This window comes from Yersinia sp. 2540 StPb PI, from assembly GCF_052217165.1.
Lineage (GTDB): Bacteria > Pseudomonadota > Gammaproteobacteria > Enterobacterales > Enterobacteriaceae > Yersinia > Yersinia enterocolitica_E.
The window spans coordinates 403,421-461,091 of record NZ_JAZGQC010000001.1; the positions used below are offsets into that span (position 1 = coordinate 403,421).

The following is a 57,671-nucleotide window of genomic DNA, read 5'->3' on the forward strand; positions in this document are numbered from 1 at the left end:
CTCATATTGGCATAAATAAATTTCGATTGATTATCTTTAACTCCCCAAGGCTCTGAACTGTGTTCCCAAAATCGTATTAATACCTCAAGCGAGTTTAGTAGTTTTTTATCCATTACCATATTCTCCTTAAGTTTAACTCCTTCTCACTCTACATAAGTGGAAAAGAACCCGAGTATTCAAAGAAACTCTGCGGCACATAATTATTAATCTTATTTTCATAACAATACTCTATAACCTGCCGTTTACTGGTTACACCGGATTTTCTATAGATGCTTTGGATTATATTGCACACTGACCTGGTTGATAAATGGATTTTTTTAGCAATCTCTTTACTTGAGAAAGCATGTAAAATATAAAACAATACCTCCCATTCTCTTTTGGTGAATAATGCAGATGGAGGTGTAAAGATAAGTGATGTAGGAACTTTTATCTTATTTAAACGAGTTAAAATGATGTCTTGTACTGGTCGAACATGAAAAATAACACCTTGCGATATCCCACTTTTATCTATTAACGGATATTTGTCACAGAAATTAGGCTTAAAATAGGAAAGGCCATCCCATTCATGTATTTCAACCGCTGTTATACGATCCTGCAATAGCTCTACCTTACGGTCATGCTCTTGAAACTCAGCCTCAAAATCTGATATTGGTGTGGGAAGTTCGCCATCAGACCTCCCCTCTACACAGTATTTATCAGGTAAAGCTAATAATTTATTGAATCTATTATTTGCATAAACAAATCTTGATTGATTATCTTTAATCCCCCAAGGTTCTGAACTGTGCTCCCAAAACCGTATTAATACCTCTAGTGATTTCTTCAGATTTTCTTCCATCTCAACCTCCCTATTATATTTAGTTTGTCCTTACCCTGCGAGTGGAAAAGAACCCGAGTATTCAAAGAAACTCTGCGGGACATAATTATTTATCTTCTGCTCATAACAATACTCTATAACCTGCCGTTTACTGGCTACACCGGTTTTCCGATAGATATTTTGGGTTATATTGCACACTGACCGGGTTGATAAATGGATTTTTTTAGCAATCTCTTTACTTGAGAAAGCATGTAAAATATAAAACAATACCTCCCATTCTCTTTTGGTGAATAATGCAGATGGAGGTGTAAAGATAAGTGATGTAGGAACTTTTATCTTATTTAAACGAGTTAAAATGATGTCTTGTACTGGTCTGGCATGACAAATAACCCCCCTGGATACACCGTTTTCATCTATTAATGGATATTTGTCACTAAAATAAGGTGTGAAATATGAGCACCCATCATATAGCTGAATATCGACTGATGCTACACGGTCCTGTGATAATTCCACCTGACGATCCTGCTGTTGAAATTCAACCTGAAAATCTGCTGATGGTGTAGGAATCTCACCATCTAACCGACCTTCAAGGCTGTATTTTTCAGGTAAATTAAATAATTTATAAACTCTCCTATTTGCATAAATAAATCTTGATTGATCATCTTTTACCGCCCAAGGTTCTGAACTATGCTCCCAAAACCGTATTAATACCTCAAGTGATTTCTTCATATTTTCTTCCATCTCAACCTCCCTATTATATTTAGTTTGTCCTTACCCTGCGAGTGGAAAAGAACCCGAATATTCAAAGAAACTCTGCGGCACATAATTATTAATCTTATTTTCATAACAATACTCTATAACCTGCCGTTTACTGGCTACACCGGTTTTCCGATAGATATTTTGGGTTATATTGCACACTGACCGGGTTGATAAATGGATCTTTTTAGCAATTTCTTTACTTGAGAAATCATGTAAGATATAAAACAATACCTCCCATTCTATTTTGGTGAATAATTCAGATGGAGGTGTAAAGATAAGTGATGTAGGAACTTTTATCTTATTTAAACGAGTTAAAATGATGTCTTGCACTGGTCGAACATGACAAATAACACCTTGAGACACACCATTTTCATCTATTAATGGATATTTATCACATAAATAAGGCTGAAGGTGAGAACGCCCATCCCATACATGTACTTCAACTGTTGTTATGCGGTCTTGTAATGATTCCACCCTTCGGTCATGCTCTTGCCACTCATCCTGAAATTCCGCCATTGGTGTAGGCATTTCTCCATCTAATCGCCCTTCCAGACTATACTTATCCGGCAAACCTAATAATTTATGATTTCTAGGATTTGAATAGACGAATCTTGATTGATTATCTCTTACTACCCAAGGTTCAGAACTGTGCTCCCAAAATCGTATTAGTACTTCAAGCGAGTTTAGTAGTGTCTTATCCATCATTACTTTCTCCTTAAATTTACATTCTCTTTCCCCGCGAGTGGGAAAGAGCCTGAGTATTCAAAGAAACTTTGTGGCACATAATTATTTATCTTCTGCTCATAACAATATTCTATAACCTGTTTTTTACTGGTCACACCCGCCTTTCTATAGATATTTTGAATTATATTGCAGACTGACCTGGTTGATAAATGGATTTTTTTAGCAATCTCGGGGCTTGAAAAAGCATGTAAAATATAAAATAACACCTCCCACTCTCTTTTGGTAAATGACCCTGATGGGGGAGTAAAGATAAGTGAGGTGGGAACTTTTATTTTATTTAAATGCGTTAATATTATATCTTCTACTGGTCTTGCATGAAAAATAAGCCCTTGTGAAATGCCGAGTTCATCTATTAATGGGTACTTATCACAAAAGTAAGGTTGAAAATAGGAACGTCGCTCAAATGCATGTATTTCAATCGTTGTCGCTCGTTCTTTCGATAATATCGCCTGACGATCATGTTCCTGAAATTCAGTCTGAAACTCTGCCGTTGGTGCTGGAAGCTCACCATCCAATTGCCCTTCCACACTAAATTTATCAGGTAACCCTAATAATTTACCAAACCTATTATTTGCATAAATAAATACTGACTTGTTATCTTTCACCCCCCAAGCTTCCGAACTATTTTCCCAAAATGGTATTAACATTTTAAGCGAGTTTAGTAGTGTCTTATCCATTTAAACCACCCTCTTAACGTTAGTTTTGCCTTACTCTTCGAATAATCATCCGCCCTCGATAATCGATGAACCTACTGGGCCATATCTCTCGAGGGGAAACACCGATAGCGTCTGCAATAATTACTTCTCCCTTGGGCCACGGGCGTGTTAGCGCGTTAGCTAATGTACTTGGCGAAAGCCCACTCTCTCTTGATAATGCTGCTAGTGAGCCTTTCGCTTTCCGTATTGCAGCTAAAATATCTTGTCTATGCCAATCTCTATCCATTTTAATTCACTCCCATTAAAAAATTTATGATAAATTCCTTAATTAAATAACTCAGACTAGTTTAGATTTATCTATAGTTAGTTATTTAATAAAATAATATTAAGGGTTAATTTACATTTATAAATAGCAAACAGCAGATGTTAATTTATTAAATAACGATTACGCTGTATGATCCAGTGCATTAGTTACTCTTTTTTTAAAAAAACTAAATAAAACAACCCTGCATTATTTAGCTAAACATAGATTATAGATAATTTAACGATGATAAATTAAAGAAAAAGTTAAGAAAGGAGGTTTATAAAACTACACTAAAAAATATTGAAGTAAACCGATAAACAACTCGATAGCACCGTTTATCGGTTTACTATTTCAAATTACTCATTAATTAACTAATAACTAGCCATAAACCAACAAATTCATAGCCACTGAGTTGTTCAAAGAGTTCAGCTGTTGGATTACCCCAATCATTATCACGAACTCCGGTGGCGGGATCGTAATAAAGTCCGTCGGAACCACGGGCTAACATGTGAAGAGCTTGCGGGCCGGAAGCCACACAAATCAATTGTACTTGCCCATGAGCCGGCTCTACATAAACAGCATCCGTATGTACATTTGGCTCCCCTACCACCGCCACACAGGCAGCTTGCTCAGCTGGATACAGCGCCCCCAAGGCATATAAGCCAGCAGCGGTGATATTCACCGATACCACCCGTGCGAAATCTATCGCCACAGCCGCCATTGCCGCAGGTGAGTTATATCCGCCACCCGCAACGTTTGCCCCACCATCGGGGTTAAGTATCCCAGTCAGACCATAGATCTTATCCTTAGCGTTAATAAAATCATCGTCTTGTTGAATGACATTATTATTTTCTCCATAAGTGATAATGGTACTTTCCGGCCACAGTGCAAATGCAGCCAATGTGGCAGTTAATGCATAAGCACCACACTCATTACTGAGTGGTGGCTGAGTCAGTTGACTAACAGGATTCGGAAATTGGCCCAATAATAGATTTAGCGAAATACTGGTTGTTAGATTAGGCATATAGCCTCCTCATAGAAATAATAAATAGGGGAGTACAGGTACGGCACTGTTGATCAGGCAGGCCGTACACGCGTGTTTTTATCAAGCAGCGCTAACCGTCCAGGTGCCCTGAGGGTTATAAATAACATTGAATGCGGTCACACCTTGGGTGGTATCACATATCGCGGACCCAACCGAAGACGTAGAGAAGTTAATAACCGTCCCCGCCTGATAGGTACCCGTTTGGACATAAAAACTCAGCACTGGCTGACAATCGATATTTTTGCTTGGTTCTGCATTGATGAAACTCGACAGTACGCTACTGCCACTGGCACTTTGCACCGCCAACCCCGCGTTAAATACATCTGTGACGGGGTTAAATGCAGGAGTGACAATACGATAAGCACCAGGTTGCACCCCTTCGGTATAAGTCGCAGGAGACAGACCAAGAGAAGGGTCAACCGACATTACCGTGGTGTTTGCTGTTTGTACTCCAGCGGTAATAGAGGTCAAATCGACAGGCTGGCTTGAGGTGATATATCCTGAATCTTGCCCAACCAACAAGCTTGGTAGTTGAGATTGTGCTCCAGCATAAAATTGCATTAAGCATTCAAAGGTCAGTACAGAACCCGAGCTGGCAAAAGGTGATAACACTTCCTGATAAATACTGTTGGAGTAAACTTTAGCGCCACCGGTATAAATCGCCGGTTTTTGGAAGAAAAAGAAATCCTGCGCTGTCGGGCTGTTATTGATTACGTTAATTGTATATAGAGTACTCATAGTGTGTTCCTTATAAATAAGAGGGAGACATCATTAGGTAGTACATCCGATATTCGCTCTACCCACAGTACAAATTGCAACCTGTGTGCCAACTAGATAATCAATTGATTTTTAATAATTAATTAAATTCTAAGGGGTTTAAAAACACCTGGAATGGACGATACTGTCCAAGTGAGAGAGGGTGATTGGTCGAAAACGTCCATGCCCCAGAATGCCGCTTCACTCCGGCTTATCCAGTTCAGCCAGCAACTGAATTGCCCGGCTGACAAAAGGTGGAACATGGTGAGTGTCGATGCTTTTCAGAATGGAAGACAGCAAGGCAACCGCTTCAGCTTTTCGTAGCGATTGCCCTAATAAACGAGCCAGTTCACTGGTAGCAATAATTTGTGCGGGAATAATACCCAATGTTTGCGCACTCGCGATGGCGCAGCGAAAGCCTTGTTCAGCGCCAACAATGTCATTTAATGCCAGTCTGGCACGGGCTTTGACGACCATCAACTCACTAAGATAGGCGCGTTCTTGATACTTAAATGCCAAGTCCAATGCCTGTGACATCAGCACATCACATTGTTGCGGCTCACCTGATTGCAGCAATAACTCGCCACGTTTCCATGCCTGGAAGGAGTGAAAAAGCTTTCCTCCCTGGCACAACAGATGGCTATCATAACCCTCAATCATATGCTGTTCAGCCTGAACATAGTCATGCTGCATGAGCAAATAACACCCCTTCAGTACCTTCCCTAACCCCTGATAAAAAGTAAATCCATATTGCTGCGCCTGCACTGCTAATTCGTGGGTCAAGCGACCTAAACTGTCACGGTCTTCGAACAAGCAAGCAAGCCACGCCGCGCCCCGTAAGGAGATAACCCGATGAAAAGCAATAATGTCTTCACCCATAGCACGTGAGGCCAGTTTTTGGGCTACCTCTCTGGATTTTTTAAATTCACCGAGTTGAAATAAAGCCAGCCCTTTCAGGGTCAGCGCCATGCCAATCAAATCCAATCCTTGTTGATCGGCATACTCGCAAGGGGTAGTCAGTAACTTACTGCGAGCTAAACATGTTAAGACTTCTTGATTATCCCCCAACCAAAATAGGGTACTGGCAAGAGCGATATGTGCTTCACTCCATATTGACGCGGTTTTTTCAGTCAGGCCCCATTGCAGTAATTCCTGAGCCAGAGTGCGGACATGCGGTAAATCAAGGGTCACCAACTGGGCCGACCAACGCCAAAAGAGTAATCCTGCCAGCTCAGACTCATCACCTGCTTTTTTACCTAGCGCGATGGCATCATTATGATATTTAAGCGCATCATGGCTTAACCAACCATAAAGTATTTGATAGCTGATACTGAGTTGGCGATAGAGCTTGTAATGAAGCTGTCGAACCTCTTCATCCAAGGTGATTCCCAGCAGTAGTTGTAACCCTTTCTGTAAATCAACGATGGCTTCATGGTAGGCGGAGCAATTCATTAACCGCATACCTTCCTGCAAGTGTTGTAATGCTATTGGCCGTTTATCCATCCGGCCATGAATTCGCCGTTCCACTGACTTACGACTAATCCCTAATAGTTGTGCCGCTGCGGTTTTATTACCGGTAGTACGCTGCAACGCTCGGTCTATCAATAACTGCTCCACCGCAACGAGCTTATCAGCCCCCGGCAATGCCAGCATGGCATCAGCAAGCAGGTCAGATGACACTTTCACTTCGAGTTGTGAGGTTGGCATAAAGGTATCCAACACCTCACGCGTAATTAAATGGCTATCAGATAATGCCGCAAGCCTGTCGACCAGATTGCGCAATTCCCGCACATTACCCGGCCAGGGATACTGCTGTAAGTAAGACATAGCATGAGAATTGAAAACTAACGGGTGAGTTTGTAACCCTGAGAAATAGTCAATTAATGCGGGGATATCCTCCCTTCGCTGGCTGAGAGCAGGAATATCCAGAGTAATGACACCTAAGCGGTAATAGAGGTCTTCCCTAAAAACACCACTTTTTACCTGAGCAAGTAAATTTCGGTGAGTGGCAGCGACCACTCGCCCATTAAAGTGGCGAATATCGCTGCTGCCGATAGGCCGGAAAGTACGGGTTTCCAATGCACGCAATAGCTTAGGCTGCACTGACAGAGGCATTTCACCTATCTCATCTAAAAATAGCGTGCCATTACCGACCATTTCCAGATGACCACGCCGATCACCAGAGGCACCCGTAAACGCACCTTTAACATGACCAAATAGCTCAGCTTCAACCAAATGCTCAGGGATTGCGCCACAGTTGAGATCAATAAATGGAGCTGAAGGATTTTTGCTACGTTGGTGTATCAGTTGGGCAATAACTTCTTTTCCACACCCAGTAGGGCCACAAATCAGTAAAGTTTGTTGTGATGGCGCAACCCGGTCAACTAAACGTAAAAGTTGCTTAAATGCTGCGGATGAACCAATAACATTAATTGATGTTTTCTCATTACATACCATCATAACTCCCTCCTTGACACCAAGGATGGGGAATCAAAATCGAACCATCTGGAGGTGATTGCTGTGATTCAAAAAGAAATAAGACAAGTATCTATGCATGATTTTATTTAATTATATCAATCATATTTAGTATATTGGTCAGTGGGTAACACTGAGAAAATTACTTTTTGATTCGCCTCCAAAAAATGATCAATCAGAAACATGAATATATAACTGTAAGTTATCTATTGAATATTGCACATACCACAGCAAAGAATTCGATAAATTAGTGCGAGGGGTCACAGGAAAAGAATGTATAGATAGAAAGCGGGAGGATAAAAGAAAGTTATAAATGTACACCCGCTCATCTGTTATCAGTAAAGCGGGCATAGCGGAGGGCGTGAATTAACTCACGGCATCCTCTCCAGCAGCAACTGGCAACACCATGTAAGTTCCTGAGAAAACAGCACCAGCATCTTCATCACCAAATAGATTCACGTCTAACTGCACTCTGGCACGACGGCCACGGGCCAATCTATCCAGATCACCACTCAGGGAACTTAGCTCAGCCACAGCCCGGGGCCGACCAGTAACCGGCGCACTGTAACGAATGTGGGCATCAGCGAGAATAATCGTGCCGCCCAAATGGCGCTCACGCAATAATAGCCAAATCAAGCCCCAGCCCGTCAGGGTCGCCAACGAAAAAAGGCTGCCAGCAAATAAGGTATGGTGAGGATTTTGATTACCCGCCTCTGGCATGGTAGTGACGAAACGCTGGCCGGTATATTGGCTGATGCGCACCCCCATTTTTTCACTAAGCGGAATATGGTCGTACCAGGCTTGCTGCAACTGACCGCACCAATCAGGGCGATGCAGAATATCGTCCATGGTCACAACCGGTTTTATCATTAAAAAGTGGCGCACAGGTGTGGTTTGCGGGGCGGTTATTTCCCCCTGACTGACAAAGCCCAGCTTGGCGAAGAAATCTACCGCATCTTCACGCGCGCTACACACAACTCGCTTCACCCCTTCCTGCCGCGCAACTGACTCTAAGGTCATTGCCACCAGCGTTCCCAAACCTTTGGCGCGCACTGATGGGTCAACGGCCAAAAAACGAATCGCAGCCTCATTATCTGCATTGATATATAACCGCCCAATAGCGACAGGTTTACCCTGCTCATCCACCACCATTTGATGATGGGCCATCGCATCATAAGCATCTTTCTCTGAGCCAACCGGTTGGTGCAACGGCTTGCGTAACATTTCCCAGCGGAATTGATAATAATCTTTGAGTTCTTGTTCTGTTATGGGCACACGCAAGTGATACATAGAAGCATTCTCTTTTTAAAATTATCAATAAAATAACCCTCAGTTTTGGGCACTATTCTGCCTCTAGACCTGTAACCAGAAAGTTACTGGGCCATCGTTTACCAAACTGACTTTCATATCTGCGGCAAATAATCCCGTTTCCGTTTTTACACCACGCTCACGACACTGGGCAACAAAATACTGATAAAGCCGATCAGCTTCTGCCGGAACTGCACCACGGGAAAAGCTTGGTCTCATGCCTTTTTGCGTATCTGCCACTAGTGTAAATTGCGAGACGACTAGCACACTGCCACCAGCTTGCAGGACGTTGAGATTCATTTTGTCGTTCTCATCGCCAAAAATCCGGTACCCCAAAACCTTTTCACATAGACGCTGTGCTTTTTGCTCGGTGTCCTCTTGTTCGACCCCCAGCAATATCAATAATCCAGGCCCAATCTCACCAACAACATTCCCATCTACGACAACACTGGCGCTAAGCGCCCGTTGAATCAACGCAATCATAATGCCTTACATCTCCTGACTCTGGTTTTCCTCAATGACCACTTTAGACCGCTGTGCTCGATACTCACCCAAGGTCACGGTGATTTCTGCCCCCAGTAACACGATGCACCAACTCCAGTAAACCCAAAGGAATAAGATGGGGATAACCGCCAGCACCCCGTAAATCAACTGATAAGACGGAAACAGCGTGATATACATCGTGAATCCTTTCTTACCCAATTCGAAGAGCAATGCAGCCACCAGCGCACCAATAAGTGCATCCCGGGCGGGCACCCGTACTGTCGGAACCACACTGTACAATAACCAAAAAGAAACCCAGGAAATCAAGAGCGGAAATAGCCGTAATGTCTCATCAATCATGCTGTCTACCTGGGCATTTGCCAGCCATTGCAATGAAAGCAGGTATGAGCTGATCACCATACTGGCCCCGACGAGAATTGGCCCTAATGTCAGTACCATCCAATAAACGGCAAATGAAAACACCAGTGACCGGTGAACCTTACTGCGCCAAATAATGTTAAGCACACTGTCGACGGAGTAAATCAGCAGCAGTGCTGTCACAATCAAGCCGCAGGTGCCCACCACCGTCATACGATTTGAGTTGGCAACAAACTGCTCAAGGTAGTTTTGGATAATATCGCCAGTGGCAGGCATAAAATTGGCAAATATGAAGGCTTTCAATTTTATGCTGATATCAGCAAACATAGGAAAAGCCGCGAACAGAGCAAAAATCACAGTGACCAATGGCACTAGAGAAAGTAATGACACATACGCCAAATGCCCAGCCAGCATGGTTAACCCATCTTTATCTATTCGGGTGTAAAGCATTCGCCCGAACGTAATGTAGGGTTTTAAAGATGCAGATAAGCGAAAACGCAGAAAACTCGCCATGTTTATCTCTCAGTCAATACCGGTGTTTAGGCTCGGTTATGGGTTAGCGTGATATTTAAGGCTAACCCATTAACGTCTGGAGTAAGAAGTTATCAGGGAAAATAAGCAGGAATAACGTTTCGGTCTATGACATGAATTGCGGTGATACCTACAATTCTGGCTGCAACAACATTTGCTTCAACATCATCAAAGAATACCGCCTGCTCCGCCGGGATGTTTTCCGCACTCAGCACATGCTGATAAATTCTCGCTTCCGGCTTGCGCATGCCCAAATCCTGGGACAGATACATATGGTCAGCGGCGGCAGCCACTTCAGGGTAATGTTGGGGCCAGTAATTACAATGCAGCCGGTTAGTATTGGATAACACCACCACCCGATGCCCTTCCTGACGCAACTTTTGCATAATGGCGATCACTTCCGGGCGCAAAGCGACAAATACCGCCTGCCAGCCTTCGGCAAACTGTTCAAAACTTAGAGATAGCCCCATCTCATCACTGAGCTGGTGAGCAAACTCTTCATCGCTAATTTCACCGCGCTCATGCTGCTGGAAGACCTCGCCCATGGTAAACCGCTCACTCAACGTCGCCAGCGGGACACTGCTTAATTTGCTCCAAACGCCCAATACGCGTTTGAAGTCGATATCGACAATCACATTACCTAGATCAAAGATATACAGCATGGCGCTCTCCCAATTAGATGGTGAGTTTCACTGTAACGGGAAAAGGGAAAACTGAACAGAGAGAGGAAGAAAAAGGAGGGGTCAGTCAGGAAAAATAATATTTTACCGCAGCGGAAAAAAATAAAAAGTATCCCCAAAGGCATTGGAGTTGCAACAAGGCGGCAAGTGAATTCATCCCGATGAGCTTACACAGGTAAGTGATTCGGGTGAGTGAGCGAAGCTAACACAGTTGCAGCTTCAAGGAAGCAGAGGATAGAACTCAGGGCGCTTTTCGCGCCCTAAGTATCAGCAGTACCAAGAAGAATTAACCTTCTTTAGGACCACGACCTGCACGCTTACGATCGTTTTCCGTCAGGTGACGCTTACGGATACGAATTGATTGCGGGGTAACTTCTACCAATTCATCGTCATCGATGAATTCCAGTGCCTGTTCAAGAGTTTTCTTCAAGAAAGGAACCAGAGTGGTTGCTTCGTCAGTACCGGATGCACGCATGTTGGTCAGTTGCTTACCGGTCAGGCAGTTTACAGTCAGGTCGTTAGAACGTGAGTGAATACCGATGATCTGGCCTTCATACACTTCAGTCGCGTGACCAATAAACAGCTTGCCGCGGTCTTGCAGTTTGTACAGTGCGAATGCCACAGCTTTACCCTGACCGTTAGAGATCAGTACGCCGTTTTGACGTTGGCCGATCTCGCCTGGACGCACATCATCGTAGTGACTGAATGTGGAGTACAGCAGACCAGTACCAGAAGTCATAGTCATGAATTCAGTACGGAAGCCAATCAGGCCACGGCTTGGGATCATATAATCCAGACGAATGCGACCTTTGCCGTCTGGAACCATGTCCTTCACGTCACCCTTACGCTCACCCATGGCTTGCATTACTGCGCCCTGGTGCTGTTCTTCGATATCCAGAGTTACGCTTTCAAATGGTTCTTGATTACGGCCGTCGATAACACGGTTGATAACTTTAGGACGAGAAACAGCCAGCTCGAAACCTTCGCGGCGCATGTTTTCGATCAGAACCGACAGGTGAAGTTCACCACGGCCTGATACGCGGAATGCGTCAGCATCTTCAGTTTCTTCAACACGCAGTGCTACGTTATGAATCAGCTCTTTGTTCAAACGGTCAAGGATCTGACGTGAAGTCACGTACTTGCCTTCTTTACCACAGAACGGAGAGGTGTTAACGCAGAAATACATGGTAACAGTTGGTTCATCAACAGACAGTGCTGGCAATGCTTCAACAGCATTCACATCACAGATAGTGTCAGAGATGTTCAACTCGCCCAAACCGGTGATAGCAACGATATCGCCAGCTTCAGCCATAGTTGCTTCGATACGTTCCAGACCCATATGGCCCAGTACTTTAGCGATTTTACCGTTGCGGGTCTTACCTTCGCTATCGATAACAGTAACTTGCTGGTTAGGCTTAACAACACCACGTTTGATACGGCCGATGCCGATAACACCTACGTAGTTGTTGTAGTCCAACTGGGAGATTTGCATCTGCAATGGACCGGTGCTGTCTACGTCTGGTGCAGGCACATGGTCGATGATTGCCTGATACAGCGGAGTCATGTCTGCCGACATATCATTGTGGTCTTCGCCCGCAATACCCATCAATGCTGATGCGTAAATGATAGGGAAGTCCAGTTGTTCGTCAGTGGCATCCAGGTTTACGAACAGGTCGAACACCTGATCGACAACCCAATCAGGACGCGCGCCAGGACGGTCAACTTTGTTGATAACCACGATTGGTTTCAGACCATGAGCAAAGGCTTTTTTGGTCACGAAACGGGTCTGCGGCATCGGGCCATCCATTGCGTCGACGACCAGCAGCACAGAGTCAACCATAGACATTACACGCTCAACCTCACCACCGAAATCGGCGTGTCCTGGGGTATCCACGATGTTGATGCGGTAGTCTTTCCAGTTAATGGCGGTATTTTTCGCGAGGATGGTTATCCCACGCTCTTTCTCCAAATCGTTGGAGTCCATTACACGTTCAGTTGCTTCAGCACGTTCACCGAACGTACCAGATTGTTGTAGCAACTTATCAACCAGGGTAGTTTTCCCATGGTCAACGTGCGCAATAATGGCGATGTTACGCAGATTCTCGATCACAGCTTTTTTGCCTCAGGCATTTAGAAATAGCGCGCTATTGTACACGTATTAAGCGAGGGACTAAACAAGATCACAAACTTCTCTTATAAACAACCTGACGGCGGTTAGTTTGTGATCCCTTTCACGGTGCAAAAATAGCCTCTCGGCCCACCTTTGCACCAATACAGTGCCCAACGACGCAAATGAAGCACCAAAATAGTGCAATATAACTATCCTGGTGCATACTGAATATCAGCAGACCCCTATGATATGGCATAAACGGGGCGTTTGGAAAGTTGGCATAGATTTCGCAATAGACTTTATGACGCAGTTTAGCATGAATAACGGTCATGAAAAATCAGCATGAGCGTTAGCCTGAATAAAAAGATAACTGAACACCCAAACGATAATCGTTCCACGACGACTATGACAAATCCAGGAGATATAAGTATGTCCGCTGAACATGTTTTGACGATGCTGAATGAGCACGAAGTGAAATTTGTTGATTTGCGCTTCACCGATACCAAAGGGAAAGAGCAGCACATCACTATTCCGGCTCATCAGGTCAACGCTGACTTCTTCGAAGAAGGCAAAATGTTTGATGGCTCCTCGATTGGTGGCTGGAAAGGCATTAACGAATCCGACATGGTACTGATGCCAGACGCCAGCACCGCTGTTATGGATCCGTTCTTCGAAGATTCCACACTGATTATCCGTTGTGACATTCTTGAGCCAGGTACCCTGCAAGGCTATGATCGCGACCCACGTTCAATCTCAAAACGCGCAGAAGAGTTCCTGAAATCTTCAGGTATCGCAGATACCGTGCTGTTTGGGCCAGAACCAGAATTCTTCCTGTTTGACGATGTTCGTTTTGGTAGCAGTATCCGTGGCTCTCATGTCGCTATCGATGACATCGAAGGCGCATGGAACTCCAGCACCAAATACGAAGGCGGCAACAAAGGCCACCGTCCGGCAGTGAAAGGCGGTTACTTCCCAGTTCCTCCGGTTGATTCTTCACAGGACCTGCGTTCTACCATGTGTCTGACCATGGAAGAAATGGGCCTGGTAGTAGAAGCGCATCACCATGAAGTGGCTACCGCTGGTCAGAACGAAGTGGCTACTCGCTTCAATACCATGACCAAGAAAGCCGATGAAATTCAGATCTACAAATATGTGGTGCACAACGTGGCACACGCATTCGGCAAAACTGCGACCTTTATGCCAAAACCAATGTTTGGTGATAATGGTTCAGGCATGCACTGCCATATGTCTTTGTCCAAGAACGGTACTAACCTGTTCGCCGGTGACAAATATGCTGGCCTGTCTGAAATGGCGCTGTTCTACATCGGCGGTATCATCAAGCACGCAAAAGCAATTAACGCCTTGGCTAACCCAACGACTAACTCCTACAAGCGTTTGGTCCCAGGCTACGAAGCTCCGGTCATGTTGGCATACTCTGCCCGTAACCGTTCAGCTTCTATCCGTATCCCAGTGGTTGCCAGCCCGAAAGCGCGTCGTATTGAAGCACGCTTCCCGGATCCAGCCGCTAACCCATACTTGTGCTTCGCAGCACTGCTGATGGCTGGTCTTGATGGCATCATCAACAAAATTCACCCAGGTGATGCGATGGACAAAAACCTGTATGACTTGCCACCGGAAGAAGAAGCAGAAATTCCAAAAGTTGCAGGTTCACTGGACGAAGCTATGGCTGCATTGAACGAAGACCGCGAGTTCCTGACCCGTGGTGGCGTGTTCACTGACGACGCTATCGATGCTTATATCGAACTGCGTAAAGAAGAAATGGACCGCGTTCGTATGACTCCGCACCCAGTTGAGTTCGAACTGTATTACAGCGTTTAATTTTAGTTAGCCGTTTTTTTTGTTGCCGTGGAAACTTTTGGCCCATCTTCGGATGGGCTTTTTTCTCCACTTTTCGTTTTCGTCATATTTCCTCTGGCTCAGTCACGACTGAACCGATTAGGATGTATTCACCAAAAGAGTGCAGGAGTCTGCGTAATGGCAACAGGCACGCTGCCCGATGCTGGGCAGATCCTTAATTCTCTCATTAATAGTATTCTGCTATTAGATGATGATTTGGCTATCCATTATGCCAATCCCGCTGCGCAGCAACTTCTGGCGCAAAGCTCTCGTAAACTTTTTGGTACACCCCTGCCCGATTTATTAGGCTATTTTTCTCTTAATATCGACCTGATGCGGGAAAGTCTGATCGCCGGTCAAGGTTTTACCGATAACGAGGTGACCGTAGTTGTTGATGGCCGCGCGCATATTTTGTCGCTGACAGCACAATCACTGCCAGAAGGTTTTATATTGCTGGAAATGGCGCCGATGGATAATCAGCGTCGGTTAAGCCAAGAACAATTACAACATGCACAGCAAGTCGCAGCCCGTGATCTGGTTCGTGGGCTGGCTCATGAGATTAAGAACCCGTTAGGTGGCTTACGGGGGGCAGCACAATTATTGTCTAAAGCATTGCCTGATCCAGCATTGTTGGAATATACCAAAGTGATCATTGAGCAGGCAGACCGCTTACGTAACTTGGTTGATCGCTTATTAGGCCCACAACGGCCCGGTCAACACATCACACAAAGTATCCATCAGGTTGCTGAACGGGTTTGTCAGTTAGTCTCGCTGGAAAAACCGGATAATGTGACGTTAATCCGTGACTATGACCCAAGCTTGCCTGAACTGGCCCATGATCCAGACCAAATTGAACAAGTGTTGCTGAATATCACTCGTAATGCATTACAGGCTTTGGGGGGAGCTGGCGGCACTATTACGCTGCGCACCCGTACTGCTTTTCAGATAACACTGCATGGTATGCGCTATCGTTTGAGCGCTCGCATTGATATTGAAGATGACGGTCCGGGCGTTCCAACGCAATTACAAGATACCGTGTTCTATCCGATGGTAAGTGGTCGCGAGGGGGGGACTGGCCTTGGCTTGTCTATCGCCCGTAATCTTATCGATCAACATTCGGGTAAAATTGAATTCAACAGTTGGCCGGGACATACCGAATTCTCGGTTTACCTGCCTATTCGCCAGTGAGGTTTCTATGCAACGAGGGATAGTCTGGATCGTCGATGACGATAGCTCCATCCGCTGGGTGCTTGAACGTGCACTGACTGGAGCAGGTCTGAACTGTGCAACCTTCGATACCGGTAACCAGGTGTTGGATGCACTCGCGACACAAACCCCGGATGTGTTGTTATCGGATATTCGCATGCCTGGCATGGACGGGTTAGCCCTGCTGAAACAGATTAAGCAGCGCCACCCGATGCTCCCGGTCATCATAATGACGGCACATTCTGATTTGGATGCTGCGGTCAGTGCCTATCAGCAAGGGGCTTTTGATTACCTGCCTAAACCTTTTGATATTGATGAAGCCGTAGCTCTGGTTGAGCGGGCTATCAGCCATTATCAGGAGCAGCAGCAACCGGCACGCAGCCAACCCGCCAGCGGTCCAACCGCTGATATCATTGGCGAAGCACCGGCGATGCAAGACGTTTTCCGCATCATCGGCCGCTTATCTCGTTCTTCTATTAGTGTGCTGATTAACGGTGAGTCGGGTACCGGTAAAGAGTTAGTGGCCCATGCGTTACATCGCCACAGCCCACGGGCTAAAGCGCCGTTTATCGCGCTGAATATGGCGGCGATCCCGAAAGATTTAATTGAATCTGAATTATTCGGCCACGAGAAAGGTGCCTTTACCGGCGCGAATCAAGTGCGCCAGGGTCGTTTTGAACAAGCCGATGGCGGCACACTGTTTTTAGATGAAATCGGTGATATGCCATTGGATGTACAAACCCGCCTGTTACGCGTGCTGGCTGATGGTCAGTTTTATCGCGTCGGGGGTTACGCACCGGTCAAAGTAGATGTTCGTATTATTGCCGCTACCCACCAAAATCTGGAGCTGCGTGTTCAGGAAGGTAAATTCCGTGAGGATTTATTCCATCGTCTGAATGTGATTCGGGTACATCTGCCACCGCTGCGTGAACGTCGTGAAGACATTCCGCGTTTGGCTCGTTACTTCTTGCAAGTGGCGGCTAAAGAGTTAGGTGTGGAAGCCAAAAATCTGCACCCTGAGACCGAAGTGGCGCTAACCCGCCTGCCTTGGCAGGGTAACGTGCGCCAACTGGAAAACACCTGTCGCTGGCTGACGGTGATGGCTGCCGGGCAGGAAGTACTGACTCAGGATTTACCTTCTGAACTGTTTGAAACCAGCACGCCAGATGCTTCAGGTCAGCGGACGCCGGACAACTGGGCAACTCTATTGGCACAATGGGCTGAACGCGCCCTACGTTCTGGTCATCAGGACCTGTTATCTGAGGCACAGCCGGAAATGGAACGCACGCTGTTAACCACGGCATTACGCCATACTCAAGGTCATAAGCAAGAAGCGGCACGTCTGCTGGGTTGGGGCCGCAACACCTTAACGCGTAAGTTAAAAGAGCTGGGAATGGAGTAGTTGGGAGAAAGAGAGTAATTCCTGCCTAAATTCCCCCTCAAGGTAATGTTGACCATTGAGGGGGAACATCATCAGATCACGCGTGAAAACTGCTGCTTGCGCGCCTGTTTCCGTAAATAGATATCGAAACACATACAAATATTACGAATCAGTAAGCGCCCGCGCGGTGTTACCCGAATGCCTTTATCATCCCGCTCCACCAGCCCATCTTGTTCGAAAGGTGCTAGTAGCTCAAAATCTTCAGCAAAATAATCTGCAAAACGAATACCATACTGCTGCTCAATCGGCTGATAGCTGATTTGGAAATTACAAATCAGCGTTTTAATCACATCACGGCGCAAGCAATCATCTTCAGTCATCGCCAAACCACGCCACAGCGCATTGCCACGCTGCTCCACGCAGGAATAGTAAGTCTTCAAATCTTTTTCATTCTGCGCATAGCTGTCACCCAACATGCTGATAGCAGAAACCCCCAAACCAAGTAAATCACTGTCGCCTTGGGTGGTATAACCTTGAAAATTACGGTGTAATTCACCTTCACGCTGCGCAATGGCTAATTCATCATCTGGCCGGGCAAAATGATCCATACCAATAAATTGATAGCCAGACTCAGTTAAGAAACTGATGGTGTGCTGCAAAATATCTAGCCGCTGTTCGGCGCTCGGCAGATCGGCATCTTTAATTTTACGTTGAGCAGCAAACAGACTCGGTAAATGTGCGTAATTGAACACACTCAGACGATCAGGATTCAGCTCTGCCACCCGTTTGAGGGTAAAAGCAAAACTCTCTGGTGTCTGTTTTGGCAAACCATAAATCAAATCGATATTGGTTGAGTTAAAACCAAGGGCTTTAGCGCGGGCAATCAGGGCAAAGATAAAATCCTCATCCTGCTCACGATTAACCAGCCGTTGAACCTCTTTATTAAAATCTTGCACCCCCATGCTTAGGCGGTTAAACCCCTCAGCACGCAGGTGATCAAGGACATCCAGTTCAATTTCACGTGGGTCCACTTCTATTGATTGCTCAGCACCGGGCAGGAAATCAAAGTTTTCACGCAACAGGTTCATCAGGTGGGTAATTTGTATTTTATTCAGGTAAGTGGGCGTACCACCGCCCCAGTGCATCTGGCTAACCTGACGCCCAACAAATAACGCCGCACGCTGGCGGATCTCTTTTTCCAAGACCGCCAGATACTCATCAGCTTTATGCTGTTGCCGCGTCACCAGCTTATTGCAGCCGCAGAAATAACACAGCTTATGGCAAAACGGGATATGCACATACAGCGACAAAGGCCGTTGTGGGTAACGCTTCACTGCCTGCTGAAAAGCAGATTCATTATAATCTTCACTGAATTCGAGCGCAGTGGGGTACGACGTATAGCGCGGCCCTGAATAATTATATTTTTGAATCAGGGATAAATCCCAAACTATAGCCTGCTCAGACATGTTCATTCCTTCCGATATTTGCGCCTACCGGGCCGGTTAGAGGGCAGATGTTTTCGTTGTCTGGCCGCAGTAGCACTGCGCAACCGCTTTCTTCGTTGCGACAGTAGCCATAGTTTACCCAATAACCACACTAGATAACATGTAAGCAGTAGGGCTATTATCGGGATCACCCAATTCATGGTTTAAAATGTATCTTTTGGGTTACCGCGTTTCAGCAATTGCAAAATGTCTTCCTGCTTTTCTTCTGGCGCTTCGTCATCTTCATCGTCGCCCAATTCAATACCCAATTGTTCCATTAGGGCATCAATACGATCCAACGTCAGATCAACATAAGCCTGATCTTCTTTGCTCAATACTTCATCATTATCCAGACGATCCAGCAATGCATCCAGACGCTCATCGTTTTCCAGCTTAGACAGCTCTTCTTCCGGCGTCAGACGTGGCTTAGCTTCAACTTTAGCCACCGGCTTAGTGGTTGGCTTAGCTTTAACCTTACTCTCAACCACCAGCGGCACAGGTACTTTACTGCCGATGCGTGGATCTTTCTCTTGAGTCTCGGACTGGCCCTTCTTATTGCTACCTTCTACATTGGTTCTCGCCCCTGAGCGATTGCCACTGTGTTTCTTCTGACGTTTACGCTCGCGAGCTTCGATATCAAGCTCTACACGGGTCTTTCTAATACGCTTAGGCGTCGCGGTGCCTTTCGGGGCCGCAATATTCGCGCGTGGTGCTTTATTTGGCTGCTTCATAACCTGTGCTCTTAAATGGGTAAATAAGTATGGGATCGGATTTAGTATAGGATTGGGCCGGAATCTAGCAGAAAGAAGAGAAAGAAAAAAGGCGGCAGATTAACCTGTCGCCCTTTTTCGCATCTTCTGCGGCAGGATATCCTTACAGCACACTCCCTGCACTGACATAACAACCGGATATCTCCCTCCTGCAATGCGCCATCCTTGCCATATCTGCGGCCCTCAAGGCAACTTAACCAGCGCGCCTGCCAGTATACCTGAACCCTCTTACTTGAAGGGTATAAAAGATAAACCCCCTTTTTTTTGCCTGATGCAGTTATAATCGCTGCATGTAAGCTATCTCTCACGGAGACGACAAATTTTGACTATTAGAAACTATAACTATCACATGACCCACTTCGTCATCAGTGCTCCGGATATCCGCCATCTGCCACGTGATGAAGGTATTGAGGTGGCATTTGCTGGCCGTTCAAATGCCGGTAAATCGAGTGCACTTAATACGTTAACTAACCAGAAAGGTCTGGCCAGAACCAGTAAAACACCCGGCCGTACTCAGCTAATTAACCTATTTGAAGTCGTTGACGGTATTCGTCTGGTTGACTTACCGGGCTATGGCTATGCTGAAGTCCCGGAAGAGATGAAACTCAAATGGCAACGCGCGCTGGGTGAGTATTTGCAAAAGCGTAACTGTCTGAAAGGATTAGTTGTGTTGATGGATATTCGCCATCCACTGAAAGATTTAGATCAGCAAATGATTACCTGGGCGGTTGCGGTTGGCACCCCGGTTCTATTATTGCTGACCAAAGCGGATAAGCTGGCTTCTGGCGCCCGTAAGGCTCAATTGAACATGGTGCGAGAAGCGATTATTCCATTTATGGGTGATATTCAGGTTGAAGCTTTCTCTTCTTTGAAAAAGATTGGCGTCGAAAAACTCCGGGAAAAACTGGATACCTGGTTTAACGAGATACCACCAGAAGTTATGATTGATGATTATGACGATGAAGGTGAGTAAGCGCTAACAGCAGCCCGCAAGGGCTGTTATCCCCAAGGGTGATGTTTTATATCGCCCTGAGTTAATACCTGGCAATACCACGTCCCCCCTAGAGTAAAAATCATCAAACCATATTTTCACGGGTAATGCCGGGCTGTTTCCCTATCGGTTCGCGAAAAGTGCTCACAAATCCCAATAAAAAACGCCCCAGTCAATAAATGACTGGGGCGGCTAATATATAGCCAAATCCGATTACGTGAAGTAAAAGGTCTGAAAGATAGAACATCTTACCTCTGTACCCTACGTCTGTAACTCTACATCATTTTTTCGCGGGGCAAAAGAATTTTTTGTTGTATAGTTACACAAATTGGCACGATTCAGCGCACATCTTCCCCGCATAATGGCGGATAAATGTAGCTTAATTACATAAAATGCTTTATTTATCGCCACTTACCCACAAAGCTAGTGAGCCTGGTCCCAGTTATCACCAACACCGACATCCACCTTCAGTGGTACCGCCAGTTGCATACTCTGCTCCATCAGTTCACGAATCTTTTGTTCCGCGCTTTCCAATACACTTTCATGCACTTCAAACACTAATTCATCGTGTACCTGCATGATTACTCGCACCAATGGTTCTGGTTCCTGTTGTAACCAGGCATCCACTGCAATCATTGCCCGTTTGATAATATCAGCGGCGGTACCTTGCATTGGCGCATTGATAGCTTCACGTTCAGCAGCTTTACGGCGAGTTGCATTACGAGAATGAATATCTGGCAAATAGAGGCGACGGCCATCCAGCGTGGTGACATAACCTTGATCGGCGGCTTGCTTACGTGTGCGCTCCATGTATTCCAACACACCGGGATAGCGCTCAAAATAGAGATCCATATAGCGCTGCGCCTCTCCACGGGGAATGCTTAGCTGTCGCGCCAGACCAAAAGCGCTCATACCATAAATAAGACCAAAGTTAATGGCCTTGGCACTGCGGCGTTGTTCAGTTGTGACCTTTTCCAGTGGCATACCAAAGACTTCCGCCGCTGTCGCACGGTGGATATCTTTTCCCGCAGCAAATGCAGCTAATAGCCCTTTATCCTGCGACAAGTGCGCCATAATACGCAGCTCAATCTGTGAGTAGTCAGCCGCCATAATGCGATAGCCTTGGGGCGCAATAAAAGCCTGCCGTATACGACGCCCTTCTTCATTCCGCACTGGAATGTTTTGCAGGTTAGGATCACGTGAGGACAAACGCCCTGTCGCTGTCACCGCCTGGTGATAGGAGGTATGGACCCGGCCCGAAACTGGGTTAATCATCAACGGCAGCTTGTCGGTATAGGTACTTTTCAGCTTAGCCAGACCACGATATTCAAGGATCACCTTCGGCAACGGGTAATCTAATGCCAGCTCAGCCAACACTTCTTCATTAGTTGACGCGGCCCCGCCAGGGGTTTTCTTCAAGATCGGCAGTTTTTGTTTTTCGTACAAAATGGTCTGAAGCTGCTTAGGTGATGCCAGGTTGAACGGCTCTTCAGCCAATTCATGAGCCTGTTTTTCTAACTCATCAAGGCGGATAGTCAGCTCTTTTGAATGTGCGGCCAAGATATTCTGGTCAATCAAGACACCAGTGCGCTCGATGCGAGACAGAATTGGCAATAGCGGCATCTCAATTTCCTGGAATACCCGCTTTAACCCTTCACTTTGTTGCAGTTTTGGCCACAGCACCAGATGCAACTGTAGCGTAACGTCGGCATCTTCTGCGGCATAAGGGCCTGCTTGTTCCAACGCAATTTGATTAAAGGTTAGTTGGTTTTTACCCTTACCGGCGATCTCTTCAAAGGTAATAGTTTTGTGGTTGAGATAACGTTCTGCCAGACTATCCATATCATGGCGACCAGCAACACTGTCTAAAACGTAAGATTCCAGCATAGTATCGAAAGCGATACCGCGCAGCTCAATGCCATAACGTGCCAGCATGCTTTGGTCAAACTTGAGATTCTGGCCAACTTTAAAGGCTTTATCGTCTTCCAGTAGTGGTTTTAGCGTGGGCAAAACCCAATCCCGGTCGAGCTGTGCAGGAGAGTCCAAATAATCATGCGCCAAGGGTAAATAAGCGGCTTCGCCTGGTGCAACGGCAAAAGAGATACCAATTAAATTGCTGCTAAGCGTATCCAGGCCGTCAGTCTCAGTATCAAACGCGAAAACCTCTGCTTTTTTGAGGCGCTCAATCCACTCTACTAAGGATTTCTCATCCAAAATGGTCTGATAATTTTCTTGTGATAGTACTGCGGTGACCTCAACCGCATCAGCTGGCTCTACTGCCACAAAAGCTTTATTACTTGTTTGTGCCGTTGGCCGATCTTTTTTACCGTCCAGCCATTTGCCCGCTTCTACATCCACTAACCAGCGCTTAAATTCATAACGGCTGAATAACTGATGTAATTGATCATCATCTGGGGGGGAAACTTTTAGCTCATCACAAGTCACATCCAATTCAACATCTGTTTTAATGGTGGCTAATTTATAGGAGAGATAAGCAACATCTTTATTCTGCTCTAACTTGGCTGACATGGTTTTGGCACCACGGAATGTCAGTGTGGATATTTTATCCAAATTACTGAACAGCGCATCCAGCCCACCCAAACCTTGCAATAAAGCTTGTGCGGTCTTTTCGCCAACACCTGGAACCCCTGGAATATTGTCTGAGGAATCCCCCATTAGTGCTAGAAAATCAATAATCAATTCAGGAGGAACACCATATTTTTCACAGACTTCCTGTGGCCCCAAAATAGCGTTATTCATTGTATTGATTAAAGTGATATTTGGCGTAACTAATTGCGCCATATCCTTATCACCGGTACTGATTAATACAGCATGACCTGCTTTTTCAGCTTCCTGCGCTAAAGTACCAATAACATCGTCGGCCTCAACACCGGAGACAACCAATAAAGGTAGCCCCATTGCCTTAACCATTTGGTGCAACGGCTCAATTTGAGCTCGCAAATCATCTGGCATCGGTGGCCGGTGGGATTTATAGTCAGCGAAAAGCTCATCACGGAATGTTTTACCTTTAGCATCGAATACTACCGCTACATGGCTAGGACGATATTGCAGCAATAGACTGCGCAACATGTTCAACACGCCGTACATCGCCCCCGTTGGTTCACCGCTGCCGTTGGTCAGTGGTGGGAACGCATGGTAAGCACGATAGAGGTAAGAGGAACCGTCAACGAGGATCAATGGGTTTTCTGCAATCTGGGCCATAGGGTTTCTTCATCTTTATTCAGCAAGGTCTAACGCTAAGAATGCCATAGCTGGCGACAAGAGACGAATTTTAGCGTCCATTGTTATGCGAAAGAGAGCATTTTTACGTAGTGATCCTGAAGATCCAATCTGTGGATAACTTTGTGAGTAAAAGCATGTGCAGATTATATCTGCTCTACTTATTTTTTAGAGGTAATATTTAAAATTATAATAATCATATAGTTACATTCATTGTTTTTTTATTTTACTGTCATTTTTTCTTTATCTAAATTGTGGATATTACTTATTCAGTTACAGTCTTAAGGTAAATAAATTCCACGGGTGGATAATTTAGTGTTCTCTCTTTTTTATTACTCACCATCAAGTCGTTTTCTCTTTTTAGCATCGCTAATATCCATACTTATCCATCACTGAAATAAATGAATCTATCGAAAACAACATGGAAAAAAATATAAAATCAGTATTTAGTCGTATTACTGTCACATTAGTAAATATGATGATTCCGTGGCAGAGATAGATACAGAATTGAAATGCTGATGACAATGTAGGGTATTGGATAAGTGAAAGAGGAGCTAACAAAAGCCAGCTCCTCCTTTTGTACAATTACTTTTGGGTCAGTAGGAACTTAACGACATCCGCATACTGTTTAACATAGGTATCCATTGAGCTGGTATCCATGCCATCATTCTTAATCATATATTTGCCATTAACAAACATGGCTGGCACACCACGTAATTGTAAATCTTCAGCCGCTTTTTGTTGTTGAGCAACCAGTGATTTAACGACAAAACTATTTAATGCTGCATCATAATCTTCGCCACTCACACCCGCTTTAATAAAGACATTACGAATATCATCAGGGGTTTGAACAGTTTGTGTTTTCTGTACACCTTCAAACATCAGTGGGGTGATTTTTTCCTCAACGCCCAATGCCATGGCAACAGCCCATGCCTGAGTCAATTGCTTACCTAATGGCCCAAGGAACTCAACATGGTATCGAGTCATTTTTGTCCCTTCTGGCAGTGCTTTTTTTACTGCCTGAGGGATATGATAAACTTCTTCAAACTGAAAGCAGTGCGGGCAATAGAAAGAGAAAAACTCTAAAACCTGAGGCTCACCCGTTACTGGTTTATTTAACGTCTGGTACTGGGTTCCATCCGTAAACTGTGCGGCAGATGCACTGAATGCCATCACCATGCCAACGAGAGCTAACCATACATTTTTCATACTATAACAATCTCCATTATCTTAGCTTTAGTACATTGGCATCAGCTGCAAAGGGGGTACCTGCAACAGCTTAACCTGTTCTGTAAATGATGCAGTCTGCTGTAACCAAAAATCAGACTCCGCCATCCACGGAAAACTTTTCGGAAATGCAGGGTCCTGCCAACGTCTGGCGACCCATGCAAGGTAATAAACCATGCGCATTGCGCGTAAAGGTTCAATCAATGCAAGTTCACGCTGATCAAAATCAGCAAACTCACCATAAGCTTCCAGCAAGATATCCAACTGGATCAATTGCTCTCTGCGCTCGCCGTGTAATAACATCCACAAATCCTGAACCGCCGGACCATTTCTGGCATCATCCAAATCGACGAACATTGGCCCATCACGCCACAAAATATTACCAGGATGGCAATCACCATGTAGCCGCAACGGCTGCCAATCGGTGTGCCAATACTGCTTAATGGTGGCGATCAACAGATCGGTTGCCGCCAGAAACTTGTCTTTCTGTTTTGCCGGCACTAACACACTGCTGGCCAGTAACTGACGTGGCTCGGTCAGATATTCCTCAATATCCATCGTTGGCCGGGCAACAAAAAGTCCATCGCTACCCACCTGATGAATTCTGCCGAGAAAACGGCCCACCCACTCCAGTTGATCAAGATTGTCTATTTCATATTGCCGCCCACCGACACTTGGGAACACAGCAAAGAAAAAGCCGCCATGAGTATGCAAAGTTTCGCCGTTTAGTGCTAATGGGGCGATAACCGGAATCTCCGATTCTGCCAAATCAAGCGAGAACCGATGTTCCTCGATAATTTGTTCACTGCTCCAACGCTCGGGGCGATAAAACTTCACCACATACCGTTTACGATCTTCATCCATAAACTGATAGACGCGGTTCTCATAACTATTAAGCGCGGTTAACCCTGAATCCACCCGTAACCCTACAGCCTCAAGGGCGTCCATAATCAGGTCTGGAGACAAAGTCTGAAAATTAAAAGCAGAATTGTTCATAACAACATTCAGTCTGTATAAGTAACAGCGGCGCGCTGAGAATAAGAAATAGTATCATTAAAGCCCCCTCCCTACGCAGACAGGAGTGTGACTAATCTTTAATGATGCCACGAGCTCTCAATAATGCTGTTTTAAAATCCTCTTCATAATCCTTTTTCAGTCCTGGAATCACTTCCGTTGATGCCGAGCCACGCATTTTCAGATGATAAATAAGAATATCGTCTGTCAAATCTGCGAAATTACCTTCAAAACCAGCTTCCTCTGACAATTTTTGTAAAAACTGCACCAGATTTAAATCAGGTTCTTGCTGCCAGGCCGGATGTAAAAGCTCAATCAGTTCATTAACACGATGACATTTCATAGCGAAGTTATCCTATTCAAAAATATGCTGACAAAGTAGCAGGGATATTCACACAGGGAAAGAGAGCCTATTGTCAATAAAAGTAAATCCTGACCTGTTCACCTATTTGAAGATACAATCCCATAGTCAGTTTAATACCGTGGAGTGATGGAAATGCGACCTAATATTACAGGCGTTATTCTTGCTGGAGGCCTTTCGTCCAGAATGGGCGGGAATGATAAAGGATTAATCTCCCTAAATGGAAAGCCACTGTATCGACATGTGATTGATAGATTAAGACCGCAGGTTGAGAACTTACTGATTAATGCTAATCGTAACCAAGCCCTCTATCAACAAAGTGGCGTTCCCGTCATTAACGATATCATTACTGGCTTTGTAGGCCCATTGGCTGGCATGCATGCTGGATTAAGCCATTCAACTACCGAATGGGTTGTCTTTGCTCCCTGTGACGTTCCTATGCTTCCACTTAATCTGGTTTCTCAACTCTGGCAGTCAAAAGGGCAGGCTCTTGCTGCTTATGTTAGTGATAGCAAACGTGAGCATCCAACATTAGCTTTAATGCATGTTAGTCTTAAGCCAACGCTAGCAAGGTATCTGGCAAAAGGGGATCGTAAGTTAATGATATTTATGACGAGTATTAATGCGCAAAGAGTGGTATTCAATGGGCAACTCAATCAATTCAGTAACCTAAATACTCCCGCAGATTGCGAGTTATGGGAACAAGCTAAAAGAGAGCCATTATGAGCAGCAAGACGCCCCCGTTACTCGGTATAGCCGCGTACAGTGGTACAGGAAAAACAACCTTACTAAAACACCTGATCCCCTTACTTCAACAGCGCCAAATCCGCGTTGGCTTAATCAAACATACTCATCACAATATGGAAATTGATACACCGGGCAAAGACAGTTATGAATTGCGTAAAGCTGGAGCCCATCAAACGTTGGTTGCCAGTGATTGCCGCTGGGCATTAATGACAGAAACGCCAGAACAGCCGCCGATGGATCTTCACTATCTGGCTAGTCGATTAGATACATCAACTATCGATTTGATTTTGGTTGAGGGTTTTAAGCACGAGCCGATCAGCAAAATTGCTCTTTATAGAGCAGCTGTAGGTAAGCCTTTCGCTGGTTTGATTGATGAATACGTTATCGCTTTGGCAAGTGACGAGCCGATAGATACTGTAGTAAAGCAATTAGATATTAATCAACCAGATCAGATCGCAGAGTTTATTTATAACTGGCTCAAGATGGATCAGTCAGAGCTATAAAAACAAAAAAAAGCCACCTATCACGGTAGCCTTCTGTTTTATTCATCGCTGTAACGGCCGGATTTGACTCACCTGCCCCTGCAATATTTGGCTCATCTGACTATGAACCCTGCGACGCAACCACTCTAAGGTCACTATTTATACATATTTCACTATTCTGCCCATAGCAAAAACCCCACGCTTTTGGCATGGGGTCTCGGCTTTATTTGATGCCTGGCAGTGTACGAATGGCTTTCCTGCCATTCGCCCTTCGGGCCGTTGCAAGCAACGTTAAAATCGTTCCCGACGATTTTTTCCTACAATATTCGTCTCATCTTGAGGATGAGTCTCACCCCTCCGGGGCCAGCGCAAGCGCTGTTCAAACTGCATTCGCAGTTTGTCGCATGTCATGCTCGAGTCGAACCTGTACACCAGACAAACAAAAAAGGCCACCCGTTAGGGTAGCCTCTTTTGCTTGTTTGATGCCTGGCAGTGTCCTACTCTCGCATGGGGAGACCCCACACTACCATCGGCGCTACGGCGTTTCACTTCTGAGTTCGGCATGGGATCAGGTGGGACCACCGCGCTAAGGCCGCCAGGCAAATTCTGTCTAAACTAAACCCGCTATATGTTTCCACACAGCCAGCCAGCCCAATCTCGGAACTTCGCTGAAAATATCAATCTTTCAAATCTAAAACACCTTTGGTGTTGTAAGGTTAAGCCTCACGGATCATTAGTACTGGTTAGCTCAATGCATCGCTGCACTTACACACCCAGCCTATCAACGTCATAGTCTTTAACGTTCCTTCAGGGGGCTTAAAGCCCCAGGGAAGACTCATCTCGAGGCAAGTTTCCCGCTTAGATGCTTTCAGCGGTTATCTCTTCCGAATTTAGCTACCGGGCAATGCCATTGGCATGACAACCCGAACACCAGTGATTCGTCCACTCCGGTCCTCTCGTACTAGGAGCAGCCCCTCTCAATCTTCCAACGCCCACGGCAGATAGGGACCGAACTGTCTCACGACGTTCTAAACCCAGCTCGCGTACCACTTTAAATGGCGAACAGCCATACCCTTGGGACCTACTTCAGCCCCAGGATGTGATGAGCCGACATCGAGGTGCCAAACACCGCCGTCGATATGAACTCTTGGGCGGTATCAGCCTGTTATCCCCGGAGTACCTTTTATCCGTTGAGCGATGGCCCTTCCATTCAGAACCACCGGATCACTAAGACCTACTTTCGTACCTGCTCGAGCCGTCACTCTCGCAGTCAAGCTAGCTTATGCCTTTGCACTAACCTCACGATGTCCGACCGTGATTAGCTAACCTTCGTGCTCCTCCGTTACTCTTTGGGAGGAGACCGCCCCAGTCAAACTACCCACCAGACACTGTCCTCACCCCAGATTATGGGGCCGAGTTAGAACATCAAACATTAAAGGGTGGTATTTCAAGGTTGGCTCCATGCAGACTGGCGTCCACACTTCAATGCCTCCCACCTATCCTACACATCAAGGCTCAATGTTCAGTGTCAAGCTATAGTAAAGGTTCACGGGGTCTTTCCGTCTTGCCGCGGGTACACTGCATCTTCACAGCGAGTTCAATTTCACTGAGTCTCGGGTGGAGACAGCCTGGCCATCATTACGCCATTCGTGCAGGTCGGAACTTACCCGACAAGGAATTTCGCTACCTTAGGACCGTTATAGTTACGGCCGCCGTTTACTGGGGCTTCGATCAAGAGCTTCGCCTTGCGGCTGACCCCATCAATTAACCTTCCAGCACCGGGCAGGCGTCACACCGTATACGTCCACTTTCGTGTTTGCACAGTGCTGTGTTTTTATTAAACAGTTGCAGCCAGCTGGTATCTGCGACTGGCTTCGGCGCCGGGAGCAAGTCCCATTACCTAATGCCAGCGTGCCTTCTCCCGAAGTTACGGCACCATTTTGCCTAGTTCCTTCACCCGAGTTCTCTCAAGCGCCTGAGTATTCTCTACCTGACCACCTGTGTCGGTTTGGGGTACGATTTAATGTTACCTGATGCTTAGAGGCTTTTCCTGGAAGCTTGGCATCAACTACTTCACCACCGTAGTGGCTCGTCATCACACCTCAGCGTTGATAAGCAACCGGATTTACCAAGTCACTCCGCCTACATGCTTAAACCGGGACAACCGTCGCCCGGCTAGCCTAGCCTTCTCCGTCCCCCCTTCGCAGTAACACCAAGTACAGGAATATTAACCTGTTTCCCATCGACTACGCTTTTCAGCCTCGCCTTAGGGGTCGACTCACCCTGCCCCGATTAACGTTGGACAGGAACCCTTGGTCTTCCGGCGTGCGGGTTTTTCACCCGCATTATCGTTACTTATGTCAGCATTCGCACTTCTGATACCTCCAGCAACCCTCACAGGTCACCTTCAACGGCTTACAGAACGCTCCCCTACCCAACAACACCTAAGTGTCGCTGCCGCAGCTTCGGTGCATGGTTTAGCCCCGTTACATCTTCCGCGCAGGCCGACTCGACCAGTGAGCTATTACGCTTTCTTTAAATGATGGCTGCTTCTAAGCCAACATCCTGGCTGTCTGTGCCTTCCCACATCGTTTCCCACTTAACCATGACTTTGGGACCTTAGCTGGCGGTCTGGGTTGTTTCCCTCTTCACGACGGACGTTAGCACCCGCCGTGTGTCTCCCGTGATAACATTCTTCGGTATTCGGAGTTTGCATCGGTTTGGTAAGTCGGGATGACCCCCTAGCCGAAACAGTGCTCTACCCCCGAAGATGAGTTCACGAGGCGCTACCTAAATAGCTTTCGGGGAGAACCAGCTATCTCCCGGTTTGATTGGCCTTTCACCCCCAGCCACAAGTCATCCGCTAATTTTTCAACATTAGTCGGTTCGGTCCTCCAGTTAGTGTTACCCAACCTTCAACCTGCCCATGGCTAGATCACCGGGTTTCGGGTCTATACCTTGCAACTAGACGCCCAGTTAAGACTCGGTTTCCCTACGGCTCCCCTATTCGGTTAACCTTGCTACAAAATATAAGTCGCTGACCCATTATACAAAAGGTACGCAGTCACACCACGAAGGTGCTCCCACTGCTTGTACGTACACGGTTTCAGGTTCTATTTCACTCCCCTCGCCGGGGTTCTTTTCGCCTTTCCCTCACGGTACTGGTTCACTATCGGTCAGTCAGGAGTATTTAGCCTTGGAGGATGGTCCCCCCATATTCAGACAGGATGTCACGTGTCCCGCCCTACTCATCGAGTTCACAGCAAGTGTGTTTTGGTGTACGGGACTATCACCCTGTACCGTGCGACTTTCCAGACGCTTCCACTAACACACAAACTGATTCAGACTCTGGGCTCTTCCCCGTTCGCTCGCCGCTACTGGGGGAATCTCGGTTGATTTCTTTTCCTCGGGGTACTTAGATGTTTCAGTTCCCCCGGTTCGCCTTGCATGGCTATGTATTCACCATGCAATAGTGCAACGAATTGCACTGGGTTTCCCCATTCGGGTATCGTCGGTTGTAACGCTTCATATCAGCTTACCGACGCTTTTCGCAGATTAGCACGCCCTTCATCGCCTCTGACTGCCTAGGCATCCACCGTGTACGCTTAGTCGCTTAACCTCACAACCCAAAGGTGTTTTTCGTTATTGGTGTGGCTGTGAACACACTCTGCTATGTTGTGCAGTGCGCGCAATCCTCATGAACGTTAAGTTCACTCCGGTTGCTGTGCGCTGTACGCCTTGCTGAGTGTCTTCTCGCTCACACTGCAACAATGATTAACCCATTGGCATTGCGATTATTTGAGAGACTCTATTACAGGTTACTCTTTATCTCAGTACATCTACGGAGAGATAAATTTCAGCTGTAATGTTTCAATTTTCAGCTTGTTCCAGATTGTTAAAGAGCAATATCTTAAACACGACTCGTTAAAGTCATCTTTAAGATATTCAGTTGATAATGTCTTTCACACATTATCGGAGTGGCGTCCCCAAGGGGATTCGAACCCCTGTTACAGCCGTGAAAGGGCAGTGTCCTAGGCCTCTAGACGATGGGGACACAAAAATTTCTACTGAATCACTGATTCAGTATTTTTGTGTAAAGGTGAGAATGTGGTGACACATTCGAACGACTGATGCAGTAAAAACTCGATACTGAGGTCTTATTGCACAATCATCACCCTCATCAACAGGTGCTCTTGCTCATTTACATTCATCAGACAATCTGTGTGGACACTGCGCAATGCGTATCGTTTAGGTAAGGAGGTGATCCAACCGCAGGTTCCCCTACGGTTACCTTGTTACGACTTCACCCCAGTCATGAATCACAAAGTGGTAAGCGCCCTCCCGAAGGTTAAGCTACCTACTTCTTTTGCAACCCACTCCCATGGTGTGACGGGCGGTGTGTACAAGGCCCGGGAACGTATTCACCGTAGCATTCTGATCTACGATTACTAGCGATTCCGACTTCATGGAGTCGAGTTGCAGACTCCAATCCGGACTACGACAGACTTTATGTGGTCCGCTTGCTCTCGCGAGTTCGCTTCACTTTGTATCTGCCATTGTAGCACGTGTGTAGCCCTACTCGTAAGGGCCATGATGACTTGACGTCATCCCCACCTTCCTCCGGTTTATCACCGGCAGTCTCCCTTGAGTTCCCACCATTACGTGCTGGCAACAAAGGATAAGGGTTGCGCTCGTTGCGGGACTTAACCCAACATTTCACAACACGAGCTGACGACAGCCATGCAGCACCTGTCTCACAGTTCCCGAAGGCACCGAAGCATCTCTGCTAAGTTCTGTGGATGTCAAGAGTAGGTAAGGTTCTTCGCGTTGCATCGAATTAAACCACATGCTCCACCGCTTGTGCGGGCCCCCGTCAATTCATTTGAGTTTTAACCTTGCGGCCGTACTCCCCAGGCGGTCGACTTAACGCGTTAGCTCCGGAAGCCACGCCTCAAGGGCACAACCTCCAAGTCGACATCGTTTACAGCGTGGACTACCAGGGTATCTAATCCTGTTTGCTCCCCACGCTTTCGCACCTGAGCGTCAGTCTTTGTCCAGGGGGCCGCCTTCGCCACCGGTATTCCTCCAGATCTCTACGCATTTCACCGCTACACCTGGAATTCTACCCCCCTCTACAAGACTCTAGCTTGCCAGTTTCAAATGCAGTTCCCACGTTAAGCGCGGGGATTTCACATCTGACTTAACAAACCGCCTGCGTGCGCTTTACGCCCAGTAATTCCGATTAACGCTTGCACCCTCCGTATTACCGCGGCTGCTGGCACGGAGTTAGCCGGTGCTTCTTCTGCGAGTAACGTCAATCAACCGTGCTATTAACACGATTGCCTTCCTCCTCGCTGAAAGTGCTTTACAACCCGAAGGCCTTCTTCACACACGCGGCATGGCTGCATCAGGCTTGCGCCCATTGTGCAATATTCCCCACTGCTGCCTCCCGTAGGAGTCTGGACCGTGTCTCAGTTCCAGTGTGGCTGGTCATCCTCTCAGACCAGCTAGGGATCGTCGCCTAGGTGAGCCATTACCTCACCTACTAGCTAATCCCATCTGGGCACATCCGATGGCGTGAGGCCCGAAGGTCCCCCACTTTGCTCTTGCGAGGTCATGCGGTATTAGCTACCGTTTCCAGTAGTTATCCCCCTCCATCAGGCAGTTTCCCAGACATTACTCACCCGTCCGCCGCTCGCCGGCAAAGTAGTAAACTACTTCCCGCTGCCGCTCGACTTGCATGTGTTAGGCCTGCCGCCAGCGTTCAATCTGAGCCATGATCAAACTCTTCAATTTAAGATTTGTTTGATTTGCTACTAATAAAAGCAGCGATGCTCAAAGATTACTTTCTGCAAATAAGCATTCGAACCGAAGTTCAAATGTGTACTGCTTTGGTCACTCTTCAAGACTTTGATATTGCTTCTGCCTGCCGAAACAGGCTTCGATATCGTCTTGCGAGTGCCCACACAGATTGTCTGATAAATTGTTAAAGAGCGTTCGTTACCCGTTTGCCTTTCGGCGAATCTTACGGTAACGCGGGAGGCAGATAATACGCTTTCCCGCTGAAGAGTCAAGAGTTTCTTTGGTTTCTTTCGAAGTCAAAATCATTCTTTTCGCTTCCTGACCCGGCGAAGTATGTTTCGTTGTTCCCGGTCAGTGGAGGCGCATTATAGGGAGTTCCTGACAGCCTGCAACCCCTAATTTGAAAAAACTTTTCAACCGCGTTTTATTTCAGCAAAAATAGGCTAAAAGACCAATGTTTAAACAATTATTAAGCTAAACATTCACTACCAGTGTTAAACAGTAGAGTAAAATAGATATATAAGAAGACAGATAGGACAAATCACCATGCAACTAAATACCCAACAACAGGCCGCCCAGCGAAATCTCTCTTACCTGTTGGCTGAGAAGATTGGCCAGCGAATTCTCGCCGGAGAATATGCAGCCGGCAGCATACTGCCTGGTGAGATAGAGTTGGGGGAGCAATTTGGTGTTAGTCGTACTGCCGTTCGTGAAGCAGTAAAGATGCTGGCAGCAAAAGGGATGTTATTACCCCGCCCACGCATTGGTACCCGAGTGATGCCACAAACAAATTGGAACTACCTCGATCAGGAGTTACTCACTTGGTGGCTGAACAGAGAGAATTTCGATCAAGTGATGCAACACTTCCTTATATTAAGAACCTCACTTGAGCCTCAAGCCTGTTCATTGGCAGCCATTAATGCCAATGAGCAACAGCGAGCATTGTTAGCATCACTGATTGCAGAGATGCGTGCGTTAGATACTCACTTTAATCGTGAAAAATGGATTCAAGTGGATGCTCAATTTCATCAGTTAATATATGAAGCCAGTGGTAACCCGTTTTTGACCTCTTTCGCCAATTTGTTCAGTTCGGTTTATCACAGCTATTTCCGCGCCATTACCGGCGATGAAGTGATTAAGCTGCAATACCATCAGGATATTGTTGATACAATTTTGGCAGGTGACAGTCAGGGAGCCTTGCTGGCATGTCAGGTATTATTAACAGATAAAAATTAACGGCTAGCTGTTCTATCTCTCTATATATAAAGAAGGTGCTCACACTCACCCCTATAATCAGGACGAACAATGATAAAATCTGCACGCAGTATGGCGGGCCTTCCTTGGCTAGCTGCCATGGCTTTCTTTATGCAGGCTTTGGATGCCACCATACTGAATACGGCACTCCCATCAATTGCTGAAAGCCTTAACCGCTCACCACTGACCATGCAGTCAGCAATTATCAGCTATACCCTGACGGTCGCGATGTTGATTCCAGTGAGTGGCTGGCTGGCGGACCGTTTTGGTACCCGACGGGTATTCATTCTGGCTGTATCTCTATTTACGCTAGGGTCATTACTGTGCGCACTTTCAGATTCATTGGCTTTTCTGGTGGCCTCCCGGGTTATTCAAGGGGTGGGGGGCGCAATGATGATGCCTGTGGCCCGGCTTGCGCTGATCAGGGCTTACCCACGCAGTGAGTTATTGCCGGTTCTGAATTTTGTCACTATCCCAGGGTTAGTCGGCCCGGTGATGGGGCCACTATTAGGTGGATTACTGGTGACCTATACCACTTGGCATTGGATCTTTATCCTTAATATTCCTATCGGCTTACTGGGCATCTTTTATGCCCGTAAATATATGCCGGACTTCACCATGCCTAAACGTGCCTTTGATATTATCGGTTTCCTGCTATTTGGTAGCAGTTTGGTCCTGATATCCGTAAGTCTGGAGATAATGGGCCGACCGGATATCGCCAGCTATCTGCCAGTCACGGTGTTACTAAGTGGTTTATTGATGTTGCTCTTCTATATATTCCACGCCAAAGGTCATCCAAATCCATTGATTGGTTTGCCGCTATTTAAAAACCGAACATTCTCGGTTGGGATTGCCGGTAACGTGGCCTCCCGTTTAGGTACCGGGTGTGTGCCTTTTCTGATGCCACTGATGTTACAAGTCGGGTTCGGATACTCAGCCATTATTGCCGGTTGTATGATGGCCCCAACCGCCATTGGTTCAATGATGGCAAAATCTGCCGTTACTCAAGTATTACGTTCACTGGGTTATAGGACTGTATTGGTAGGAATTACGGTTATTATCGGAGTGCTGATTGCGCTATTTGCGCTGCAATCACCGGGCATGTCGCCGTGGATGATGATATTGCCGCTGTTTGTCTTGGGGATGGCAATGTCGACACAGTTCACTGCGATGAATACCATCACACTGGCTGACTTAACCGATAACAATGCCAGCTCAGGTAACAGTGTTTTGGCGGTAACCCAACAACTGGCCATTAGCTTTGGCGTTGCCATTAGTGCGGTGGTATTGCGGTTTTATGATGGGTTATCGTTTGGTGGCAATGTCGATCACTTCCACTACACCTTTATTACAATGGGAATAGTGACATTACTTTCATCCATGGTGTTCTTATTACTGAAACCAAATGATGGCGACAATCTAATTCAAGGCCGTAATAGCAAAAAAGCCACACAACCTGCGGAGAGTGAAGTTTAACAACTGACCACCGATCCCCGCTCTATTAGCTCGGGAGTGAGAATCAGAACTTGTGGTTCCGCTTCCGGGTTATTCAATCGATGAATCAGTGTATCAATAGCCAGTTCACCAAGGGAGTCTTTTGGTTGATGGATAGTGGTCAATGGCGGTGTCATATATTGTGCGATTTCAATATCATCGTAACCAATAACCGCCATATCTTGTGGTATCGATAACCCCGCCTGATGCAAAGCCTGATAAACCCCAACAGCCATCGCATCATTACTGGTAAACACCGCTTCTGGGGGTTCCGGTAGCGCAAGCAACTGTTTCATAGCGACTAAACCGCCACCAAATTCAAAATCACTGGCAACTTCATAACCGGATGGAATAGGTAAACCTGCGCGATCCATAGCCTGACGGTACCCTTCCAAACGTTCTTTGGCAGGGGTTTTATCTTGTGGGCCAGCAATACAAGCGATTCGGGTATAGCCTCTAGCAATCAAATATGAGGTTGCCATTTCGCCACCCAATAATGAATTATCCTGGATCACGTCATTGACGCCCTCAAAGGGTGCCCAGTCCATCATGATTATCGGTAATGACGGGTAGCAACGCAGAATATCTTGAGAAGGGCGGTGGTTTTCGGTGCACATCAGTAGCAGACCATCGACGCGCTTTTGCATCAGAGTTTCAATGCTATGGCTCATGCGATCGATATCGCCTTCGGTATTGCATAGAATCAAACTGTAACCACGCTCATAGCAACTGCGCTCCACGCCACGGACTACTTCAGCATAAAACGGGTTGCTACTGGCGGTAACCAACATACCAATGGTACGGGTTTGATTGAGTTTCAAACTACGAGCCAGTGCTGAAGGGGCATAGTTGAGCTGTTTGATAGCAGCCAGCACTTTGTCGCGAATAGGGTCACTGACAAAGCGGTTTTTATTAATAACATGTGAGACTGTTGACGTAGATACGCCCGCCAGGCGGGCGACGTCTTTCATGGTGGCCAAAGTTATACCTGGCCTTGTAGGAAACTGTCGATCTCTGCACGCCACGGAATAGAGGGCTGCGCGCCGGGGCGAGTCACCGCGATAGCGGCCGCTGCGTGAGCAAAACGTACTGCTGAGTCCATTACCTGACCTTCCAATAACGCAGTTAATAATGCGCCATTGAATGTATCACCAGCAGCAATAGTATCTACAGCGTTAACCTTGAACCCGGCAACCAATTTCCCTTTACCTTGTTCACTAAGCCATACACCACGGCTACCCAATGTAATGATTACGGTAGCGATGCCTTTATCATGCAGAATTTGCGCTGCTTGCGCTGCGTCATCATCCTGATCAATATGAATCCCCGTTAAACGCTCGGCTTCTGTTTCATTCGGAGTAATCATATCCACCAGCGTTAATAGCTCGTCCGGTAATTCACGAGCTGGCGCCGGATTAAGAATAACCTGTGTTTGATGCAGCTTCGCCAATTTAGCGGCAGCAATAACTGTCTCAAGTGGTGATTCCAGTTGCATCAATAATGCATCTGCATCGATAACTTGTTGCTGGTAACGACCAAGATATTCAGGTGTAACTGCCGAGTTAGCACCGGCATTGATACCAATAACGTTTTCGCCTTCACCATTCACGAAAATCAAAGCAACACCGGTTGTGGTATCAGCTACAGCCTCGATTGGCGCGGTATCAATATTATCGCTGGCTAATTGCTGACGCACCCGGTCACCAATATCATCTTCACCCACACAGGCAATAAACGCGATGTTTGCTCCGCTACGGCCAGCAGCAACCGCCTGGTTAGCACCTTTGCCACCAAACGCGACTTTATACTGCTTCCCGATCACCGTTTCACCTGGGCGCGGAAACTGCTCAATATTCAGAATATGATCGGCATTGATGCTGCCCAAGACCACCAGTTTGCCTGTTTTCATCGTATTTATTCCTTTGTGAATGACACCGCCACCCGTAACGTTTTGTTTTCCGTTTTAGGGCAGCGGCGTTATATGCCCTGCTTTTCGATATTATTTAGTCACTAATTTCAAATCTACCGGGATAACGGCCTGCACTTTCTCGCCTTTCAATACTTTATCAGCGGTTTGTACACCAATAACACCAATCTGATCAGGGCGTTGAGCGATAGTTGCGCCCAGTTTGCCGCCTTGGACTGCTTTAAGACCGTCGTCGGTGCCATCAAAACCAACCACTAGCACATCGGCTTTACCGGCTGTTTGCAAGGCACGCAGTGCGCCCAGTGCCATCTCGTCGTTCTGTGCGAATACAGCCTGAACATTCGGGTGAGCGGTCAGCAGGTTCTGCATCACATTCAAACCTTTAGTACGGTCAAAATCAGCAGGTTGGCTGGCTAACAGTTGGAATTTATGTTGATCCATTGACTGCTTGAAGCCTTCACCACGTTCACGGGCCGCAGAAGCACCCGCAATCCCTTCCAACTGAATCACTTTGGCATCATTACCCAGTTTTTTGGCAATGAAATCACCGGCCATTTTGCCACCAAAACGGTTATCGGATGCAACGTGACTCACCACAGTGCCAGAGTTTGCCAAACGGTCGAGCGTGATAACCGGGATATTGGCCTTATTCGCCATTTTAACTGCGTTACCGACTGCATCAGAATCAGTTGGGTTAATCAGCAATAGTTTGGTGCCGCGAACTGTCAGATCCTGCACGTTAGCCAGTTCTTTCGCCGGATTGTTTTGAGAATCCAATACCACCAGGTTGTAGCCGAGTTTATCCGCTTCTTTTTGCGCGCCGTCTTTCATTGAAACAAAGAACGGATTATTCAACGTGGAAACTACCAGTGCGATGGTGTCTTTTGCCAGTGCGTTAGCACTTACGGTGGCGCTCAGGGCAACAACAGAGATCAAGGTAGCCAGTTTCTTCATTTTCATGGTCGCAATTCCTGTAGGGAGTTAAGAGGTTATTTGCTGCTTTTATTGTCTACCAATACCGCCAGCAGGATAACCACTGCCTTTACGATCATTTGGTAGTAAGAGGAGACACCCAATAAATTCAAACCGTTATTTAAAAAGCCGAGGATTAACGCGCCAATCAGGGTGCCGACGATCCGCCCCTTACCCCCAGCAAGGCTGGTACCCCCAAGAACCACGGCTGCGATTGCATCCAGTTCATAGCCGGTACCGGCTGTAGGTTGTGCTGACGACAGGCGGGCCACTTCGATAATCCCAGCCAGTGCCGCTAACAATCCACATAATGAATAAACAATAATCTTAACTTTATCTACGCTGATACCAGAGAGCCGTGTTGCTGACTCATTGCCACCCAATGCGTAGATATAGCGGCCCAGGCGAGTGTGGTGCAACATGTACCACACAGCAATAAAGACGATAGCCATCAACCAGATTGGTGTTGGTATACCCAATGGGCGCCCGATACCGAACCAGCCAAAAGTATCAGCCACATCAGTAAAACCGGTATTTACTGGGCTACCATTGGTGTAAACCATAGTAACGCCACGTAATAGTAGCATCATGACCAGAGTGGCAATAAATGCTTGTACCTTACCTTTAGCGACAATGACCCCGGTTATGGCACCAATAAATGCCCCTAGCGCCAATGCAGCGGCGACGGCAACCAAAGCATTCACTTCCAATCCAACAATAGATGCCGCTACTGCGCCAGTCAGTGCCAATAATGACCCGACAGACAAATCAATACCGGATGTCAGGATAACCAGCGTCATACCCACCGCCATAATGGCATTGACAGAAGTCTGCTGGAGAATGTTAAACATGTTATTTAGGGTAAAGAAGTTCGGACTTAGTGACGAAACCACAGCAATCAGCACCAGCAGCGCAATCAGTGATTTTTGTTCTAATAACCATTCTTTACTGAACCAGCGTTTTGTCTGGATAGCTTGGGAACTCATATCTGATTACTCCTGCTCTACTCGTCATATTTCAAGCCGCATTTGCGTTGGCTTCCTGCAACTCGAATTATTTAGAGTGTAAATAAATTATTTTTCAATAAATCACGCTTGCCAACGGCTGCTGCCATCAACACTTCCTGGGTAGCCTGTTCAATAGAGAACTCGCCGCTTAGCTGGCCTTCATGCATCACAAGAATGCGGTCACTCATGCCCAGCACTTCCGGCATTTCTGAGGAAACCAGAATGATGCTCAACCCTTCTTGTTTGAATTGGTTGATTAATTGGTAAATTTCTTTTTTAGCCCCGACGTCAACACCACGGGTAGGTTCATCAAGGATCAGCACTTTAGGGCGGGTCATTAAACCGCGTGCAATAGCCACTTTCTGCTGGTTACCACCGGATAACAAACCAATAGGTTGTTCCATGGACGGGGTTTTAATATTAAATAAACGAATGAAATCCGATACCGCCTGCTGCTCTTCAGCATGCTTGAGCGAACCACCTGAACGGCTAAAATAACGCAATGCAGTCAAAGACATATTCTCTTTAACTGACATTCCAAGTACCAAACCATCCCGTTTGCGGTCTTCAGAAATATAGACAATGCCATTTGCCAGACCATCTTGTGGTGAATGGGTGACAACTTCGCGGCCATCCAACATCACAAAACCTGATTTACGCGGTAGCGCGCCATAGATGATTTTCATCAGCTCGGTGCGACCAGCCCCCATCAGACCGGCAACCCCCAAAATTTCGCCACTGTATAAAGTGAAACTGACATTTTTCACGCCCGGGCCACAGAGCTGTTTGACCTGCAAACGCTTTTCACCACGGGGTATATTCAAGCGCGGGTACTGTTCTTCCAGCTTACGGCCCACCATCATCTCAATCAGTGAGTTTTCAGTCAGACTATCAACCGGTTTTTCGGCAATAAATTGCCCATCACGAAATACCGTGACGTCGTCGCAAATCTCAAAAATCTCTTTTAACCGGTGAGAGATATAAACAATTCCGCGACCTTCCGCCTTTAGCTCTTTAATCACATTAAACAGAGAGGCGGTTTCAGTATCGGTAAGCGCATCAGTTGGCTCATCCATAATGATCACTTTGGATTCAAAGCTCAGCACTTTGGCTATCTCCACCATTTGCTGATCACCAATGGAAAGCTCACCCACCAGCCGATGGCTGCTGTAACTGATATTAAGGCGCGCCAGCAGTAAATCGGCTTCGGCATACATCTTTTTCCAATCGATGCTGCCAAAACGATTAACAAACTCACGCCCTAAGAAGATGTTTTCTGCGATAGTTAATTGAGGAATCAGGTTAAGTTCCTGATGAATAATGCCAATGCCCGCTTCCTGCGAGTCTTTTGGGCCATTAAACGCCACTTCCTTACCCATAAAATACTGACTGCCAGCATCTTTACTGTAGATGCCGGTCAGCACTTTCATCATGGTCGATTTTCCAGCGCCATTTTCGCCTACCAGTGCCATCACCCTGCCGGGATAGACACTCAGTGCGGCACCGGAGAGTGCTTTAACGCCGGGAAAGGCTTTATCAATCCCTTTAAGTTGCAGCAAAGGTTGCATAAATGCCTCAGAAGGTTACGCCGGAACAGAGAATGACATTAGCAAAGGGGGAACATTCCCCGCTACGGATCACTGCCCGGCTTTGTTTGGTTTGCTCTTTAAAAGCCTCATGGCTGATATAGCGCAAAACAATTTGGTTTCCCTGGTGCTGCTCAAGTTGTGATAGTTGCGCGAGTAACGCTTCATGGAGTTGCGGATTATTTTTAACGATCTCCTCCGCCAAGACTGCACTTTCAACCTGCATTTCTTGTGTTACCACCTCAAGAACCTGAAGAAATCCAGGGACGCCTCGTGTCAGTGCCAGATCGATACGTGTGGTGGTTGCCGGTATCGGCAGCCCCGCATCACCTATCACAACCTGATCGGTATGGCCCAGGCGGGAGATAACAGCGGAAATATCAGAATTAAGTAATGCGCCTTTTTTCATTTTCTACTCCAACAGCGAAACGTTTCGCTGATACTGAGTTTAGAAAAATAGCCGCAGAAGGCAAACCCAATTTGATGAAATTGTGATCGCCATCGAAACGTTTCGCTGAACAGTGGAAAAAGAAGAAGAATAGGTACAAAAAAGGCCGTTAATCATAACGGCCTTTCAGATTAAATCTCTACCTGCGTCCCAAGCTCAATCACCCTATTCGGTGGGATCTCAAACTGGTCAGCAGCACGCAGCGCATTCCGACTGAGTGCGATAAATAACTTACCGCGCAGGAACAGGTACCACGGCCGCTTGGTAAGGATTAGCGACTCATGGGACATAAAGAATGAGGTTTCCATCATCTGGCATGGCAACCCCTCCAGGCCGCAGCGATGGAAGATTTCTTCCACATTCGGTGTTTCACGCCAACCATAACTGGCCACCACTCGCCAAAACGTCGGGGAGAGTTGTTCGATGGTTACCCGGTTCACATTGTGCACATACGGCGCATCTTCAGTCCGCAATGTCAGTAGCACAACCCGTTCATGCAACACCTTATTATGTTTAAGGTTATGCAACAGCGCGAAGGGAATAACATTCATTGCACGCGACATATACACAGCAGTACCAGTAACCCGCACCGGGGGGGATTTTTCCAATGAAGCAATCATCGCTTCCAGTGAATTACCGTGTTCATGCATTCGACGCAGCAAACCGAAACGTTCACTTTTCCAGGTAGTCATGATGATAAACATCACCAGCCCCAGAGACACTGGCAACCAACCACCTGAGAACAATTTCAACGCATTGGCAGAGAACATAGGGACATCGATAATCAGCAAAATCACCAGTAAGATGCCGACAAATACCCGATTCCAGTGCCAGTTTTTCAATGCCACGATGCAGAACAGAATACTGGTTATCACCATGGTGCCGGTTACGGCGATACCGTACGCGGCCGCCAGGTTACTGGAACGTTCGAAGCCCACAATAACCAATACCACCGCCAGATAGAGAGTCCAGTTAATGACCGGGATATATATCTGGCCAGATTCCATTTCGGAGGTATGAATAATCCGCATTGGCGGTAAATAGCCTAAGCGAACCGCCTGTCGGGTGAGCGAGAAGACACCGGAAATAACCGCCTGCGAGGCAATAACGGTCGCCAGCGTCGCCAGAATTAACAGCGGAATCAATGCCCAATCAGGGGCTAATAAGAAGAAGGGGTTTTTGATGGCTTCAGGGTTTTTCAGCAATAACGCGCCCTGACCAAAATAGTTCAGTACTAATGAGGGCAAAACCACGGTAAACCAAGCTAAACGAATAGGGAATTTACCAAAATGGCCCATATCTGCATATAAGGCTTCCACCCCGGTTATCGCCAATACGACGGCACCAAGCGCATAAAACGACACGGTTTTATATTCAGCAAAGAAACCTATCGCCCATTTAGGATTCAGCGCAACCAATACTTCTGGATTCGCAATAATACTGCGTAAACCAAGTAGTGCGATCGTCAGAAACCAGACCAGCATCACGGGAGCGAATAATTTACCGACACTGCCGGTACCGTGCTTTTGAATCACAAACAGCAGAGTGAGTACCGCAATGGAGCAGGGAACAATATAAGGGTCTAATGCTGGGGCTGCTATTTCTAGCCCTTCAATGGCCGACATAACGGATATTGCCGGGGTGATGACCACCTCACCATAAAAGAAACTGCCGCCAATTAACCCGAGAATCACCAGTATTGAGGTGGCTCTGGAAGAGGTATTACGCCCAGCCAAAGACATTAACGTTAAAATCCCCCCTTCGCCGGCGTTATCGGCCCGCATGACATAGGTAAGATATTTAATCGAGACTATCAGGATAAGCATCCAGAAAATCAGCGATAAAAAGCCAAACACCACGTCCGGGCGGACATCAAAACCATAATGACCAGAAAAGCACTCTCTCAAGGTATAGAGCGGGCTGGTACCAATATCACCGTAAACTACCCCTATTGCTGCCAGGGTTACCGCCGATAAAGACTGTTTATGTTCTGTGCTCATAATTGATTTCTTTTTGCTAGAACATCCATAAGCTGATGCGTGCGTTTAAGAACCTTAATCCTCGGTTCTGTATTGTTTATACGCCCACCAAAAGGCGCACAGTATGCACGATTTCAATGGATTGCCTACTCTTAAATAGGCACCTAACAGAGCGAAAATTCATCAACTACAAATAACTGATGATATAAAAATTCTACGAATCAACGAACTATCTTATTAATAAAATCAGCGATCCCATGAAGAAAAGATGGTTTATTCCTTTTTATCAGGTAAAAATCAATCAACTAACGGAACATGTAGAACAATTATGGCGCAATCATCGCAATTAGCAGAAAGAATCTCCCGCTTAAGCAGCGCCCTTGAAAGTGGTCTGTATGAAAGACAGGAAGCTATCCGCTTATGTTTGCTGGCCGCCCTCAGTGGCGAGAGTGTTTTTTTGCTCGGCCCACCAGGAATTGCCAAAAGCCTGATTGCCCGCCGCCTGAAATTTGCCTTCCGTAATGCCCGTGCATTTGAATATCTGATGACCCGTTTCTCAACACCGGAAGAGGTGTTTGGCCCCCTCTCGATTCAGGCATTGAAAGAGGAGGGACGCTATCAACGGATGACAGGCGGTTACCTGCCGGAGGCTGAAATCGTCTTTTTGGATGAGATCTGGAAAGCCGGCCCGGCAATTCTGAACACCTTACTGACAGCGATTAATGAACGGCGCTTTAGAAATGGTGATCGGGAAGACAGCATCCCTATGCGATTACTCGTTACTGCCTCTAACGAGCTGCCTGACGCTGATAGTAGCCTGGAAGCACTTTATGACCGCATGTTGATCCGCCTATGGCTGGATCGCGTACAAGAGAAGCAGAACTTCCGCTCACTACTGCTCAGCCGACAGAATGAAAATCATAATCCGGTGGCAGAAAATCTCAGTATCAGCGATGAAGAGTTCTATCAGTGGCAACCGTTGATCGACAAAATCACCTTACCGGATCACTGTTTTGAGCTTATTTTTCAGTTACGTCAACGGCTCAGTGCGCAAGAACAAGCGCCCTATGTCTCAGATAGACGTTGGAAAAAAGCGCTACGCCTGTTACAAGCCAGTGCTTTCTTTAGTGGCCGCAGTGAAGTAACACCCATCGACTTAATCTTGCTGAAAGATTGCCTGTGGCATGACCTCAGTTCGCTTAAGCTGCTGCAACAGCAGCTTGAACAGTTATTAACCGAGCAGGGATATCAACAGCAAAGCCTGTTAATGAAACTACAACATGTTCAGGGTCAGTGGTTACAGCACCAACAACAGCAAAGTGACCATCAAGCGTTAACCATCGTCAAACAAAGCGGTATGTTCAGCCGCAAACCCCAATATGCTCTACCAGACGACCTGACAGACAGCACTTTGACGCTTTTGCTGCAAAAACCGCTCAGCCTGCATGATATTCAAGTTACCCATTTGCAAATAGAAAAAGATGCCCTCGCTCAATGGTTGAACAAAGGAGGGAGCTTGCGCGCTAAATTAAATGGTGTTGGTTATGCCCAATCCATTGATGCAGAAATTGATGATCAATTGCATATCACGATACTAGATATCAGCCGCCAACCCTCCACACTTTCCCAACCGGGCGCGGCAACTGCCAGTGTTCCCCCGGAATTGCTGGTGGAATTAACCACAGTAGAACATAGTCTTGCCGAACAGCGGCGGCTATTCAGCCAACATCAGCCGTGTTTATTCACTCCCTCCTCATGGCTTGCCAAAGTCGAGGCCAGCTTGTTGCAGGTGGCAGAACAACTTAAACAGCAACAGCAAAAAATGCGCGGACACTGACAGATGCTCAGCCTGGCAACATTGGATATGCTGCTATCGATAAGTGAGGGTGAGCTTATCGAAGAGATGGTGATCGGGCTATTGGCGTCACCTCAATTAGCACTATTTTTCGAAAAATTCCCGCGAATTAAACGGGCGCTAATGAAAGATATTCCTGGTTGGAGGCAAAACTTACAGCAGCGTATCCGCGAGGCTAAAGCCCCAGCTGCTCTGGCAAATGAGTTTTCCCTATACCAACAAAGCCTGTTGGAAAGTAGCCCACTATTTTATGCGCATCTGCCAGATATTGTGGCTCAGTTACAGCAATGGCAATCGCCCTTTGCTTCACAAGCCAATACATTGCTACAAACCGCTGATTTAGCCAGAAACCCTCAACCCGGTGATAGTTTACAAACCTTATTTTTACAGCGTTGGCGTGTCAGTCTAACGCTACAAACCATCACCATTCATCACCAGTTACTTGAGCAAGAGCGGGAACAACTTCTGGCTGAACTCCAGCAGAGATTGGCGCTCAGTGGGGCATTAGAACCTGTACTGGCAACCAATGATGGGGCGGCAGGGCGGCTTTGGGATATGAGTCAGGGCCACTTACAGCGTGGCGATTATCAATTGCTACTGCAATACGGTGACTTTCTACAACAACAACCCGAATTACAACAACTGGCCGAGCAATTGGGTCGTAGCCGTTCAGCAAAGGCACAACCGACACCAGAGGCTCGCTACGAACCTTATACTGTCATGGTCCGCCAGCCCGATACGGTGCCAGAGGAGGTCAGTGGCATTCATCAAAGCAATGATATTTTGCGATTGCTCCCGACTGAACTGGTGATGTTAGGGATGAGCGAGCTGGAATTTGAGTTTTATCGCCGTTTACTGGAGCGCCGCTTACTCACTTACCGTTTGCAGGGTGACAACTGGCAGGAGAAAACCTTACAGCGCCCGGTCAGTCTTAAAAGCAATGATGAACACCCTCGCGGCCCTTTTATCGTCTGTGTCGATACCTCAGGCTCCATGGGTGGATTTAACGAACAATGTGCCAAAGCATTTTGTCTGGCTCTGCTTCGAATTGCACTGGCAGATAATCGCCGCTGTTACATCATGCTATTTGCCACTGAAATAATTCACTACGAGCTATCTGCTGCCAGTGGTATTGAGCAGGCGATTCGTTTTCTTGGCCAACATTTTCGCGGAGGTACCGATCTGGCTGCTTGCTTAGCCAGCACATTAAATAAAATGGAAGATAGAGAATGGTATGACGCAGATGCAGTGATCATTTCAGATTTTATCGCCCAACGTTTACCAGACGAATTAGTCAGAAAGATTAAAATCCAGCAACAAGCCCACCAGCACCGTTTTCATGCTGTTGCCATGTCTGCGTATGGTAAGCCTGGTATCATGCGAATTTTCGATCATATCTGGCGTTTTGATACTGGGCTAAAAAGCCGCTTGATGCGCCGCTGGAAGCGCTAGTTAAGCAGGCCGGCACCAACGTTTATCGACAACCCCAATATCGTCATATTAAAGATAAATGATAACACTGACTGCAAGAGCACTACGCGGCGGATATCTGACGTGCCGGTAGAGACATCGGCAGTTTGGCAAGCCACACCAATGGTAAATGAGAAATAAAGGAAATCCCAATAGGAAGGCGTGGTTATCTCTTTGGGGAAAAGTAACGGTAGAACCGTTTCTGATTTATCGCGGCGCATATAAAACAAATGTGCGTAATGCATAGTAAAAGCGGTGGATAATAATAACCATGAAACCAATAACGTCAGCCCTGTCAGGACCAAATGGAACGCCTTGGCAGAGCCTGAGAGCTGATTCGCCGTGCTCAATTCAAATAAAATAACCAGAATACTGGCCAGACACGCCATGCTGACAATACTCAACACCATGCTGGCACTTTCATCCTGCACCCGGGCTATTTTGCTGATTTTCGTCGAATCAGTGCGTAATAATTGCAACCATAAAAACAGTAAATAAAGCCAGGCGGAAACATTCCAACTCACCATTAGGCGCAGCAATACCGAGTAATGTGTTGGCAGCAGGAAATAAGTGACAACACCCGCGCCAAGCGAAAACAACAATCGTGGCCGAGCGTGTAAATAGTGCTTTATAGGATGAAAAAGGGCCATAACATCAACAACCTTGCATATAGTGATATTTAAAATATTTATATATCACTACAGCATAGATTAAAAACCCGCAATTATATTGGGAATCAATACCCAATATAATTGGTGTTGTAGGTAGGCAGCAAGCGAACAAACCCCGATGAGCTTACTCAAGTAAGTGATTCAGGTGAGTGCGCGCCGCTAACAACCCTACAACATCAAGTATGAAGGGGATTTACAGCAGGCCTGCAACCTTCTCGCTAATTTCTGGCCCCCATACACCACATTGAACCTGACCGATATGTTGCTGTTGCAGCAATAACATCACTAAACGAGACTGGCCGATACCGCCACCGATAGTTTGCGGCATTTCACCACTCAGCAGTGATTGGTGCCATTCCAGTTTCAGACGATCTTCATCAGAAGTCAGTGCCAATTGGCGTTTAAGTGCCTCAGCATCAACACGTATCCCCATGGATGAGATTTCAAACGCGTCTTCAAGAACAGGGTTCCAGACAATAATGTCACCGTTCAAGCCCACAAAACCTTCAGCACTCGGCGACGTCCAGTCATCATAATCTGGCGCTCGCACATCATGAGATTTACCGTCAGCCAATTTACCACCGATGCCAATCAGGAATACAGCTCCCAGCTCTTTAGCTATCGCACGTTCGCGGCCTTTAGCATCCAGGTCAGGGAAGCGAGCGCGCAGGCTTTCGCTGTGGATAAACTGAATATTCTCTGGCAGGAATGGTTTCACACCAAATTCAGCACTGATCGCTACTTCAGTTTCTTTAATAGCGGTATAAATCTTGTTAACAGTGGATTTCAGATAAGCCAGGTTGCGTTCACCATCGCCCATCACGCGTTCCCAATCCCACTGATCAACATACACAGAATGAATAGCACTTAGGCGATCTTCATCAGGGCGCAATGCTTTCATATGAGTATATATCCCTTGGTCAGCACCAAAATCAAAGCGACCCAAGGTTTTGCGTTTCCATTTAGCTAATGAATGAACGACTTCAAAAGTTGCATCCGGCAATGTCTTCACTTTTACCTGAACGGCTTTCTCTGAACCTGAAAGGTTATCTTGAGTACCATCACCCACACGACTCAGGATTGGTGCCTGTACTTCAATCAGACCCAGTTGTTGTTCTAATTGACGGGAAAAGAATGATTTTACGAAGCTGATTTGTTGTTGTTTTTGGATAAATTGTTTTTTCATTGCCGTTTTCTCGATTCGTTATTACTGATTATGCTAATTAGGTTATGCCACCTGGCTTGACATCGATTAAGCAACAGAATGAGGGTTAAATTCAATATCCAACAAACAATATTGCCTTTTCACTTTTAATCATTCATTTTTATGGGTCTTAAATTAACTAATCGTTAAAAAAAGGAGGCAAATATGGGTGAAATTTATCAAATCGATAATCTCGATCGCGGCATCCTGAACGCATTAATGGAAAATGCGCGCACACCTTATGCTGAATTGGCAAAAAATTTTGGCGTGAGTCCAGGAACTATCCATGTGCGAGTGGAGAAAATGCGCCAGGCAGGGATCATTACCGCGGCTTGTGTTCACGTTAATCCAAAAAAACTCGGGTATGACGTGTGTTGCTTTATCGGTATTATTTTGAAAAGTGCCAAAGACTACCCGTCGGCACTAAAAAAACTGGAAGGTTTAGAAGAAGTTGTAGAAGCCTATTACACCACCGGCCACTACAGCATTTTTATTAAAGTGATGTGTAAGTCAATAGATGCGCTCCAGCAGGTACTTATCAACAAGATCCAGACTATCGATGAGATCCAGTCAACGGAGACACTTATCTCCCTGCAAAACCCCATCATGCGTACCATTGTGCCTTGAGCACTAAATAACTATACCCACATTATCCACAGGTAGATCCCAGCTGATTCACAGCGTACAATACCGGCTCTTTACTTCGGTTGGGTTCTTTATGGCTGACATTACCTTGATCAGTGGCAGTACACTCGGCAGCGCTGAATATGTTGCTGAACATTTAGCTGAGAAATTAGAAGAAGCAGGTTTTTCTACAGAGACGCTGCATGGCCCTGAATTAGACGAGCTTACGCTTGAGGGTACGTGGCTAATAGTCACATCAACCCACGGTGCGGGTGATCTCCCAGATAACCTTCAACCATTATTAGAACAAATCGAACAACAGAAGCCTGATCTTTCTCAAGTGCACTTTGGTGCTGTTGGTTTGGGCAGTTCAGAATATGACACTTTCTGCGGTGCAGTGAGAGCATTGGATCAACAATTGATCGCACAAGGCGCCAAACGTTTGGGTGATATTTTAGAAATTGACGTCATCCAACATGAAATTCCCGAGGATCCGGCAGAGGTTTGGGTCAAAAATTGGATTAATTTGCTCTAATTTGATTAAAGATCACGCGAACGAATGTGGATAAGTATGCTTAAAAGCAGGGTAAAACCGGTACATATCCACATAACAACCTTGGTACTCCAAAGTGCCTGTGCATAACATGCCATTTAGATCCCAGCTTATACGCAATAGGATCACCGATCATTCACAGCAAACGATCTTCCTTAATACTATGATCTTACATGTGAATAATCACTTATCCACAGAGGATCATGATCCTAATAAGAGATCTAATAAAGAGATCTTTAAATAAAAAGATCTTCTTTTAATTAAGGGGGATCCTAAGCCGCTTGGTCGAAAGTCTAAACTTGAGTAGAATCCCCCACCCCAGGGCAAACACAGAAATTCGCATAACGGCGAGGTGCAGTACCATGTTTTATCCAGATCAATTTGACGTCATCATCATTGGTGGTGGCCATGCCGGCACGGAAGCTGCAATGGCAGCGGCACGCATGGGACGTCAGACCTTATTGCTGACGCACAACATCGACACACTGGGACAAATGTCTTGTAACCCAGCGATTGGCGGTATCGGTAAGGGACATTTGGTAAAAGAGATCGATGCTCTGGGTGGCCTGATGGCCATGGCGACTGACCGGGCAGGTATTCAGTTTAGGATACTAAACGCCAGCAAAGGGCCAGCGGTAAGAGCGACCCGAGCTCAGGCTGACCGTGTTCTGTATCGGCAGGCAATACGTACTGCATTGGAAAACCAGCCAAACCTGACTCTCTTTCAACAGCCAGTTGAAGATCTGATTGTTGAAAATGATCGCGTTGTGGGTGCAGTCACCCAAATGGGTCTTAAATTCCGGGCGAAAGCAGTGGTATTAACCGTTGGTACTTTCCTCGACGGAAAAATTCATATCGGTCTTCAGAACTACAGTGGTGGCCGTGCTGGTGATCCGCCATCCATCTCATTGTCACAGCGTTTGCGTGAATTACCACTGCGCGTTAATCGCCTTAAGACCGGTACTCCACCACGTATTGATGCGCGGACCATTGATTTTAGCCAATTGGCCCCTCAGTTCGGTGATACGCCTATTCCAGTATTCTCTTTCCTGGGTCATGCCGATCAACACCCTGAGCAGATGGCGTGCCACATTACGTATACCAATGAAAAAACGCATGAAGTGATCCGCAATAACTTGGATCGTAGCCCAATGTATGCCGGGATCATTGAAGGGATCGGGCCACGCTACTGTCCGTCGATCGAAGACAAAGTCATGCGTTTCGCTGATCGTAATTCACACCAGATCTTCCTTGAACCAGAAGGTCTGACCAGTAATGAGATCTATCCGAACGGTATTTCAACCAGCCTGCCTTTCGATGTACAGATGCAAATCGTCCGTTCAATGAAAGGGCTGGAAAATGCCCGGATCGTTCGACCAGGTTATGCCATCGAATATGATTTCTTTGATCCACGTGATTTGAAACCTACCTTGGAAAGCAAATATATCCACGGTCTGTTCTTTGCTGGGCAAATCAATGGCACTACCGGCTATGAAGAAGCAGCGGCTCAAGGGCTGCTTGCAGGGCTTAATGCGGGCCGCTTCGCTAACGATGACGATGGATGGTCACCTCGCCGCGATGAAGCTTACCTTGGCGTGCTGGTGGACGATTTAAGCACCCTTGGCACCAAAGAACCGTATCGCATGTTTACCTCACGCGCAGAATATCGCTTGATGCTGCGCGAAGATAACGCGGATCTGCGCCTGACTGAGATGGGCCGTAAATTAGGGCTGGTTGACGATGCTCGTTGGGCACATTTCAGCAAGAAAATTGAACAAATTGAAAAAGAACGCCAACGTCTGCGTGATATCTGGGTACATCCACACTCAGAAAATGTTTCTGAGATCAATGCATTACTGAAATCGCCGTTGTCTAAAGAAGCCAATGGTGAAGAATTACTGCGTCGGCCTGAAATTGATTATCGTTTGCTGACAACCCTAACCTCTTTTGGCCCAGCATTAACAGATCCACAAGCTGCGGATCAGGTTGAAATTCAGGTTAAATATGAAGGGTATATCGCGCGTCAGCAGGAAGAAATTGAAAAACAACTGCGCAATGAGAATACTCTACTGCCGGCTGATCTGGATTATCGTCAGGTGTCTGGTTTATCGAACGAAGTCATCGCTAAACTGAACGATCACAAACCTAACTCAATCGGACAAGCCTCGCGTATTTCTGGCATTACCCCAGCAGCAATCTCTATTTTATTGGTTTGGCTGAAAAAACAGGGGTTGTTACGCCGTAGTGCCTAACAACCGACGTTTGCCTGCATTGCTAAGGGATAAGCAGTGCAGGTAAGTTCTTCTTTGCTTCAGGCCACAACTAACGGTTCAAACCACTGCCAAGCTAGATTATCATTCCTCATCCCGGCCCTTTTCATGCTGACTGAACGAGCTTAGTCAGAGGATATTGTTGTGTTAAAAAAATTAGATTCCCTGCTAAATGCCGCAGCTATTGTGTTACCTGAACAGCAAAAATTACAGTTGATAGGCTATGTAGAACTGCTGCATAAGTGGAACAAAGCTTACAATCTGACTTCTGTTCGTGACCCACAGCAAATGCTAGTGCGACATATTCTGGATAGTATTGTGGTTAACCCACATTTGCAGGGTGACCGGTTTATTGATGTGGGCACCGGCCCTGGGCTTCCTGGGATACCGCTGGCAATTGTACGGCCTACTGCGCACTTTACGTTGCTAGATAGCTTGGGTAAACGTGTACGCTTCTTGCGTCAGGTACAGCACGAACTGGGCTTAAATAATATTGAGCCAGTGCAAAGCCGAGTTGAGGACTTTGCCGCAAAACCGCCATTTGATGGTGTAATAAGCCGTGCATTTGCATCTCTACAAGATATGCTGTCTTGGTGTCATCATTTGCCAGCTAAGCCTGAAGGGCGCTTTTATGCGCTTAAAGGGGTGAGGCCGGACGATGAGTTAGCCGTACTGCCGGAGGGTATTAGCCTTGAATCGGTCGTGCGATTGCAGGTGCCAGAGTTGGAAGGTGAACGCCATCTGGTCATTCTTAAGTCAAACTAACTTTGCTATTTATCAAAAAAATGTAATAAATCCTTGGCGGATGGTAGGAAAATTATCGTATTTATTATTTTTAATATCGATAAGTATTTCTTCGCTTACTATCGTACCGGCAGATTATATTTTACGTGTTGTTTACAAAAACAGCGATAACAGATGGCATAACTATATTGAAAGCTGGCAAATAGTCACTTTAGTCATTACTTTAGCTGTGCCATCACTCTTTTTATGTAGACGAAGTGTTGCTTGATTATTATCTGAAATGTCAACGGGAAGTTTTTACTAAGTAGATAAGTTGTTCGATAATAGTTTAATTTTAACATTATGATTTATAAAACTTTTTAATGGCTCTTTTCGTTAAAGACAAACAGAAGCTTTATGGGATATAAATCAGTTTGTTTTAAGTTTTGTGATCAGTTGCACGCTTTATTGATAATGGTTGGAATCGTCAGACAATTAAATGGGGGCTTTATTCCGAGGCTTTTCTTGTGAAAATAGTCCGAAAGAAGAAAATTTAAATAATTGTTCACCTTTTCGCTACTTATCGATTGAATTCGTTTGAGTGGCCCGTATAATTTGCTCGTTTTTTGCTGCTTGACTCAATGGGGTAAAAGGCAGTTTTATACCTCACTCAGCATACCCTTAGTGTGGTTCGGAGAGAACAAACGTCATGCCTGTATCCCTTTACAGTGGGAAAATCGCACGAAAGCTGCTGTTTTTGCAGTTAATGACTTTTGTTGTTCTCAGTGCTGCTTTTGGCTTTAAAAGCCTGGAATGGAGTGCTTCTGCTCTGGCAGGAGGATTGGCGGCTTGGTTGCCCAGCGCCATGTTTATGTTGTTTGCTTGCCGCCATCAGGCAAAAACAGCAGCTCCAGGTCGTGTTGCGTGGTCGTTTGCCATTGGCGAAGGGTTAAAAGTTATCGTAACGATAATTTTGCTGATTGTGGCTTTGGGGCTGTTTAAAGCAGCGTTTGCGCCACTCGGTTTAACCTATTTGGCGGTGCTGATTGTGCAGATATTGGCACCGGCTGTGATTAGCGGCTACCGTACTTAACCGTTATCGTATTTAACTACAAAAAGGGTAAGAGGCATCATGTCTGCATCAGGAGAAATCTCTACTCCAAGGGACTACATAGGTCACCACCTGAATAACCTTCAGTTGGACCTGCGTACCTTTGAGTTGGTCAATCCCCACTCACCTGGCCCTGCAACGTTCTGGACGTTGAACATTGACTCTTTGTTCTTCTCTGTCGTGCTGGGGTTAGCTTTTCTGTTTGTGTTCCGCAAAGTTGCGGCAGGTGCCACCAGTGGCGTGCCTGGCAAATTGCAGACTGCTGTTGAGTTAATTATCGGTTTTGTCGATAACAGCGTGCGGGATATGTACCACGGCAAAAGTAAAGTCATAGCACCATTAGCCCTGACCGTGTTTGTTTGGGTTTTATTGATGAACATGATGGACTTACTGCCAATCGATTTACTGCCTTACATCGGTGAACATGTCTTTGGGTTACCTGCATTGCGCGTGGTACCTACTGCGGACGTGAGTATTACCTTGTCCATGGCATTGGGTGTCTTCATCCTGATTCTGTTCTATAGCATCAAAATGAAAGGTGTAGGCGGCTTCGTAAAAGAACTCACGATGCAGCCGTTCAATCACCCGATATTTATTCCAGTTAACTTAATTCTGGAAGGTGTCAGCCTGCTGTCCAAACCCGTTTCACTCGGTTTGCGACTGTTCGGCAACATGTATGCGGGTGAGTTGATCTTCATCCTTATTGCGGGTCTGTTGCCGTGGTGGTCACAGTGGATGCTCAGTTTACCTTGGGCTATCTTCCACATACTGATTATTACGTTACAAGCCTTTATCTTCATGGTTCTAACGATTGTCTATCTGTCGATGGCGTCCGAAGAGCACTGATTTTCTTATAACATTACTACGTTTAACTGAAATAACTGGAGACTGTCATGGAAAACCTGAATATGGATCTGCTGTACATGGCTGCCGCTATAATGATGGGTTTAGCGGCAATCGGTGCTGCGATCGGTATCGGCATCCTGGGTGGTAAATTTTTGGAAGGCGCTGCACGTCAGCCTGACCTGATTCCTCTGCTGCGTACACAGTTCTTTATCGTCATGGGTCTGGTTGACGCCATCCCTATGATCGCTGTTGGTCTGGGTCTGTACGTGATGTTTGCTGTCGCGTAAGTAGAGTTTTCTCTACCGTGAACTACACCAAACTATTAACTTTTAAAGAGGCATTGTGCTGTGAATCTTAACGCAACAATCCTCGGCCAGGCCATCGCGTTTGTCCTGTTTGTCCTGTTTTGTATGAAGTATATATGGCCGCCAATTATGGCTGCCATCGAGAAGCGTCAAAAAGAAATTGCTGACGGTCTCTCTTCTGCAGAGCGTGCCAAAAAAGATTTGGACTTAGCGCAAGCCAATGCGACCGACCAACTGAAGAAGGCTAAAGCAGAAGCACAGGTGATCATTGAGCAGGCAAGTAAACGCAAAGCTCAGATCCTTGATGAAGCTAAAACTGAAGCCGAACAGGAACGTAACAAAATCGTGGCGCAAGCGCAGGCAGAGATCGACGCCGAACGTAAGCGTGCTCGTGAAGAGTTGCGTAAGCAAGTCGCGATGTTGGCTATAGCTGGCGCCGAGAAGATCATCGAACGTTCCGTGGATGAAGCTGCTAACAGCGACATCGTTGATAAACTGGTCGCTGAACTGTAAGGAGGGAGGGGCTGATGTCTGAATTTGTAACTGTAGCTCGCCCCTACGCCAAAGCAGCTTTTGACTTTGCTGTTGAGCACCAGGCGGTTGATCGTTGGCAGGATATGCTAGCGTTTACTGCCCAAGTGACGCGCAATGAACAGATCGCTGAATTGCTTTCCGGTGCTGTAGCACCTGAAACAATGTCTAAGACGTTTATTGCAGTCTGTGGTGATCAGCTCGATGAACCCGCACAGAACTTCATTCGAGTTATGGCGGAGAATGGCCGTTTACTGGTTCTTCCTGAGGTGCTACAGCAGTTTATTCAACTGCGTGCCTCGCTGGAGTCGACCGTCGACGTCGAAGTGAGCTCTGCGAGCCCACTGAAAGACGAACAGCTAGCTAAAATTGCTGCTGCGATGGAAAAACGTCTATCACGCAAAGTTAAGCTGAATTGCAAAATCGATAAGTCCGTAATGGCCGGCGTAGTAATACGTGCAGGCGATATGGTGATAGATGGCAGCGTTCGCGGTCGTCTAGAACGCCTGGCGGACGTCTTGCAGTCTTAAGGGGACTGGAGCATATGCAACTGAATTCCACCGAAATCAGCGAACTGATCAAGCAGCGCATTGCTCAGTTCAATGTGGTGAGCGAAGCTCACAATGAAGGTACTATTGTTTCCGTTAGTGACGGGATCATTCGCGTACACGGCTTAGCCGATGTTATGCAGGGCGAGATGATCGCACTGCCAGGCAACCGTTACGCAATCGCACTGAACCTGGAGCGCGACTCCGTAGGTGCTGTAGTTATGGGTCCGTACGCCGATCTTGCCGAAGGCATGAAGGTTAAATGTACTGGCCGTATCCTGGAAGTTCCCGTCGGTCGTGGCCTGTTGGGTCGCGTCGTCAATACTCTGGGTGAACCTATTGATGGTAAAGGTCCGGTAGAAAACGACGGCTTCTCAGCTGTTGAAGCTATCGCACCTGGCGTTATTGAACGTCAATCCGTTGATGAGCCTGTTCAGACGGGCTATAAGTCAGTGGATGCCATGATCCCAATTGGTCGTGGCCAGCGTGAATTGATCATCGGTGACCGTCAGACAGGTAAAACTGCTTTGGCGATTGATGCGATCATCAACCAACGCGATTCCGGCATCAAATGTGTGTATGTTGCTATCGGCCAGAAAGCCTCTACTGTTGCTAACGTAGTGCGTAAACTGGAAGAGCATGGCGCTTTGGCTAATACCATTGTGGTTGTAGCTACCGCCTCAGAATC

General features: G+C 46.5%; 49 protein-coding genes, 1 tRNA gene and 3 rRNA genes (2 of these 53 running past the window's edge). 20 read left to right on the top strand and 33 right to left on the bottom strand.

Annotated features, from left to right (window positions below):
- From V1956_RS01840 to typA, 14 genes are all read right to left on the bottom strand, one after another.
- A protein-coding gene (locus V1956_RS01840; protein ID WP_442824755.1) for a helix-turn-helix transcriptional regulator crosses the window boundary here: on the bottom strand, positions 1–113 show its 5' portion. It extends 574 nt beyond the left edge of the window; only the first 113 of its 687 coding nucleotides appear in the window; the start codon lies at positions 111–113; its stop codon lies beyond the left edge, outside the window.
- 35 nt (positions 114–148) lie between these two features.
- Positions 149–835 (bottom strand): helix-turn-helix transcriptional regulator, encoded by a 687-nt coding sequence (locus V1956_RS01845; protein ID WP_442824756.1) that lies wholly within the window; start codon positions 833–835, stop codon positions 149–151.
- A gap of 30 nt (positions 836–865) precedes the next feature.
- Positions 866–1,555 carry a helix-turn-helix transcriptional regulator gene (locus V1956_RS01850; RefSeq protein ID WP_442824757.1) on the bottom strand — a complete coding sequence of 230 codons (690 nt, stop codon included), beginning with the start codon at positions 1,553–1,555 and terminating at the stop codon, positions 866–868.
- 30 nt (positions 1,556–1,585) lie between these two features.
- Positions 1,586–2,275, bottom strand: coding sequence for a helix-turn-helix transcriptional regulator (locus tag V1956_RS01855; RefSeq protein WP_442825773.1), 690 nt, complete (start codon positions 2,273–2,275; stop codon positions 1,586–1,588).
- A gap of 2 nt (positions 2,276–2,277) precedes the next feature.
- Positions 2,278–2,994, bottom strand: coding sequence for a helix-turn-helix transcriptional regulator (locus V1956_RS01860; RefSeq protein WP_442824758.1), 717 nt, complete (start codon positions 2,992–2,994; stop codon positions 2,278–2,280).
- A 19-nt stretch (positions 2,995–3,013) separates the two neighbouring features.
- The gene (locus V1956_RS01865; protein ID WP_083161647.1) at positions 3,014–3,259 is read right to left on the bottom strand and encodes a helix-turn-helix domain-containing protein; all 246 of its coding nucleotides are present in this window, start codon (positions 3,257–3,259) and stop codon (positions 3,014–3,016) included.
- Between the two features lie 385 nt (positions 3,260–3,644).
- Positions 3,645–4,301, bottom strand: coding sequence for a hypothetical protein (locus V1956_RS01870; RefSeq protein WP_083161645.1), 657 nt, complete (start codon positions 4,299–4,301; stop codon positions 3,645–3,647).
- 81 nt (positions 4,302–4,382) lie between these two features.
- Positions 4,383–5,060: a hypothetical protein gene (locus V1956_RS01875; protein ID WP_372560158.1), complete on the bottom strand. Its 678-nt coding sequence runs from the start codon at positions 5,058–5,060 to the stop codon at positions 4,383–4,385.
- A gap of 219 nt (positions 5,061–5,279) precedes the next feature.
- On the bottom strand, positions 5,280–7,538 hold the full coding sequence (locus V1956_RS01880; protein ID WP_372560159.1) for a sigma-54 interaction domain-containing protein: 2,259 nt from the start codon (positions 7,536–7,538) through the stop codon (positions 5,280–5,282).
- 381 nt (positions 7,539–7,919) lie between these two features.
- Positions 7,920–8,843, bottom strand: a complete 924-nt coding sequence (gene fabY / locus V1956_RS01885; RefSeq protein WP_083161639.1) for a fatty acid biosynthesis protein FabY — start codon at positions 8,841–8,843, stop codon at positions 7,920–7,922.
- A 63-nt stretch (positions 8,844–8,906) separates the two neighbouring features.
- A complete protein-coding gene (dtd, locus tag V1956_RS01890; RefSeq protein ID WP_372560160.1) occupies positions 8,907–9,344 on the bottom strand; it encodes a D-aminoacyl-tRNA deacylase in 438 nt (145 codons plus the stop codon).
- Positions 9,345–9,350: 6 nt separating this feature from the next.
- Positions 9,351–10,235 (bottom strand): virulence factor BrkB family protein, encoded by an 885-nt coding sequence (locus V1956_RS01895; protein ID WP_083161635.1) that lies wholly within the window; start codon positions 10,233–10,235, stop codon positions 9,351–9,353.
- Between the two features lie 92 nt (positions 10,236–10,327).
- Positions 10,328–10,915, bottom strand: coding sequence for a glucose-1-phosphatase (yihX, locus tag V1956_RS01900; RefSeq protein ID WP_442824759.1), 588 nt, complete (start codon positions 10,913–10,915; stop codon positions 10,328–10,330).
- Between the two features lie 304 nt (positions 10,916–11,219).
- On the bottom strand, positions 11,220–13,043 hold the full coding sequence (gene typA / locus V1956_RS01905; RefSeq protein WP_042568870.1) for a ribosome-dependent GTPase TypA: 1,824 nt from the start codon (positions 13,041–13,043) through the stop codon (positions 11,220–11,222).
- 429 nt (positions 13,044–13,472) lie between these two features.
- Between typA and glnA the strand changes: the two genes are divergently transcribed.
- The 3 genes from glnA to glnG all read left to right on the top strand — a co-directional run bounded on the left by glnA (position 13,473) and on the right by glnG (position 17,508).
- Positions 13,473–14,882, top strand: coding sequence for a glutamate--ammonia ligase (gene glnA / locus V1956_RS01910; protein ID WP_004392048.1), 1,410 nt, complete (start codon positions 13,473–13,475; stop codon positions 14,880–14,882).
- A 156-nt stretch (positions 14,883–15,038) separates the two neighbouring features.
- Complete coding sequence (gene glnL / locus V1956_RS01915; protein WP_083161629.1) at positions 15,039–16,088, top strand: nitrogen regulation protein NR(II); 1,050 nt, start codon at positions 15,039–15,041, stop codon at positions 16,086–16,088.
- A 7-nt stretch (positions 16,089–16,095) separates the two neighbouring features.
- Positions 16,096–17,508: a nitrogen regulation protein NR(I) gene (glnG, locus tag V1956_RS01920; protein ID WP_042568869.1), complete on the top strand. Its 1,413-nt coding sequence runs from the start codon at positions 16,096–16,098 to the stop codon at positions 17,506–17,508.
- A gap of 71 nt (positions 17,509–17,579) precedes the next feature.
- Here the strand turns inward: glnG and hemN are convergent, their stop codons facing one another.
- A complete protein-coding gene (gene hemN / locus V1956_RS01925) occupies positions 17,580–18,953 on the bottom strand; it encodes an oxygen-independent coproporphyrinogen III oxidase (RefSeq protein ID WP_372560162.1) in 1,374 nt (457 codons plus the stop codon).
- A 182-nt stretch (positions 18,954–19,135) separates the two neighbouring features.
- Positions 19,136–19,702, bottom strand: a complete 567-nt coding sequence (gene yihI, locus V1956_RS01930) for a Der GTPase-activating protein YihI (protein ID WP_083161625.1) — start codon at positions 19,700–19,702, stop codon at positions 19,136–19,138.
- A gap of 361 nt (positions 19,703–20,063) precedes the next feature.
- Here yihI and yihA point away from each other — a divergent pair, with 361 nt between their 5' ends.
- Positions 20,064–20,714 (top strand): ribosome biogenesis GTP-binding protein YihA/YsxC, encoded by a 651-nt coding sequence (gene yihA / locus V1956_RS01935; RefSeq protein WP_372560163.1) that lies wholly within the window; start codon positions 20,064–20,066, stop codon positions 20,712–20,714.
- Positions 20,715–21,155: 441 nt separating this feature from the next.
- Here yihA and polA read toward each other — a convergent pair whose 3' ends face one another.
- The 4 genes from polA to V1956_RS01955 form a co-directional block, all read right to left on the bottom strand.
- Positions 21,156–23,954 (bottom strand): DNA polymerase I, encoded by a 2,799-nt coding sequence (gene polA, locus V1956_RS01940; RefSeq protein ID WP_442824760.1) that lies wholly within the window; start codon positions 23,952–23,954, stop codon positions 21,156–21,158.
- A gap of 603 nt (positions 23,955–24,557) precedes the next feature.
- Positions 24,558–25,181, bottom strand: a complete 624-nt coding sequence (dsbA, locus tag V1956_RS01945) for a thiol:disulfide interchange protein DsbA (RefSeq protein WP_083161621.1) — start codon at positions 25,179–25,181, stop codon at positions 24,558–24,560.
- 27 nt (positions 25,182–25,208) lie between these two features.
- A complete protein-coding gene (locus V1956_RS01950; protein ID WP_372560165.1) occupies positions 25,209–26,195 on the bottom strand; it encodes a serine/threonine protein kinase in 987 nt (328 codons plus the stop codon).
- A 91-nt stretch (positions 26,196–26,286) separates the two neighbouring features.
- Positions 26,287–26,556, bottom strand: a complete 270-nt coding sequence (locus tag V1956_RS01955) for a YihD family protein (protein WP_083161617.1) — start codon at positions 26,554–26,556, stop codon at positions 26,287–26,289.
- 153 nt (positions 26,557–26,709) lie between these two features.
- On the opposite strand from V1956_RS01955, the gene mobA reads away from it, so the two are divergent.
- Positions 26,710–27,300 carry a molybdenum cofactor guanylyltransferase MobA gene (mobA, locus tag V1956_RS01960; RefSeq protein ID WP_372560166.1) on the top strand — a complete coding sequence of 197 codons (591 nt, stop codon included), beginning with the start codon at positions 26,710–26,712 and terminating at the stop codon, positions 27,298–27,300.
- The gene (gene mobB / locus V1956_RS01965; RefSeq protein ID WP_372560167.1) at positions 27,297–27,824 is read left to right on the top strand and encodes a molybdopterin-guanine dinucleotide biosynthesis protein MobB; all 528 of its coding nucleotides are present in this window, start codon (positions 27,297–27,299) and stop codon (positions 27,822–27,824) included. Before mobA ends, mobB begins: the two co-directional genes overlap by 4 nt.
- A gap of 463 nt (positions 27,825–28,287) precedes the next feature.
- Here mobB and rrf read toward each other — a convergent pair.
- From rrf to V1956_RS01985, 4 genes are all read right to left on the bottom strand, one after another.
- Positions 28,288–28,403: ribosomal RNA gene (gene rrf, locus V1956_RS01970) — 5S ribosomal RNA — on the bottom strand.
- A gap of 112 nt (positions 28,404–28,515) precedes the next feature.
- A 23S ribosomal RNA gene (locus V1956_RS01975) occupies positions 28,516–31,422 on the bottom strand.
- A gap of 359 nt (positions 31,423–31,781) precedes the next feature.
- A tRNA-Glu gene (locus V1956_RS01980) sits at positions 31,782–31,857 on the bottom strand.
- Positions 31,858–32,056: 199 nt separating this feature from the next.
- Positions 32,057–33,599: ribosomal RNA gene (locus V1956_RS01985) — 16S ribosomal RNA — on the bottom strand.
- The 16S, 23S and 5S rRNA genes sit together here with 1 tRNA gene alongside, the layout of an rRNA operon.
- A 552-nt stretch (positions 33,600–34,151) precedes the next feature.
- Between V1956_RS01985 and V1956_RS01990 the strand changes: the two genes are divergently transcribed.
- Both V1956_RS01990 and mdtD read left to right on the top strand, forming a co-directional pair.
- Entirely contained in the window at positions 34,152–34,841 is a 690-nt protein-coding gene (locus tag V1956_RS01990; RefSeq protein ID WP_083161611.1) for a FadR/GntR family transcriptional regulator, read from the top strand.
- Positions 34,842–34,910: 69 nt separating this feature from the next.
- Positions 34,911–36,335 (top strand): multidrug transporter subunit MdtD, encoded by a 1,425-nt coding sequence (gene mdtD / locus V1956_RS01995; protein ID WP_083161609.1) that lies wholly within the window; start codon positions 34,911–34,913, stop codon positions 36,333–36,335.
- Here mdtD and rbsR read toward each other — a convergent pair.
- The 7 genes from rbsR to kup form a co-directional block, all read right to left on the bottom strand.
- Complete coding sequence (gene rbsR / locus V1956_RS02000) at positions 36,332–37,333, bottom strand: ribose operon transcriptional repressor RbsR (protein WP_372560168.1); 1,002 nt, start codon at positions 37,331–37,333, stop codon at positions 36,332–36,334. The genes mdtD and rbsR overlap by 4 nt on opposite strands.
- A gap of 2 nt (positions 37,334–37,335) precedes the next feature.
- Positions 37,336–38,262, bottom strand: a complete 927-nt coding sequence (gene rbsK, locus V1956_RS02005; RefSeq protein WP_372560169.1) for a ribokinase — start codon at positions 38,260–38,262, stop codon at positions 37,336–37,338.
- 90 nt (positions 38,263–38,352) lie between these two features.
- Entirely contained in the window at positions 38,353–39,240 is an 888-nt protein-coding gene (rbsB, locus tag V1956_RS02010) for a ribose ABC transporter substrate-binding protein RbsB (protein ID WP_083161603.1), read from the bottom strand.
- A 29-nt stretch (positions 39,241–39,269) separates the two neighbouring features.
- Positions 39,270–40,238 (bottom strand): ribose ABC transporter permease, encoded by a 969-nt coding sequence (rbsC, locus tag V1956_RS02015; RefSeq protein WP_083161601.1) that lies wholly within the window; start codon positions 40,236–40,238, stop codon positions 39,270–39,272.
- 71 nt (positions 40,239–40,309) lie between these two features.
- Positions 40,310–41,827: a ribose ABC transporter ATP-binding protein RbsA gene (gene rbsA / locus V1956_RS02020; RefSeq protein ID WP_083161599.1), complete on the bottom strand. Its 1,518-nt coding sequence runs from the start codon at positions 41,825–41,827 to the stop codon at positions 40,310–40,312.
- A 7-nt stretch (positions 41,828–41,834) separates the two neighbouring features.
- Positions 41,835–42,254 (bottom strand): D-ribose pyranase, encoded by a 420-nt coding sequence (gene rbsD, locus V1956_RS02025; protein ID WP_083161597.1) that lies wholly within the window; start codon positions 42,252–42,254, stop codon positions 41,835–41,837.
- Positions 42,255–42,424: 170 nt separating this feature from the next.
- Positions 42,425–44,293, bottom strand: a complete 1,869-nt coding sequence (kup, locus tag V1956_RS02030) for a low affinity potassium transporter Kup (RefSeq protein ID WP_372560171.1) — start codon at positions 44,291–44,293, stop codon at positions 42,425–42,427.
- A 307-nt stretch (positions 44,294–44,600) separates the two neighbouring features.
- On the opposite strand from kup, the gene ravA reads away from it, so the two are divergent.
- Together ravA and viaA are read left to right on the top strand one after the other, a co-directional pair.
- Complete coding sequence (ravA, locus tag V1956_RS02035; RefSeq protein WP_420074872.1) at positions 44,601–46,109, top strand: ATPase RavA; 1,509 nt, start codon at positions 44,601–44,603, stop codon at positions 46,107–46,109.
- Positions 46,110–46,112: 3 nt separating this feature from the next.
- Positions 46,113–47,579, top strand: a complete 1,467-nt coding sequence (gene viaA / locus V1956_RS02040; RefSeq protein ID WP_442824761.1) for an ATPase RavA stimulator ViaA — start codon at positions 46,113–46,115, stop codon at positions 47,577–47,579.
- On the opposite strand, the gene V1956_RS02045 is transcribed toward viaA, so the two are convergent.
- Together V1956_RS02045 and asnA are read right to left on the bottom strand one after the other, a co-directional pair.
- Positions 47,576–48,247 (bottom strand): DUF1345 domain-containing protein, encoded by a 672-nt coding sequence (locus V1956_RS02045; RefSeq protein ID WP_372560174.1) that lies wholly within the window; start codon positions 48,245–48,247, stop codon positions 47,576–47,578. The two genes, viaA and V1956_RS02045, sit on opposite strands and share 4 nt — an antisense overlap.
- Positions 48,248–48,461: 214 nt before the next feature.
- Entirely contained in the window at positions 48,462–49,454 is a 993-nt protein-coding gene (asnA, locus tag V1956_RS02050; RefSeq protein WP_420074873.1) for an aspartate--ammonia ligase, read from the bottom strand.
- A 183-nt stretch (positions 49,455–49,637) separates the two neighbouring features.
- On the opposite strand from asnA, the gene asnC reads away from it, so the two are divergent.
- The 10 genes from asnC to atpA form a co-directional block, all read left to right on the top strand.
- Positions 49,638–50,099, top strand: coding sequence for a transcriptional regulator AsnC (gene asnC, locus V1956_RS02055; RefSeq protein WP_083161588.1), 462 nt, complete (start codon positions 49,638–49,640; stop codon positions 50,097–50,099).
- Positions 50,100–50,190: 91 nt separating this feature from the next.
- Positions 50,191–50,631, top strand: coding sequence for an FMN-binding protein MioC (mioC, locus tag V1956_RS02060; protein ID WP_005192870.1), 441 nt, complete (start codon positions 50,191–50,193; stop codon positions 50,629–50,631).
- 380 nt (positions 50,632–51,011) lie between these two features.
- Positions 51,012–52,901, top strand: coding sequence for a tRNA uridine-5-carboxymethylaminomethyl(34) synthesis enzyme MnmG (gene mnmG, locus V1956_RS02065; RefSeq protein ID WP_420075468.1), 1,890 nt, complete (start codon positions 51,012–51,014; stop codon positions 52,899–52,901).
- Positions 52,902–53,063: 162 nt separating this feature from the next.
- Entirely contained in the window at positions 53,064–53,684 is a 621-nt protein-coding gene (gene rsmG, locus V1956_RS02070) for a 16S rRNA (guanine(527)-N(7))-methyltransferase RsmG (RefSeq protein ID WP_083161586.1), read from the top strand.
- Between the two features lie 667 nt (positions 53,685–54,351).
- Positions 54,352–54,735, top strand: a complete 384-nt coding sequence (gene atpI, locus V1956_RS02075; protein ID WP_032907978.1) for a F0F1 ATP synthase subunit I — start codon at positions 54,352–54,354, stop codon at positions 54,733–54,735.
- 39 nt (positions 54,736–54,774) lie between these two features.
- A complete protein-coding gene (gene atpB, locus V1956_RS02080; RefSeq protein WP_005161179.1) occupies positions 54,775–55,599 on the top strand; it encodes a F0F1 ATP synthase subunit A in 825 nt (274 codons plus the stop codon).
- A 47-nt stretch (positions 55,600–55,646) separates the two neighbouring features.
- Positions 55,647–55,886 carry a F0F1 ATP synthase subunit C gene (gene atpE / locus V1956_RS02085; protein WP_004393045.1) on the top strand — a complete coding sequence of 80 codons (240 nt, stop codon included), beginning with the start codon at positions 55,647–55,649 and terminating at the stop codon, positions 55,884–55,886.
- A 60-nt stretch (positions 55,887–55,946) separates the two neighbouring features.
- On the top strand, positions 55,947–56,417 hold the full coding sequence (gene atpF, locus V1956_RS02090; protein ID WP_005186686.1) for a F0F1 ATP synthase subunit B: 471 nt from the start codon (positions 55,947–55,949) through the stop codon (positions 56,415–56,417).
- Between the two features lie 14 nt (positions 56,418–56,431).
- Positions 56,432–56,965 (top strand): F0F1 ATP synthase subunit delta, encoded by a 534-nt coding sequence (atpH, locus tag V1956_RS02095; protein WP_372560177.1) that lies wholly within the window; start codon positions 56,432–56,434, stop codon positions 56,963–56,965.
- A gap of 14 nt (positions 56,966–56,979) precedes the next feature.
- Positions 56,980–57,671 carry the start of a F0F1 ATP synthase subunit alpha gene (atpA, locus tag V1956_RS02100; RefSeq protein ID WP_004703877.1) on the top strand. It continues 850 nt past the right edge of the window, so only the first 692 of its 1,542 coding nucleotides appear in the window; its start codon is at positions 56,980–56,982; the stop codon falls past the right edge of the window.

Bases quoted from the DNA above. Each gene is read 5' to 3' on its own strand.
- rbsB (WP_083161603.1), bottom strand. From the start codon at position 39,240: ATGAAAATGAAGAAACTGGCTACCTTGATCTCTGTTGTTGCCCTGAGC.
- atpI (WP_032907978.1), top strand. From the start codon at position 54,352: ATGCCTGTATCCCTTTACAGTGGGAAAATCGCACGAAAGCTGCTGTTT.
- mdtD (WP_083161609.1), top strand. From the start codon at position 34,911: ATGATAAAATCTGCACGCAGTATGGCGGGCCTTCCTTGGCTAGCTGCC.
- asnC (WP_083161588.1), top strand. From the start codon at position 49,638: ATGGGTGAAATTTATCAAATCGATAATCTCGATCGCGGCATCCTGAAC.
- glnG (WP_042568869.1), top strand. From the start codon at position 16,096: ATGCAACGAGGGATAGTCTGGATCGTCGATGACGATAGCTCCATCCGC.
- V1956_RS01875 (WP_372560158.1), bottom strand. From the start codon at position 5,060: ATGAGTACTCTATATACAATTAACGTAATCAATAACAGCCCGACAGCG.
- yihX (WP_442824759.1), bottom strand. From the start codon at position 10,915: ATGCTGTATATCTTTGATCTAGGTAATGTGATTGTCGATATCGACTTC.
- hemN (WP_372560162.1), bottom strand. From the start codon at position 18,953: ATGTCTGAGCAGGCTATAGTTTGGGATTTATCCCTGATTCAAAAATAT.
- atpE (WP_004393045.1), top strand. From the start codon at position 55,647: ATGGAAAACCTGAATATGGATCTGCTGTACATGGCTGCCGCTATAATG.
- polA (WP_442824760.1), bottom strand. From the start codon at position 23,954: ATGGCCCAGATTGCAGAAAACCCATTGATCCTCGTTGACGGTTCCTCT.
- mnmG (WP_420075468.1), top strand. From the start codon at position 51,012: ATGTTTTATCCAGATCAATTTGACGTCATCATCATTGGTGGTGGCCAT.
- V1956_RS01955 (WP_083161617.1), bottom strand. From the start codon at position 26,556: ATGAAATGTCATCGTGTTAATGAACTGATTGAGCTTTTACATCCGGCC.
- viaA (WP_442824761.1), top strand. From the start codon at position 46,113: ATGCTCAGCCTGGCAACATTGGATATGCTGCTATCGATAAGTGAGGGT.
- V1956_RS01880 (WP_372560159.1), bottom strand. From the start codon at position 7,538: ATGATGGTATGTAATGAGAAAACATCAATTAATGTTATTGGTTCATCC.
- V1956_RS01845 (WP_442824756.1), bottom strand. From the start codon at position 835: ATGGAAGAAAATCTGAAGAAATCACTAGAGGTATTAATACGGTTTTGG.
- atpB (WP_005161179.1), top strand. From the start codon at position 54,775: ATGTCTGCATCAGGAGAAATCTCTACTCCAAGGGACTACATAGGTCAC.
- glnA (WP_004392048.1), top strand. From the start codon at position 13,473: ATGTCCGCTGAACATGTTTTGACGATGCTGAATGAGCACGAAGTGAAA.
- dsbA (WP_083161621.1), bottom strand. From the start codon at position 25,181: ATGAAAAATGTATGGTTAGCTCTCGTTGGCATGGTGATGGCATTCAGT.
- dtd (WP_372560160.1), bottom strand. From the start codon at position 9,344: ATGATTGCGTTGATTCAACGGGCGCTTAGCGCCAGTGTTGTCGTAGAT.
- ravA (WP_420074872.1), top strand. From the start codon at position 44,601: ATGGCGCAATCATCGCAATTAGCAGAAAGAATCTCCCGCTTAAGCAGC.
- mioC (WP_005192870.1), top strand. From the start codon at position 50,191: ATGGCTGACATTACCTTGATCAGTGGCAGTACACTCGGCAGCGCTGAA.
- V1956_RS01865 (WP_083161647.1), bottom strand. From the start codon at position 3,259: ATGGATAGAGATTGGCATAGACAAGATATTTTAGCTGCAATACGGAAA.
- mobA (WP_372560166.1), top strand. From the start codon at position 26,710: ATGCGACCTAATATTACAGGCGTTATTCTTGCTGGAGGCCTTTCGTCC.
- mobB (WP_372560167.1), top strand. From the start codon at position 27,297: ATGAGCAGCAAGACGCCCCCGTTACTCGGTATAGCCGCGTACAGTGGT.
- rbsD (WP_083161597.1), bottom strand. From the start codon at position 42,254: ATGAAAAAAGGCGCATTACTTAATTCTGATATTTCCGCTGTTATCTCC.
- V1956_RS02045 (WP_372560174.1), bottom strand. From the start codon at position 48,247: ATGGCCCTTTTTCATCCTATAAAGCACTATTTACACGCTCGGCCACGA.
- yihI (WP_083161625.1), bottom strand. From the start codon at position 19,702: ATGAAGCAGCCAAATAAAGCACCACGCGCGAATATTGCGGCCCCGAAA.
- V1956_RS01860 (WP_442824758.1), bottom strand. From the start codon at position 2,994: ATGGATAAGACACTACTAAACTCGCTTAAAATGTTAATACCATTTTGG.
- V1956_RS01950 (WP_372560165.1), bottom strand. From the start codon at position 26,195: ATGAACAATTCTGCTTTTAATTTTCAGACTTTGTCTCCAGACCTGATT.
- V1956_RS01870 (WP_083161645.1), bottom strand. From the start codon at position 4,301: ATGCCTAATCTAACAACCAGTATTTCGCTAAATCTATTATTGGGCCAA.
- atpH (WP_372560177.1), top strand. From the start codon at position 56,432: ATGTCTGAATTTGTAACTGTAGCTCGCCCCTACGCCAAAGCAGCTTTT.
- fabY (WP_083161639.1), bottom strand. From the start codon at position 8,843: ATGTATCACTTGCGTGTGCCCATAACAGAACAAGAACTCAAAGATTAT.
- rbsK (WP_372560169.1), bottom strand. From the start codon at position 38,262: ATGAAAACAGGCAAACTGGTGGTCTTGGGCAGCATCAATGCCGATCAT.
- V1956_RS01990 (WP_083161611.1), top strand. From the start codon at position 34,152: ATGCAACTAAATACCCAACAACAGGCCGCCCAGCGAAATCTCTCTTAC.
- V1956_RS01855 (WP_442825773.1), bottom strand. From the start codon at position 2,275: ATGGATAAGACACTACTAAACTCGCTTGAAGTACTAATACGATTTTGG.
- rbsA (WP_083161599.1), bottom strand. From the start codon at position 41,827: ATGCAACCTTTGCTGCAACTTAAAGGGATTGATAAAGCCTTTCCCGGC.
- glnL (WP_083161629.1), top strand. From the start codon at position 15,039: ATGGCAACAGGCACGCTGCCCGATGCTGGGCAGATCCTTAATTCTCTC.
- V1956_RS01850 (WP_442824757.1), bottom strand. From the start codon at position 1,555: ATGGAAGAAAATATGAAGAAATCACTTGAGGTATTAATACGGTTTTGG.
- V1956_RS01895 (WP_083161635.1), bottom strand. From the start codon at position 10,235: ATGGCGAGTTTTCTGCGTTTTCGCTTATCTGCATCTTTAAAACCCTAC.
- rbsC (WP_083161601.1), bottom strand. From the start codon at position 40,238: ATGAGTTCCCAAGCTATCCAGACAAAACGCTGGTTCAGTAAAGAATGG.
- kup (WP_372560171.1), bottom strand. From the start codon at position 44,293: ATGAGCACAGAACATAAACAGTCTTTATCGGCGGTAACCCTGGCAGCA.
- asnA (WP_420074873.1), bottom strand. From the start codon at position 49,454: ATGAAAAAACAATTTATCCAAAAACAACAACAAATCAGCTTCGTAAAA.